Annotated in this window: 49 protein-coding genes (1 of these 49 running past the window's edge); 17 read left to right on the top strand and 32 right to left on the bottom strand. The window is 53.4% G+C overall.

Going from position 1 to position 57,671, the window contains the following annotated elements:
* Positions 1 to 175, bottom strand: the 5' end (the start) of a protein-coding gene (locus AC0VXT_RS00245) for an aspartate aminotransferase family protein (protein ID WP_412778347.1). The gene continues 983 nt to the left of window position 1, outside the view; the window shows 175 of its 1,158 coding nt (coding positions 1-175); its start codon is at positions 173 to 175; the stop codon falls past the left edge of the window.
* A gap of 511 nt (positions 176 to 686) precedes the next feature.
* Positions 687 to 1,481, bottom strand: a complete 795-nt coding sequence (locus AC0VXT_RS00240) for an ABC transporter permease (RefSeq protein WP_475547021.1) — start codon at positions 1,479 to 1,481, stop codon at positions 687 to 689.
* Positions 1,482 to 1,575: 94 nt separating this feature from the next.
* Here AC0VXT_RS00240 and AC0VXT_RS00235 point away from each other — a divergent pair, with 94 nt between their 5' ends.
* The 4 genes from AC0VXT_RS00235 to AC0VXT_RS00220 all read left to right on the top strand — a co-directional run bounded on the left by AC0VXT_RS00235 (position 1,576) and on the right by AC0VXT_RS00220 (position 4,031).
* On the top strand, positions 1,576 to 2,292 hold the full coding sequence (locus AC0VXT_RS00235) for a regulatory protein RecX (protein WP_475547020.1): 717 nt from the start codon (positions 1,576 to 1,578) through the stop codon (positions 2,290 to 2,292).
* Positions 2,293 to 2,360: 68 nt separating this feature from the next.
* Positions 2,361 to 2,696: an arsenate reductase (glutaredoxin) gene (gene arsC, locus AC0VXT_RS00230; protein WP_475547019.1), complete on the top strand. Its 336-nt coding sequence runs from the start codon at positions 2,361 to 2,363 to the stop codon at positions 2,694 to 2,696.
* A 235-nt stretch (positions 2,697 to 2,931) separates the two neighbouring features.
* Positions 2,932 to 3,309, top strand: coding sequence for a CidA/LrgA family protein (locus AC0VXT_RS00225; protein WP_101301129.1), 378 nt, complete (start codon positions 2,932 to 2,934; stop codon positions 3,307 to 3,309).
* A complete protein-coding gene (locus tag AC0VXT_RS00220) occupies positions 3,309 to 4,031 on the top strand; it encodes an LrgB family protein (RefSeq protein ID WP_475547018.1) in 723 nt (240 codons plus the stop codon). The genes AC0VXT_RS00225 and AC0VXT_RS00220 overlap by 1 nt, the downstream gene beginning before the upstream one ends.
* 8 nt (positions 4,032 to 4,039) lie before the next feature.
* On the opposite strand, the gene AC0VXT_RS00215 is transcribed toward AC0VXT_RS00220, so the two are convergent.
* Positions 4,040 to 4,528 carry a hypothetical protein gene (locus tag AC0VXT_RS00215; RefSeq protein WP_475547017.1) on the bottom strand — a complete coding sequence of 163 codons (489 nt, stop codon included), beginning with the start codon at positions 4,526 to 4,528 and terminating at the stop codon, positions 4,040 to 4,042.
* Positions 4,529 to 4,635: 107 nt separating this feature from the next.
* Here AC0VXT_RS00215 and AC0VXT_RS00210 point away from each other — a divergent pair, with 107 nt between their 5' ends.
* The gene (locus tag AC0VXT_RS00210) at positions 4,636 to 5,097 is read left to right on the top strand and encodes a MarR family winged helix-turn-helix transcriptional regulator (protein WP_475547016.1); all 462 of its coding nucleotides are present in this window, start codon (positions 4,636 to 4,638) and stop codon (positions 5,095 to 5,097) included.
* 90 nt (positions 5,098 to 5,187) lie between these two features.
* Here AC0VXT_RS00210 and AC0VXT_RS00205 read toward each other — a convergent pair whose 3' ends face one another.
* The 4 genes from AC0VXT_RS00205 to AC0VXT_RS00190 all read right to left on the bottom strand — a co-directional run bounded on the left by AC0VXT_RS00205 (position 5,188) and on the right by AC0VXT_RS00190 (position 9,360).
* Positions 5,188 to 5,757, bottom strand: a complete 570-nt coding sequence (locus AC0VXT_RS00205) for a methyl-accepting chemotaxis protein (RefSeq protein WP_475547015.1) — start codon at positions 5,755 to 5,757, stop codon at positions 5,188 to 5,190.
* The gene (locus tag AC0VXT_RS00200) at positions 5,750 to 6,892 is read right to left on the bottom strand and encodes a Cache 3/Cache 2 fusion domain-containing protein (RefSeq protein ID WP_475547014.1); all 1,143 of its coding nucleotides are present in this window, start codon (positions 6,890 to 6,892) and stop codon (positions 5,750 to 5,752) included. The genes AC0VXT_RS00205 and AC0VXT_RS00200 overlap by 8 nt, the downstream gene beginning before the upstream one ends.
* 361 nt (positions 6,893 to 7,253) lie before the next feature.
* A complete protein-coding gene (truA, locus tag AC0VXT_RS00195) occupies positions 7,254 to 8,000 on the bottom strand; it encodes a tRNA pseudouridine(38-40) synthase TruA (protein ID WP_475547013.1) in 747 nt (248 codons plus the stop codon).
* A gap of 139 nt (positions 8,001 to 8,139) precedes the next feature.
* Positions 8,140 to 9,360, bottom strand: a complete 1,221-nt coding sequence (locus AC0VXT_RS00190; protein WP_101301140.1) for an argininosuccinate synthase — start codon at positions 9,358 to 9,360, stop codon at positions 8,140 to 8,142.
* Between the two features lie 299 nt (positions 9,361 to 9,659).
* Between AC0VXT_RS00190 and AC0VXT_RS00185 the strand changes: the two genes are divergently transcribed.
* Both AC0VXT_RS00185 and AC0VXT_RS00180 read left to right on the top strand, forming a co-directional pair.
* Entirely contained in the window at positions 9,660 to 10,376 is a 717-nt protein-coding gene (locus AC0VXT_RS00185; protein ID WP_101301142.1) for a M48 family metallopeptidase, read from the top strand.
* Positions 10,377 to 10,426: 50 nt separating this feature from the next.
* Positions 10,427 to 11,059, top strand: coding sequence for a LysE family translocator (locus AC0VXT_RS00180; protein WP_475547012.1), 633 nt, complete (start codon positions 10,427 to 10,429; stop codon positions 11,057 to 11,059).
* A 69-nt stretch (positions 11,060 to 11,128) separates the two neighbouring features.
* On the opposite strand, the gene AC0VXT_RS00175 is transcribed toward AC0VXT_RS00180, so the two are convergent.
* Entirely contained in the window at positions 11,129 to 12,034 is a 906-nt protein-coding gene (locus AC0VXT_RS00175; RefSeq protein ID WP_101301146.1) for a LysR family transcriptional regulator, read from the bottom strand.
* A gap of 413 nt (positions 12,035 to 12,447) precedes the next feature.
* Between AC0VXT_RS00175 and AC0VXT_RS00170 the strand changes: the two genes are divergently transcribed.
* Genes AC0VXT_RS00170 through argE form a run of 4 tightly spaced genes read left to right on the top strand, consistent with a single transcriptional unit; the run spans position 12,448 to position 16,742 of the window.
* The gene (locus AC0VXT_RS00170) at positions 12,448 to 13,437 is read left to right on the top strand and encodes a Bug family tripartite tricarboxylate transporter substrate binding protein (RefSeq protein WP_475547011.1); all 990 of its coding nucleotides are present in this window, start codon (positions 12,448 to 12,450) and stop codon (positions 13,435 to 13,437) included.
* A 50-nt stretch (positions 13,438 to 13,487) separates the two neighbouring features.
* A complete protein-coding gene (locus AC0VXT_RS00165; protein ID WP_475547010.1) occupies positions 13,488 to 14,018 on the top strand; it encodes a tripartite tricarboxylate transporter TctB family protein in 531 nt (176 codons plus the stop codon).
* A gap of 17 nt (positions 14,019 to 14,035) precedes the next feature.
* On the top strand, positions 14,036 to 15,541 hold the full coding sequence (locus AC0VXT_RS00160; RefSeq protein WP_475547009.1) for a tripartite tricarboxylate transporter permease: 1,506 nt from the start codon (positions 14,036 to 14,038) through the stop codon (positions 15,539 to 15,541).
* Positions 15,542 to 15,563: 22 nt separating this feature from the next.
* Complete coding sequence (gene argE / locus AC0VXT_RS00155) at positions 15,564 to 16,742, top strand: acetylornithine deacetylase (RefSeq protein ID WP_475547008.1); 1,179 nt, start codon at positions 15,564 to 15,566, stop codon at positions 16,740 to 16,742.
* Between the two features lie 1,202 nt (positions 16,743 to 17,944).
* On the opposite strand, the gene AC0VXT_RS00150 is transcribed toward argE, so the two are convergent.
* Together AC0VXT_RS00150 and AC0VXT_RS00145 are read right to left on the bottom strand one after the other, a co-directional pair.
* Positions 17,945 to 19,831, bottom strand: coding sequence for a transglycosylase domain-containing protein (locus tag AC0VXT_RS00150; protein ID WP_475547007.1), 1,887 nt, complete (start codon positions 19,829 to 19,831; stop codon positions 17,945 to 17,947).
* Between the two features lie 298 nt (positions 19,832 to 20,129).
* On the bottom strand, positions 20,130 to 22,043 hold the full coding sequence (locus AC0VXT_RS00145; RefSeq protein ID WP_475547006.1) for a transglycosylase domain-containing protein: 1,914 nt from the start codon (positions 22,041 to 22,043) through the stop codon (positions 20,130 to 20,132).
* A 346-nt stretch (positions 22,044 to 22,389) separates the two neighbouring features.
* Between AC0VXT_RS00145 and AC0VXT_RS00140 the strand changes: the two genes are divergently transcribed.
* Positions 22,390 to 23,592, top strand: a complete 1,203-nt coding sequence (locus AC0VXT_RS00140) for a M24 family metallopeptidase (protein WP_475547005.1) — start codon at positions 22,390 to 22,392, stop codon at positions 23,590 to 23,592.
* Positions 23,593 to 23,734: 142 nt separating this feature from the next.
* Here AC0VXT_RS00140 and AC0VXT_RS00135 read toward each other — a convergent pair whose 3' ends face one another.
* The 5 genes from AC0VXT_RS00135 to AC0VXT_RS00115 are packed head-to-tail and all read right to left on the bottom strand — an operon-like array spanning position 23,735 to position 28,335.
* Positions 23,735 to 24,778 (bottom strand): L-idonate 5-dehydrogenase, encoded by a 1,044-nt coding sequence (locus AC0VXT_RS00135; protein ID WP_475547004.1) that lies wholly within the window; start codon positions 24,776 to 24,778, stop codon positions 23,735 to 23,737.
* A 3-nt stretch (positions 24,779 to 24,781) separates the two neighbouring features.
* A complete protein-coding gene (locus AC0VXT_RS00130) occupies positions 24,782 to 26,056 on the bottom strand; it encodes a TRAP transporter large permease (protein WP_101301164.1) in 1,275 nt (424 codons plus the stop codon).
* Complete coding sequence (locus AC0VXT_RS00125; protein WP_475547003.1) at positions 26,053 to 26,562, bottom strand: TRAP transporter small permease; 510 nt, start codon at positions 26,560 to 26,562, stop codon at positions 26,053 to 26,055. Before AC0VXT_RS00125 ends, AC0VXT_RS00130 begins: the two co-directional genes overlap by 4 nt.
* 56 nt (positions 26,563 to 26,618) lie before the next feature.
* Entirely contained in the window at positions 26,619 to 27,596 is a 978-nt protein-coding gene (locus AC0VXT_RS00120; RefSeq protein WP_475547002.1) for a TRAP transporter substrate-binding protein, read from the bottom strand.
* Between the two features lie 25 nt (positions 27,597 to 27,621).
* Positions 27,622 to 28,335, bottom strand: a complete 714-nt coding sequence (locus AC0VXT_RS00115) for a GntR family transcriptional regulator (RefSeq protein ID WP_101301168.1) — start codon at positions 28,333 to 28,335, stop codon at positions 27,622 to 27,624.
* A 126-nt stretch (positions 28,336 to 28,461) separates the two neighbouring features.
* Between AC0VXT_RS00115 and uxuA the strand changes: the two genes are divergently transcribed.
* The 3 genes from uxuA to AC0VXT_RS00100 are packed head-to-tail and all read left to right on the top strand — an operon-like array spanning position 28,462 to position 32,063.
* Positions 28,462 to 29,679, top strand: a complete 1,218-nt coding sequence (gene uxuA, locus AC0VXT_RS00110; RefSeq protein WP_475547001.1) for a mannonate dehydratase — start codon at positions 28,462 to 28,464, stop codon at positions 29,677 to 29,679.
* Positions 29,680 to 29,682: 3 nt separating this feature from the next.
* Positions 29,683 to 31,164, top strand: coding sequence for a mannitol dehydrogenase family protein (locus AC0VXT_RS00105; RefSeq protein WP_475547000.1), 1,482 nt, complete (start codon positions 29,683 to 29,685; stop codon positions 31,162 to 31,164).
* Entirely contained in the window at positions 31,161 to 32,063 is a 903-nt protein-coding gene (locus AC0VXT_RS00100; protein WP_475546999.1) for a sugar kinase, read from the top strand. Before AC0VXT_RS00105 ends, AC0VXT_RS00100 begins: the two co-directional genes overlap by 4 nt.
* A gap of 98 nt (positions 32,064 to 32,161) precedes the next feature.
* Here AC0VXT_RS00100 and AC0VXT_RS00095 read toward each other — a convergent pair whose 3' ends face one another.
* The 6 genes from AC0VXT_RS00095 to AC0VXT_RS00070 form a co-directional block, all read right to left on the bottom strand.
* The gene (locus AC0VXT_RS00095) at positions 32,162 to 32,824 is read right to left on the bottom strand and encodes an NAD(P)-dependent oxidoreductase (protein ID WP_475546998.1); all 663 of its coding nucleotides are present in this window, start codon (positions 32,822 to 32,824) and stop codon (positions 32,162 to 32,164) included.
* Positions 32,825 to 33,122: 298 nt separating this feature from the next.
* On the bottom strand, positions 33,123 to 34,028 hold the full coding sequence (locus AC0VXT_RS00090) for an SMP-30/gluconolactonase/LRE family protein (protein WP_475546997.1): 906 nt from the start codon (positions 34,026 to 34,028) through the stop codon (positions 33,123 to 33,125).
* Positions 34,025 to 35,026 carry an ABC transporter permease gene (locus tag AC0VXT_RS00085; RefSeq protein ID WP_475546996.1) on the bottom strand — a complete coding sequence of 334 codons (1,002 nt, stop codon included), beginning with the start codon at positions 35,024 to 35,026 and terminating at the stop codon, positions 34,025 to 34,027. The genes AC0VXT_RS00090 and AC0VXT_RS00085 overlap by 4 nt, the downstream gene beginning before the upstream one ends.
* Positions 35,023 to 35,949, bottom strand: coding sequence for an ABC transporter permease (locus AC0VXT_RS00080; protein WP_475546995.1), 927 nt, complete (start codon positions 35,947 to 35,949; stop codon positions 35,023 to 35,025). The genes AC0VXT_RS00085 and AC0VXT_RS00080 overlap by 4 nt, the downstream gene beginning before the upstream one ends.
* Positions 35,946 to 37,424, bottom strand: a complete 1,479-nt coding sequence (locus tag AC0VXT_RS00075; protein ID WP_475546994.1) for a sugar ABC transporter ATP-binding protein — start codon at positions 37,422 to 37,424, stop codon at positions 35,946 to 35,948. The genes AC0VXT_RS00080 and AC0VXT_RS00075 overlap by 4 nt, the downstream gene beginning before the upstream one ends.
* Positions 37,425 to 37,436: 12 nt before the next feature.
* Positions 37,437 to 38,450, bottom strand: coding sequence for a substrate-binding domain-containing protein (locus AC0VXT_RS00070; protein ID WP_475546993.1), 1,014 nt, complete (start codon positions 38,448 to 38,450; stop codon positions 37,437 to 37,439).
* 219 nt (positions 38,451 to 38,669) lie between these two features.
* Here AC0VXT_RS00070 and AC0VXT_RS00065 point away from each other — a divergent pair, with 219 nt between their 5' ends.
* Together AC0VXT_RS00065 and AC0VXT_RS00060 are read left to right on the top strand one after the other, a co-directional pair.
* Positions 38,670 to 39,875, top strand: coding sequence for a sensor histidine kinase (locus AC0VXT_RS00065; RefSeq protein WP_475546992.1), 1,206 nt, complete (start codon positions 38,670 to 38,672; stop codon positions 39,873 to 39,875).
* On the top strand, positions 39,856 to 40,575 hold the full coding sequence (locus AC0VXT_RS00060; protein WP_475546991.1) for a response regulator: 720 nt from the start codon (positions 39,856 to 39,858) through the stop codon (positions 40,573 to 40,575). Before AC0VXT_RS00065 ends, AC0VXT_RS00060 begins: the two co-directional genes overlap by 20 nt.
* 171 nt (positions 40,576 to 40,746) lie before the next feature.
* Here the strand turns inward: AC0VXT_RS00060 and AC0VXT_RS00055 are convergent, their stop codons facing one another.
* The 11 genes from AC0VXT_RS00055 to dnaA all read right to left on the bottom strand — a co-directional run bounded on the left by AC0VXT_RS00055 (position 40,747) and on the right by dnaA (position 57,671).
* Positions 40,747 to 41,418: a histidine phosphatase family protein gene (locus AC0VXT_RS00055; RefSeq protein WP_475546990.1), complete on the bottom strand. Its 672-nt coding sequence runs from the start codon at positions 41,416 to 41,418 to the stop codon at positions 40,747 to 40,749.
* A gap of 78 nt (positions 41,419 to 41,496) precedes the next feature.
* Positions 41,497 to 42,624: an ABC transporter ATP-binding protein gene (locus AC0VXT_RS00050; RefSeq protein ID WP_475546989.1), complete on the bottom strand. Its 1,128-nt coding sequence runs from the start codon at positions 42,622 to 42,624 to the stop codon at positions 41,497 to 41,499.
* Positions 42,621 to 44,351, bottom strand: coding sequence for an ABC transporter permease (locus AC0VXT_RS00045; protein ID WP_475546988.1), 1,731 nt, complete (start codon positions 44,349 to 44,351; stop codon positions 42,621 to 42,623). The genes AC0VXT_RS00050 and AC0VXT_RS00045 overlap by 4 nt, the downstream gene beginning before the upstream one ends.
* Positions 44,352 to 44,491: 140 nt before the next feature.
* Entirely contained in the window at positions 44,492 to 45,847 is a 1,356-nt protein-coding gene (locus AC0VXT_RS00040; RefSeq protein WP_475546987.1) for an extracellular solute-binding protein, read from the bottom strand.
* A 210-nt stretch (positions 45,848 to 46,057) separates the two neighbouring features.
* Positions 46,058 to 47,416: a sigma-54-dependent transcriptional regulator gene (locus AC0VXT_RS00035; RefSeq protein ID WP_475546986.1), complete on the bottom strand. Its 1,359-nt coding sequence runs from the start codon at positions 47,414 to 47,416 to the stop codon at positions 46,058 to 46,060.
* Complete coding sequence (locus tag AC0VXT_RS00030; RefSeq protein WP_475546985.1) at positions 47,413 to 49,422, bottom strand: ATP-binding protein; 2,010 nt, start codon at positions 49,420 to 49,422, stop codon at positions 47,413 to 47,415. Before AC0VXT_RS00030 ends, AC0VXT_RS00035 begins: the two co-directional genes overlap by 4 nt.
* The gene (locus AC0VXT_RS00025) at positions 49,419 to 50,756 is read right to left on the bottom strand and encodes an ABC transporter substrate-binding protein (protein WP_475546984.1); all 1,338 of its coding nucleotides are present in this window, start codon (positions 50,754 to 50,756) and stop codon (positions 49,419 to 49,421) included. The genes AC0VXT_RS00030 and AC0VXT_RS00025 overlap by 4 nt, the downstream gene beginning before the upstream one ends.
* Before the next feature lie 287 nt (positions 50,757 to 51,043).
* Complete coding sequence (gene gyrB, locus AC0VXT_RS00020; RefSeq protein WP_475546983.1) at positions 51,044 to 53,500, bottom strand: DNA topoisomerase (ATP-hydrolyzing) subunit B; 2,457 nt, start codon at positions 53,498 to 53,500, stop codon at positions 51,044 to 51,046.
* A gap of 20 nt (positions 53,501 to 53,520) precedes the next feature.
* Complete coding sequence (gene recF, locus AC0VXT_RS00015; protein WP_102784623.1) at positions 53,521 to 54,681, bottom strand: DNA replication/repair protein RecF; 1,161 nt, start codon at positions 54,679 to 54,681, stop codon at positions 53,521 to 53,523.
* A 63-nt stretch (positions 54,682 to 54,744) separates the two neighbouring features.
* Positions 54,745 to 55,863 (bottom strand): DNA polymerase III subunit beta, encoded by a 1,119-nt coding sequence (gene dnaN, locus AC0VXT_RS00010; protein WP_101301184.1) that lies wholly within the window; start codon positions 55,861 to 55,863, stop codon positions 54,745 to 54,747.
* Positions 55,864 to 56,186: 323 nt separating this feature from the next.
* On the bottom strand, positions 56,187 to 57,671 hold the full coding sequence (gene dnaA / locus AC0VXT_RS00005; RefSeq protein ID WP_475546982.1) for a chromosomal replication initiator protein DnaA: 1,485 nt from the start codon (positions 57,669 to 57,671) through the stop codon (positions 56,187 to 56,189).

Below are 57,671 nucleotides of genomic sequence, written 5' to 3'. Positions count from 1 at the left end.
GCCAAAGTTTGCCAACCTGTTCGGTCAGTTCCTTAACAAGATGCGGGTGCGAATGGCCAAGGGTATTGACCGCAATACCCGACCCGAAATCGAGGAATCGTCGGCCGTCCTGCGCAAAGAGATAAGGTCCAACACCTTTCTCAAAGGCCAGATCGGCCCGCGCGTAGGTCGGCATGACGGGAGTAATCACTTTTTCATTCCTCGAATTAGGGTAGAAATTACATTCCTGACCAAGACCATATTGCATTAATTCTGATCCACTTTGCCGGAGACATCCTTCTGTCCGGCAAGGAAAAGTCCGCAGAGCGTAGCGGCGCTACGGCCAAGGACTTTGACGCTGCGGGGCGGAAGGATATCCCGGCCCGAAGGGTTTGCTTTTGACGGCCTTTTGCGGCGTTACATCGCTTGACCGATGCGCCGCATCGCTCTTGCGCGCTGTGCCTTGCCAAAGGGCACGTCAAAAGCAAACAAAGTGCAGCAGAATTAATGCAATATGGTCTGTGGTCAGCTCCGGCAGAATACCGCGAAGCCGGGGAGTATCAAGAGATTCCTGATGTCTGTCAACGCCGCAAAACCCCGTAGACCGCACAGCACAAACTGGCCGCCACAATGAAAAAGGGCAGCATCCACGATGTGATGCTGCCCGATTGATTGGTTTTTACGCCAGACCGCGCTGTTTGGCGTGGTTACGCCTTAAGCTTATACCCGCTTTTGATCATGCGATAGCACAGCAACCACAGCAACGCGTTGACCGCTGCCAAAACAAACACGCCGGTCATGATGGTGCCGTCCGAAATGCCGGTAAAGCCATAGCGGAACCCGTCAATCATGTAAAAGAACGGGTTGAAATGCACCAGAATCTGACCCGCTTCGGGCAGGCTGTCCGCACTGTAAAAGGTGCCTGACAGGAACGACAGCGGAGTGACGACAAAGTTGGTGACCACGGCGATATGGTCGAACTTCTCAGCCCAGACGCCGCCCGCAATCCCAAGAAGGGCCAGCATCAAGGACGCAGAAATCCCGAAATACAGGATCGCCCAGATGTTGTGGATACGGATATCGACAAAGAACGCCATGACAATGGCGGTAACAGCACCCACCATTACACCACGGGTCACCGCACCAAAGGCAAACCCGGCAACCATTTCACCGGCTGACAATGGTGGCATCAAAACATCGACAATATTGCCCTGAACTTTCGCAATCGTCAGCGAACTTGATGAATTGGCAAAGGCGTTTTGGGCCATGGTCATCATGACAAGACCAGGGGCGAGGAAGGTGGCGAAGGCAATGCCATTTACTGTCTCAACCGCCCGGCCAAGCGCCAGCAGGAACACAGCAAGAAACAGAAGACTGGTCACAACCGGCGCGCCAATGGTTTGCAGATGCACATTGAGGAAGCGTCGAACTTCCTTGGCATACAGCGTCCAAAGACCAAGCCAATTGACCGCGCCCATCTGACGTGGGGCTAGTTCACTCATAGAATTTCCTTCGGAAAAATGCAGACAATTGCCGGTAAAATAGGGAGAGTAGGGTACTTGTTGCAAGGGTGCGTATTCATTCATGATGGCGAACATGACACAAAAACAGCGCCAAGGCCCGGAAACCCTGGAGTCTGATGGCGAAAACAAGCCGGTCGGAAATGCCCGTTTTTCGACTTCAAACCGGAAAGACACCCAAAACGCCAAGGACAAGCCGCGCGAAGCCAACCGCCCGCGCCGTGTCACGCGTGACTATCTGATGAATTATGCGACCTGGTATCTTGAACGGTTTGCCGCCTCACGTGCCCGGCTTGAAAAACTGATGCGTGGTAAAATACGTCTGTCGGCGGCGGAATATGGCACCGATCCCGAAGAAGCCGAAAACTGGATGAAGTCGGTTCTAAGCACGTGCGAAAAAGCCGGTTTTATCAATGATGATGCCTATGCCAAGGGACGGGCAAGATCGCTTTTTCGCAAGGGCAAAGCCATGCGGGTTATTGCCGCTGACTTGTCATCACGCGGGATCGCATCCGATCAGATTGATACCGCACTCAAGGACCTTAAGGCCGAGGCCGAACAAGCCGCCTATGACGAGGTCCGCGGCACCGATCCCAACATTGCCGCCGCCGCTGCCTATGCCCGTCGTCGGCGTCTTGGCCCATGGCGACGCCCTGATATCCGCGATGAAAAACGTGAAAAGGATATGGCTGCCCTCGCCCGTCAAGGGTTTGGCTATGACACCGCCACCCGCATCATCAACAGCGACCTTGATGAACTGAATGATCTGTTGTCGATGATTGACGGCATTTGATCGCCGGATCAAAGGCGGTTATCACTAATCCATCCTTTTGCATCCCTGTTGATACGGAGACCCCAGACATGATGGTCCGCATCTATCACAATCCGCGCTGTTCCAAATCGCGTCAGACAGTGGCCCTGATCGAAGAAAAAGGCATCACACCCGATGTCATTCTTTATCTCGATACACCGCCGTCCCCGCAAGAAATGTCGGAACTGATTGAGATGCTCGGCATGCAGCCCGAAGACATCCTGCGCAAAAAAGAAGCCCGCGAAGAAGGCATTGCCGATCTGCGTGGCGATGATCTGATCGAAGCCCTATGCGCCCATCCGCGCGCCCTCGAACGCCCGATTGTGGTCAATGGCCACAAGGCCGTTCTGGGACGTCCGCCTGAAAACGTGCTCGATATTCTGTAATCGGCGACAGGCTGCATAGGGTGATTCCGGCCACCGAACGATGGGTTCGCCCCTGCGCGGAAACGTCGGTGGCATAAAACCGTCCATCTTTTTCGGGAAACACCCGTAACATCAAACGCCTGTGCCCATTCGGCACGGGCGTTTTTCGTTATTAGTAAAAGTCTAATACCCCGAATGCCATTATGTCATAGGCTCAGAAACGCATGAACGAACTGCACCTATCGGGAGGCCATTGATGATTGCCGCATTCGCCCTGATCCTTGTTTGCCAATTGTTTGGCGAAGTCATATCGGAACTGTTTGACCTGCCGGTACCCGGACCTGTGATCGGTCTGGTTTTATTGTTCTTTGGCTTGCTGATCAGTCGCAAACCGCCAAAGGTCCTGACCGATGCGGCAGATAACCTTCTGATCCATTTCTCATTGCTGTTTGTCCCCGCCGGTGTCGGCGTTGTCACCCAGATTGATCGCCTTAAGGGCGATTGGCTACCGATTGCGGCGGCTTTGATTGTCTCGACCTTGCTCGCCATCGTGCTGACCGCGATGCTGATGTCAAAGCTTCTGCCCAAACAAACCGATGTATCCACCCCCGATAGCGCAAAGGATGCATCGTAATGGAAACCGATATCACACAGCTTTGGGTTTATCTGTTGACCAAGCCGCTGACGGGACTTACCATCACGCTTGTCGCCTATTCCATCGGGTTCTGGCTGTATCAGAAAAGCAACCGCAACCCGATGTGCAATCCGGTCGTGATCGCCATTGCCCTGATCGCGTTTCTTCTCAAGATCACAGACACGCCCTATGCCACCTATTTCGAAGGCGCACAGTTTGTGCACTTCCTGCTTGGCCCGGCCACCGTTGCCTTGGCCGTGCCGCTGTTTCGTCAGACCGAAACGCTTAAACGCGCCATGCCGGTGATTGTCTTTGGCGTTTTATTCGGATCGTTGGTTGCCAGTGCCAGCACGGTTCTTCTGGCGTGGGCTTTGGGCGCAAGCCCGGAAACACTGGCGTCACTGGCCCCAAAATCGGTGACCACCCCGGTTGCCATGGGCATTGCCGAAAACATTGGTGGCGTTCCCGCCCTGACGGCGGTCTGCGTCATTGCCACGGGTATTGTCGGGGCAACCCTTGGACCGATGGTGATGAATATGGCGCGATTGAAAGACTGGCGGGCACGGGGCTTTGCCATGGGCGTCGCATCGCACGGGATTGGGACCGCACGCGCCTTTCAGGTCAATGAAACGGCGGGGGCTTTTTCCGGATTGGCGATGGGGTTAAACACCATGGCAACCGCCATCACCATTCCGTTTTTGTGGCACTGGATATTCGGGTAAGACAAATATCATCGGGCCAGAGGAGCACGGTACCGGGTATCACGCCCGGCAAGGCGACGCATGCGCAGCCCATCACAAATGTTTAACCCGATCAGAACAAGATTGACCCCACCGGCAATCAATTCAACCGCCTGAAGCGGGACAAACAGGCCGTCCAGGTCACCGCGATTGGCAAGGATCGCCAAAGATACGGCACTTGGGACAAGGATGAGCAGGCCATTGGCCGCAATGAATTTCATCCTGCGCAGTTTGAGTGCCAAAACACCGGAAATATGCCCGCGCGCCAAACGAAAACCTGACGCACCGGTCGCAGCCAGTGTGGGAACAAGCAGCAGTACCCCCCACGCAACTGCCGTTTTAACAGCAACGATTTGAACATGTGATCCACCAAGTTCGACAAGCACTGTTGCCAGCCAGAACGTAGCAATCAAAAGGAACGCCGCCCCACCGGCAATACGGTGAAGGGTGCGCAATAGAGTGTTTGTTGATATGGACATCGTCATCTCTTTTTGAACAAGGATTGCGATGTGGCGCCACACGTATTTAAATAGCATGCTATATATTACATAGCAAGCTATGTATCCAAATGCACACAGGAGCCTCCATGCCGCTGAAACGAACCCAGTCTGCGGGGTATATGACCAATTGGGCTGCACGCCTGTTTGCGCGTGCCATTGACCAGAAACTCAAACCCATGGGCATGAGCAGTGGATACCTGCCGGTTTTCTTTGCGCTGGCGAATGGCACGGCACGCACGCAAAAGCAGTTGGCCCTTGGTGCTGGCATTGAACAGCCTACCATGGCCGCGACGCTCAATCGCATGGAACGCGATGGATGGATCGAGCGGGAAAAAGACGGCGAAGATCGCCGCATTACCCACATCCGGTTGAGTGCTGCGGCCCGTGACAAGGCACAAGACATTCAGGCCATCGTCAATCAGGTCAACGAAACTGCCCTGTCAGGCTTAAACAGTCTGGAACAACGCGTTTTGCTGGATGCGCTGGGCAAGGTCACCATGGCCCTGACCCGCACAGAAGAAAACCAGAAACACCCTGCACCGAAATAACATGCCGACTTACCCATCAGTGTGGCGGGATGCCCCGTTGCGATGCGGGCGGTAGCATCGGGTGAGCCGAAGCTCACCCGAACGTTTTAATTAACCTGCACGCAACTGCGACAGAAACTCTGAAACAGTATCCTGCAGGGTATCGATCTGCTTGGCCAGGTCACCAACAGTCGCATCGAGTTCGCCCGCCGCAGCGCCGCTGCTGCTGGCGGCTTTATGGATTTCGTCGATGTTGGCAACCACTTCGTTCGATCCTGAAGAGGCGCTTGTTGCACTGTTGGCGATTTCGTTGACGGCCGAGTTTTGCTCGGACACGGCTGACGCAATGCCGTTGGCAATTTCGCTGATCGACGAGATTGTCTGGGTTACCTTCTCGATGGCTTCCACCGTGACCTTGGTTTCATCCTGAATAGCACCGATCTGCTGGGCGATTTCGTCGGTGGCCTTCGCCGTCTGGTTGGCAAGGTTTTTGACCTCTTGGGCCACCACGGCGAAACCTTTGCCCGCTTCGCCTGCGCGCGCGGCTTCAATCGTCGCATTCAGGGCCAAAAGGTTGGTCTGCGATGCGATATCGTTAATCAGGCTGACAACCTGACCAATGCGTTCGGCCGCCTCGGCAAGTCCACCAACCATTTCATTGGCCCGCGATGCCTCACCCACCGCAGCCTCGGCGATAGAAGTCGAACTCGTGGACCTGACCGCCAATCTGGCTGATTGATGCCGACAGTTCTTCGGTTGCCGAGGCAACCGTTTGAACGTTTCGGGCCGAATCATTGGCTGCTTCTGAAACCTTCTGGCTTTGATTAACCGAATGATTTGCAGAATCACGCATCGAGTTGGTTGATTTCAACATACCACCGGTCGCCGCACGAACAGATGTGACGATCTGACCAATAGACTGCTCCAGTTCAACCGCCAATTTATTGCGCTGATCAATCGCTGCCTGTTTGGACCGTTTTTCTGCAACAACACGGGCTTCTTCGGCTTCGTCGATTTTGGCCGCCGTTTCGCGCCAGCGCACCAACCCGTTGGCAATCAATCCAATCTCGTCCTTGCGCTCGGTAAAGGATACCTCTTCGCTGAAATCGCGCTCAACGAAACGCGAAATCGTCTGACTAAGCACCCGGAGCGGGCCAAGCTGCCAACGCAGCAACAAAATCAGAAGGAAGGCCGAGACAACGGCAATGATCACACCAACAATGGCGATACGCGCTTCGATCTCACCAGCAACAGCAGCGACTTCTGCCTTTTTAATACCAACATACAAAATGCCCAAAACATCGCCAGCCGGCGTCATGATCGGACTGTATTGCGTAACATATTCCGTACCAAGAATAAGCGCTTCACCGCGGAACGTGTTGCCCGACATGATCGGCGCATAAGCCGCACTGCCTTTGCCAAGCATTGTCCCGACCGCACGTGTACCATTGGGCTTGATGATGTTGGTTGAAACACGGATAAAATCTTCTTCCGCCGGGACATAGGCAAACACGGTTGCCGTTTGACCGGTGGCCGTGCCAATACGGTCAATCAGGGCGTGGGAAGATAAATCAGGGATTTCCGGCATCACCAGTTTGGATGTTTCGCCATCCTTGGTGATCACCATGTTAAAGTCGGGGTTGGCATCCTGTAGCAACAATGCTGCAACACGAAGATTGAGTTTCTGAGACGCAAGACTATCGCTGGCAACTTGTTGATCAACACGCTGCATGATCAACGCACCAAGCAATATAACACCCCCGATAAGGATGGCGACAGCAGCCAAGGCAACTTTTAAAATCAGACTCTTAGACATGATCACTCTCTGATTCACTAGAGCTACCGAGAAAAAGATCAGGCAGCCGTGTGGATTAAGGTACATTTCCTATGGGTCTTGGTGCCCGAATTAGATCCTTTATAATGTATATAATACTACAAGCACTCCATTCGTATAGTATTTTGTGACCTGTCATTGAACTAGGTCTTTGGTTTCGAAACCATTAAGCTCAAATTTCCATGATCCCTTGTAAGCAACAACAAGCCTGCCCACAGCCCGACGAAAAAAGGGCAAAGCAAAACTCACGCCGTCCATCAGGACACATTGTTTATTGATTCAATGATTGGATTTCTTGTTGTAGGACGGTCAAAATCGGGGGACCGAACCTAAGGTCAGGACCCTAATAATCTACCTTGACGAAATACAGTCCGTCCGCTGGTGCTGTCGGACCGCCCGCCGCACGGTTACAGGCCTCAAGTGCTTTTTTCACCCTAATTGGCTTCCAGCCTCCTTTACCAACCAGAACCAGTGTCCCCACCATGTTGCGCACCTGATGATGCAGGAACGACCGGCTTTCGGTGTGGATGCGGATTTCAAGTGGATCTTCGATGCTGCGCGTGACTTCAAGTTTTTCCAGCGTCTTGATCGGGCTGTTGGCCTGACATTCACTGGCGCGGAAACTGGTGAAATCAAACGTGCCAATCAAATGCTGGGCGGCTTCGTTCATCGCATCGATATCAAGCGGTTTGTAAACCCCCCAGGCAAGCCCGGCTTCAAAGGTCAGCGGGGCCCGACGATTGATGATGCGATACATGTAGTAGCGTTTTTTTGATGAAAACCGCGCGTGGAAATCCTCGGTGACTTCATCGCACAGCTTTACCGCGACCGGGGCCGGTTTAAGGTAATGGTTGATCGCATTCATCACCGCTTCGGCCGGGTAATATTTCGGCAAATCGAAATGCACCACCTGGCCGAGCGCATGCACCCCGGCGTCCGTCCGGCCCGATACATACACACGCACGAATTCACCGACGAAATCCTCGATCGCGGTTTCAAACACCTTTTGAACCGAAATCACTTCGTCCTGATACTGCCACCCGTGATAGGGGCGGCCATCATATTCGACGGTGCATTTATAGCGTTGCATGGGCTCTCAAAATTTGTTGGCGCGGGCCATCGGGCTTAGCCCGGCCCAATTTGTCACGCCCCGTTATATCCGGGCTGATAAAAGAAAACGAGGGGCTTTGACACCCCTCGTTCCAATCCTCACACAATTAAATGCGTGATTATTTCAGATCGTCATTACCGTAGCCAAGGCGCAGACGCAGCGCATTGAGCTTAATGAAGCCTTCTGCATCGTGCTGGTCATAAACGGTGTCGGCTTCGAACGTGACGTGTTCTTCGGAATAGATCGAGTTCGGCGATTTGCGCCCGGTAACCGTGACATTGCCTTTGTAAAGATCAAGGCGGACCGTGCCGTTGACTGAACGCTGGGTGTCATCGATCAGGCGCTGCAGGGCCTGACGTTCTGGCGACCACCAGTAGCCGTTATAGATCATTTCGGCGTACCGCGGCATCAGCTCGTCTTTAAGGTGACCCGCATTGCGGTCCAGCGTGATGCTTTCCATCGCACGGTGCGCGGTGAGCATGATCGTGCCGCCCGGGGTTTCGTACACGCCGCGCGACTTCATGCCGACATAGCGGTTTTCAACCAGATCAAGACGACCAATACCGTTTTTGCCCGCAACATCGTTAAGGGCGGTCAGCAAGGTGGCCGGGCTCATGCGTTCGCCGTTGATTGCAACCGGATCACCTTTTTCGAATTCAATTTCGATGGTGGTGATCGCATCGGGTGCGTTCTGCGGCGAAACCGTGCGCATGAACATATTTTCGTTCGGCTTCGTCCACGGATCTTCAAGCGCCTTGCCTTCATAGGAAATGTGTAGAAGGTTGGCATCCGTCGAATAGGGCGGCTCATCGCCACCGGCCTTGTCGGCCGAAATCGGAATCTGATGCTTCTGGGCGAAGTCCAGCAGTGCTGTACGGGAATTCAATTCCCACTCACGCCACGGTGCAATCACCTTAACGTCAGGCTTAAGGCCATAATAGCCAAGCTCGAAACGAACCTGATCGTTGCCTTTGCCGGTCGCGCCGTGTGAGACGGCATCGGCCCCAACTTCCTTGGCGATTTCGATTTGGCGTTTGGCAATCAAGGGCCGCGCAATCGACGTACCCAGCAGGTAAACACCTTCATACAGGGCATTGGCGCGGAACATCGGGAAGACGTAATCGCGGACGAACTCTTCGCGCAGATCTTCGATGAAGATTTGCTTCACGCCGAACATCTCTGCCTTTTTACGGGCGGGCTCAAGCTCTTCGCCCTGGCCGAGATCGGCGGTGAAGGTCACGACTTCGCAGTTATACTGTTCACGAAGCCACTTCAGGATGATGGAGGTATCAAGCCCGCCTGAATAGGCAAGCACCACCTTTTTGACCTGATCGCTCATTGCAGTGACGCCTTTCTTTTTCAATACACTTCAGGGAATGGCACACGCGTGCCCGGTTCCCTGTCATAGTTCCCTGCCATAGACGCAATCTGTTGATTGCATCGGGCCCCGAAAAGCCTGTAAGGCGCTCCGACGGCTCTTTATGCAAAATCTGCCCCATCTTGCACAAAGAGCCCTAGACCTTGAGCGCGGAGTATAGGAAAACACTAGTGAGGGGCAAGACCCAAGATTGGGCTTGGTGCCAAAAAGGCGCAAAAACCCGTAAAATATTGCCTCGCTTTTGGAAAAAACCGCTCCGAATGCTCAAAAACACCGAAGAAACCGAAATAGACCTGCCCAAAATTGGCCCGCTGCCGGTCCGTTTACGGCCCAGCGCGCGCGCGTCGCGACTCAAACTGCGGATTGATCCGGCGTTTGACGGGGTCGAAATCGTCGTACCCACCGGAATTTCACGAAAAGTCGCCCTTTCGATGCTCGATCAGCACAGCGATTGGGTAGCCGCCCACATTCAACGCTTGCCCGACCGCGTACAGTTCGTGCCCGGCGCGTGGATTCCGTTTCTGGGCGAAGACCACGCCATCCGCGCCGTCCCCGACGCAAAACGCGGGGTCTGGGCCGAGGCCGGGGTGATCTGGGTATCGGGATTGCCCGAACATACCAACCGACGGGTGACCGATTTCCTGAAAAAACAGGCCAAACTTGAAATCGCCCCGCGCGCCCAAGAATATGCCGACCAAATCGGCAAGAAAATCAATCGGATATCGCTGAAAGACACCCGCACCCGTTGGGGCAGTTGCTCCTCAAACGGTAATTTGGCGTTTAGCTGGCGACTCGTTCTGGCCCCCGAAGATGTGCTTGATTACGTCGTCGCCCACGAGGTCGCCCATCTTCAGGAACTGAACCACAGTGCGCGGTTCTGGGCCGTGGTGGATGATCTGTATGGCCCGTCCAAGAAACAGCAACACTGGCTTAAACGAAACGGCTCTGCCCTGCATCGATATGGTGCGGGAAGCTGACTGAGTAAGTTGACCAACTCAATCCATACTGTCCTTACAGGATGCGTCCCATGCTGATCCCGATTGAAACACTGGCCATCTTCATCCCCACCGCCCTGGCCCTTAATATGACGCCGGGCAATGACATGCTGTTTTGTCTGGGACAGGGGATTAAATCCGGCCCGGTTGCTGGCAATGCCGCAAGTCTTGGGATTGCCACGGGTGCGATGATCCACACACTTTTGGCCGGATTGGGACTGGCGGCACTGGTTGCGGCCCATCCGGTGGCGCTTGAAGTTTTGCGCTGGCTTGGCATTGCATATCTGGTGTGGCTGGCGATCAATGCCTTCCGATCCAGTGATCAAAATCTGGCACCAGCCAGAACCACACAATCATCCGCCTTTCGCGCATGGCGGGACGGGATTGTGGTTAATCTGCTCAACCCGAAAATCATCGTATTTGTGCTGGCCTTCATCCCGCAATTTGTCGATGCGTCGCGGGGGTCGGTGTTGGTGCAGTTTTTGATTTTCGGCCTGATCCTCAATATCGGCGGGACGATGATCAATTGTCTGGTGGGCGGATTTGCCGGGAAACTTGGTGTGATATTATCGCGATCAAAACGGGTGGCGCGTGGCTTTCAGATTTTTACCGGATGCGTGTTTCTCGGTCTTGCGGCCAAGCTGGCGTTTGATCGGCGCGGGTGAATAATCATCCGCATTATTCATTTTAGATGAATAATAGCCTTCAGCCCAAATCGGACTGTAAACCATTCTTTACACCACACATCCGCTTTCACGCAGATGGGGTAATTCTGCGCGCAAGAATCCAAGGAAGCTTTTTTCCACAGCACTCAGTTCACGTGATGCGGTGAACAATGCCACGTCCCAGTCAATGACCGGCGTTAAGGTGCGCGCAACCACCTTGGTTTCATCGACCAGCAAGGCGGCAAACGGATCAATCACCGCAATCCCGACATTGCGTTCGACAAGGCGCGAAATGGTGCGAATGGTCCGGGCCTCGACCGCGATTTTGCGCGGCCATCCGGCGATCTGGAAAATATAGTCGATTTTGGTGCGGAGCGGCGATCCGATCGACAGTTCGACAAAGCGTTCACCGCGCAGAAGATCAATATCAATCGTTTCAAACCCGGCCAGCCGATGCCCCACCGGCATCAAACAGACCGCACGTGACTGTGCCAGCGGGGTGACCACCATATTGGGGTCCTGCAGATCAAGGGTAATGCCGATCCCCAGATCACATTGCCGGGTTGTGACCATTTCAAGCATGCCTTCAAGCCCCGTATCGGTGATGCTGATCGAGACATTGGGGTGGGCCAGTTTGAATTTTGCCACCACATCGAGAAGATAGGTATCAACATAAATCGGCTGTGCGGCGATCCGGATGGAGCCCAGCTGATCATTGGCAATCGCACGGGCCTGCGTTTCAATTTCATGAAGTGAGTTCAGCGACCGCAAGACAGTGACGTGAAACTGATGGGCCTCATTGGTCGGCACCAGTTGATTGCGTTTGCGGTTAAACAAGGAAAATCCGACAGACTTTTCAAAGCTGTTGAGCAAACGGCTGACCATTGGCTGGCTGATGTTCATTGCCTGTGCCGCCTTGGTGACCGACCCATGGGTCATAAAGGCATTGAAGCTTTCCAACTCGCGCAGGTTCATCTGGCGCACTCCGACGTTTCAGTATGTAGATTAGTTATACTGGAATTAATTTTTTGCGCCAACAGTTATGGATTGTCTATGGATGGTGCATACAAAAAGAAAAGATCCAGGCTCAGGACCTATTAATTTGATTGGAATGGCAGACGTTATATTTGTGAAATCCAAGGAAAAGCCCGCCGGGCGGACTGGTATCCCGGCCAAGGGGTTTGACGCAGGAGGTTGCAAATATAACGTCTGTCCTTTGGATTGTCCGGATTTGCACGGGCTACTTTGTCGCAAAACCTTGAAAGATGCATATCTTCCTGCGGTTTCGCTCCGCGTATCCGCACAAATCCGGACAACCATTCGAACCAAACTAATAGGTCCTGAGCCTCTCCGGCAATACTGCCACCACCACCCAGGGAGACATGAAAATGTTTCAAAAGCTCAAAAAAGCAGCCGGCGTAGCAGCCGCCATCCTTGCGACAACCACCATGATTTCGACCGCCCAGGCAGATGCCTATCCTGAAAAAGCCATCACCCTTGTTGTGCCTTATGGTGCCGGTGGTGCGTCAGATCTGGCAGGTCGTGCACTTGCCGAGACCGCACGTCATTACATCGATGATCAGCCGATTGTGGTTGTCAACAAGACCGGCAATGGCGGCATGAACGGTGCGCGTTTCGTGACCGAACAGAAACCCGATGGTTACACCCTTTTGCTGTCACGCGTTGGCATGGCGCTGTATCCGGCAGTCTACGAAGACAGCCCGGTCGCATGGGACGATTACACCTTCCTGGGTATTCTCGAATCGACCCCGATGATCCTGGCCGTGAATGCCAATTCCGACGTCCAGACCGTTGATGATCTGATTGCCAAGATCAAAGACAGCGACGGCGCAACCACCTATGCCGCATCCGGCCCCACCGCGATTGATGGCTTCTCGGTTCAGGCACTTCTGTCTGATCTTGATCTTGACCCGCTGACCGCATCCACCCTCGTGCCATACAAAGGCGGCTCTGCTTTGGCCGCAGCCCTTCTTGGCGGTCACGTTGATTTCCTCGCAATTGCTGCTGGTTCTTTGATGCCCCACATCGAAGCCGGTAAAATGCGTCCGCTGATGGTGTATTCGCCAAAACGTATGGCAGCCCTGCCGGACGTCCCGACAGCCAAAGAACTCGGCTATGCGCAAGCTGGTCAGGTTGGCGGCTGGAGCGGTCTGTATGCGCCTAAAGGTCTTCCGGAAGATGTTGTGGCAAAATGGACCGAAGTCCTTGGCAATGTTGCAACCGACGAACAGTGGCTCGACCTTGCCGCGAAACGTGGCTCGACCTCGGTCATCGGTGATGACGATCCGTCGGCTTACGTCAAAAGCCAGTTCGAACTTTATAACGGCATGGCCAAAAAGTTCGGCTACATCCAGTAAGACGTTTTTTAACGTCCTGTAATTTTCGACTTTAAATGCGAGACGGAACCATGAACCAAAATCGCGATTTCTATGCTGGACTGGTCGCGACGGTATTCTTTGCCATCGTCCTGTTCGTTCTGATCCCGATCTATGTGAAGGTTCCGTCTTTCATTCCCGGCTTTGCCCCGCCGCCTGATATGTGGCCGCGCGTTGTTGCCGTGATTGGCCTTGTCATGGGTATTCTGGCCCTTGTTCTGGCCTTTCCCAAATCGCGCAAAACCAGCGGCGAGAAGGTCACAAGCCTTGGTTTCTATGTGAACCGAAACAAGGTTTTCATAACCCGTTTTGCCTTGTTGCTGGTTCTGTTTGCCGCCTTTGTTTATGGCCAGCCGGTGATCGGTTTTGTGCCGGCAACCGTTCTTTTGCTGGGCATTCTGTTCCTGATGACAGGTAATTTCGGCAACAAGTTCTGGATGATTGGTCTGACGATCATTTTCCCGGTTTTGCTGTATCTGCTTTTTACCGAAGTCACCCATACGCCCTTCCCCGAAGGCATGCTGTTTTCCAACAGTCTTTCTGACCTCGTAACCCTGATCTGATCGAAAGCCCCATCGTTATGTGGAATGAATTGCTTTTCGCCTTCCAGTCTGTGGCAACGTTACCGAACTTCTTGGCGATGTTTGCCGGGATTTGGGGGGGCGTGATTATCGGCGCCATCCCGGGCATGACCGGGACGATGGCTGTGACCCTGGCACTGCCGTTTACGTTTTATCTGCCGCCCGTCACCAGTCTTTTGCTTTTGGTGGCGCTCTATAAAGGGTCAACCTATGGCGGGTCGATTTCCGCCATCCTGATCAAGACGCCCGGCACCGCATCCGCCGCCTGCACCGTTCTGGACGGTTATCCGCTCGCCCGTGCGGGCAAAGGTGGCAAGGCGCTGAACATGGCGCTGATTTCAAGCTGTATCGGCGACTTTATTTCGAACATTTCGCTGTTCTTCCTTGCCATGCCTTTGGCGATGTTTGCGCTGCGCGTTGGGCCGCCGGAATTCTTTATGCTGATGGCGTTTTCACTGACCATTGTGGCGAGTATTTCCGGCCGTTCGCTGGTTTTGGGCATCATTGCCGCCTGTCTTGGTCTGTTGCTGGCAACGGTTGGCGAAGATATTTATGGATCTTACCGGTTTGCACTTTCAGAAGACATGAAATCAGGCCTTGGCATGGTGCCGGTTCTGATTGGCCTGTTTGCCCTGCCTGAACTGATCAAAATGATCGTGTTCCGCCCGGAAGACAACAGTCAGGCGATGAAGCTTGGCGATAATCGCCTGACCCTTTCGGAATTCCGTGGATCGATCAAATCGATTTGCCGGGGGTCGGTCATCGGCGTGATCCTTGGCGCCATTCCGGGCATCGGCCCGTCAACGGCGGCCTTTTTCTCCTATAGTGAGGCGCGCCGGACATCGAAAAACGGTGACAAGTTTGGCGAAGGCGAACTGGAAGGCATCGCCGCATCAGAATCAGCCAATAACGGTGCCTGTGGTGCGACCATGATCCCGCTTTTGGCCCTTGGTGTGCCGGGCGATGTGATCACCGGTGTGATGCTGGGTGCGTTCATGATCCACGGCCTGACCCCGGGGCCGCTTTTGTTCCAGAACAACCTTGGCGAGGTTTATTCGCTGTTTATCGGCATGCTGTTTAGTTCGCTGTTCCTGTTTATCGCAGGCAAGCTGACGGCAGGTGCCTTTACCAAAATTTCGCGCATTCCCCAGACCTTGCTGCTGCCGTGCATCCTGATCCTGTGCGTCTATGGCATCTATTCCATCGGGGCCAGTCCGTTTGACGTCACGGTTCTGCTGGTGATGGGCGTTGTCGGCTTTGCCATGATGTTGCTGAACATTCCGGCCGCCCCGTTCCTGATCGCCTTTATCCTTGGCCCGATGTTTGAAGACAACATGCGCCGGTCGCTTGCGATTTCGCGCGGTGATCTTGGTGTCTTCTTCCAGTCATGGATTTCATGGGGCTTCTTCATCCTGACCATTCTGTTTGTCACTTTGACCATTCGTCGTGAATGGAAGAAATGGCGGGAAAAACGCAGCCTTGCGGCTTCGTCGTCGTCATCCTGACCCGAGAAACGAGAAACATAAAATGAGCAAACCCAACATGTCCCGCCTCCATCATGCCATTGATCTGCTTGGCAAGCTGGTGGCGTTTGACACCACCAGCAAAAACTCGAATCTCGGTCTGATCCATTTTGTTCGCGACTATCTCGCACAGTATGGCATCGAAAGTACCCTGTTTCATGACGAAACCGGTGAAAAGGCCAACCTGCTTGCCACCATCGGGCCGAAAGGCGTTCCGGGCATTGCCCTTTCGGGGCATACCGATGTGGTGCCCGCGTTGGAAAACAGCTGGATCAGCCCGGCGTTTGAACTGACCGAGCGTGACGGCAAACTGTTTGGTCGCGGATCGGCCGACATGAAGGGTTTTTCAGCCTGTGCGCTGGCGATGATCCCCGAACTGGTCAAACGCGATCTTGCGATCCCGATCCATCTTTGCCTGTCTTATGACGAGGAAGTCGGCTGCATCGGGGTTGGATCCATGGTCGATCATTTGGCCGCCATGGACACCCCGCCGCGTATTGCCGTGATTGGTGAGCCGACCGACATGAAGGTCATTAATGGCCAAAAGGGCAAATATTCCATGCGCGTGACCGTTACCGGCACCGCCGGGCACAGCTCGTTTGCACCCAACCATGTCAATGCCATCGAATATGCCAGCCGCGCGATCAGTATGATCGCTGATAAGGCCCGTGATTTCGAAGAAAACGGGCCGTTTGACGATGATTTCACCGTCCCGCACAGCACCATGCTGACCACGACAATTGGCGGCGGCACGGCCACCAATGTGACGCCCGATCATTGCGAATTCACCTTTGAAATCCGCCACCTGCCCGAACATGACGCCGAAGCGGTGATTGCCGACATCCAGCAAGCCATCATGGAAACGCTGGACGTCGAAATGAAGGCCAAGGAACCGGAAACCGGATTTGCATGGGAAAAGATCTTTTCCTATCCGGGGATGGGTGATTGCACCGATGCACCGGGCTTTGAGCTGGTCAGCAACATCATCCCCGATATTTCGGGCAAGGTGTCTTATGGCTCCGAAGGCGGTGTGTTTGAAAAGCAGGGCAACATCCCATCCATCATTTGCGGTCCGGGCAGCATCAAACAGGCCCACAAGCCCAATGAATTTATCGAGATTGCGCAGATCGAGGAATGTCTGGACTTCCTTGAGGCGCTCACAGATCAGGCCGTCGCGGCCTGATACCCTCGCCATGGGACAGGGTCATATCCCTGTCCCAATCGGGTGCGTTGCATCAGGGGTGATCCACCCTCTTCCCTGAGTAAATGCGCGCCCCGACAGGTGAGAACTCCCTGGCTGCATCGCCCCCCAAGTTGGTGCAGCCAAAGCAAACCAAACTTGAGGCCGGTTCGTGAAAACGATGCCGGTCTTTTTTTTGTTTTTCGCGGGAAGAGGGAGAAATAAATCCGCCCCCCTTTTCTCAATAATATTGAAATATTGATACTACGCGTAACTATCGCAAAATCACCCTGGTCTTGTTGAAATATAGAAACCACCACCGAAGTAATTGTTAGCAATTGCAATGGCTAAAAGAATTATCACTCCCAAAGCAATCTTGAATATAAGCTTTAAAGTTTTCTTCTTATCGTCATTCAGTTGCATAAATAACTACCTTTCCCTCAAGCTCTCATCCCGGTACCGCAACATCGGCCCTAGAACATATTCAAGCAAACGACGCTCACCGGTACAGACAAGAAAAAAGGGAACAGCCCCCTTTTACAATTTTCTTTTGCCGCATATGCAACTTAAACCACATCGCCATTTCTCCTTAATCAAGTTGAAATTTTAGACGATTAAAGATCAGTCGAAAAATTACTGAAGATAAAATTTGAACAAAAATTGCTAACAGCAAGAATTTAAAAGTATACCAAGAAATCACAAACCCAAAAGCTGCAAACACCAGAACCACAAGAACCACGTCTATTGCAGAAATACTCACTAAACTTTCTGTAAACACCTTAAATAAAATCAAGTAATATAACGAAGATACTACAAAAAAAACCATTCCGAAAAATACACCAGCCCAAAAACTCCCAACTCCAATGTAAAAGTAGAAGAAAATCAATAAACTCAATGGGACTGACTTTATAATATGGAAAAAATAAGTTCTCATATTTCCCTCAAACTCTCATCCCGATACCGCAACATCAGGAAAAGGGGACAGTCAGCTTTTCCGGATTTTCTTTTAGCGGAAAGAGGAAAAAATAAATCTGCCTCCCCTTTTTGGTCCAGTCCGAATCTATACCCCGTTGAAATCGAGATAGATTCCCGCCTTCGCGGCAATGACGGGCGGGTTAGATACGGGGCCGCTCACAGACAGCCCCAAGAAGGCCACCTGTGAGTTCGATATCGGCAATAAAGGTGCGCAAAACCTTTGCACCCAATTATTGCTTTTCATTGCCCGAGCTGTAGCCAGCGGTGAAATCGCGCCAGCTGTCATCCTCGCCCATTTTTTTCGACCGGGCCAAGGCAGCCTTGCCAAGGGAGCGGACCGGCAGGTTTTGATGGGCATGCAGCATGAAGTCGTGCCACAGCTTGGCGGGGAGATCACCGCCGGTGACTTCGTCCATCGGACTGCCATCATCATTGCCCATCCAGACACCGGCCACCAATTCCGCAGTATATCCAATGAACCACGCGTCACGATAATCCGATGTCGTGCCGGTTTTTCCGGCAGCGGGCCGGTCAATAATCGCGTTGCGGCCCGTGCCCTTGGCAATGACAGAGGCCAGCATATTGTTCATTTCACCGGCATGCAGCGGGTTCATCAGGCGCGACGGGAAATCATCGGTGCGTTGATATAAGACCTCGCCGCTGCGTCCGGTGATTTTGCTGACGGCGTGCGGGAACACCGAAAAACCGCCATTGGCGACGATGGCATAGGCGCCGGTAAGTTCCAGCATCGAAACTTCGCTGGTGCCAAGGGCAAGGCTCGGTTCTCTGTTCAGGGTCGAGGACACGCCCATATCACGTGCCTTCTGGATGACCTTGTCCAAACCGACTTCCATGGCAAGCTGTACGGCAATCGAGTTGTTTGAGGTCGCAAGCGCATCACGAATGGACATGGTGCCGTGGTGTTTGCGATCAAAGTTCCGCGGTTCCCAGCCATTGATCGAAATTTCGATATCGCGCATCCAGTCGTTCGAGCCCAAACCGTTGTCCAACCCGGCCAGATAGGTAAACAGTTTGAACACCGATCCGGGTTGACGGCGGGCCTGTGTGACACGGTTATACTGACTTTCGAAATAGTCCCGTCCGCCGACCATGGCGCGCACGGCACCGTCGGGTGTCATTGCCAGAAGAGCGGCCTGACCGACGCGTTTTTGCACCGCACCGGGGCTTGTAAGCGCACGTTCAAGGTTGAATTCGGCAACTTCCTGAAGACGGGAATCAAGCGTGGTGTGGACCTGAAGGTCCTGATCGACATAGCCGACATAATCGCGCACACGATCAAGAACCCAGTCGGAGAAATAGCGCACACCCGGTCCTGTATTTGCCTTACGCGCGGTGCGCACACGGGTTTGTTTGGCCCGGTCTGCGCGCGCCTTGTTCAGCGCCCCGGTCGACACCAAGGCATCAAGAACAAGATTGGCGCGCTCCGCCGCCTGAACCGGATCAACCATCGGATTATAGCGACTTGGTGCCTTCGGCAATCCTGCCAGAACAGCCGCTTCATAGAGGTTCAAACGCCGTGGATCGGTGCCAAAGTAGTGGCGCGCGGCCGCATCAATCCCGTACAGGCCTGATCCGAAATAGATCCGGTTAAGATACAGCGACAGGATTTGCTGTTTGTCGAATTTGAATTCAAGCCAGATCGCCAGAAGGACTTCTTCGATCTTGCGGCCAAAACTGCGTTCGGGGGACAGAAACAGGTTTTTGGCGAGCTGCTGGGTAATTGTGCTGCCGCCCTCCGTAATGCGTCCGGCCGTCAAATTAGCCCAGGTTGCGCGCAAGATGCCAAGAACATCGATGCCAAAATGATCATAAAACCGGCGGTCTTCGATGGAAACGAACGCCTGACCGACATAATCGGGCAGATCACGTACTTCGACCGGATTGCCATAGCGGTTGCCATAGGTGGCAAGTGTTGCGCCATCAATACTGATGATCCGGATCGATGGTTTGCGTTCACTGGCGACATCAAAACTGACTTTGTCGGGCAGCCCGTATCCGTAATAGGCCACGACACCACCGCCAAGCACCATGACCCAGATGCTGCCAAGGACGATGAAACGTGCAATGGCCTCTGGCCCGGGGATCAAATCGCCCATGCGCGAAAATAAGCTACCTTTGCGCTTTCCAGCGCTGCTGACACGTTTTTTCGTTTTGGATCCTTTGGCGGCCGCACCCTTGCGTACGCTTTGCCGTCTTTTAAATTCTCTTTGGGCCACAAATGCACCTTTTGGTCAGATACGGGCGCACGGCAACTCGATCCGTCTCGTGGACATCATCGGGACATATGTCCCAACGGCCAGACAGACGAAGTCGCCGCGTTAACCGGCGTTTTTTATATTGTTATGCCCCAACCGAGGAGGGAGTCCCCCGTCTCCCCGCTTTGCGACGGTTTTATCAATTATTGCCGTTCAGGTCGCGCTTCCACAGATCGTTCACCCCGTCATTTTCCCGACGTCTCTGTGATGATGCACGGATCATTGAACGGATGGCCAGTCCATCATGCGCATCAAGCATAAATAACCGCCACAAAGACGCAAGCTCTACATCCCCGCGCACGGCCATTCTACTGTTATCATCATTGCCAGCCCAGACCACCGTGGTCAGATCAGATGTAAACCCGACATACCACGCATCCGACCCTCCACCGGCGACCGTGCCATACCCGGCAAAGGGCCGATCCAGCCTTACTTGCGGATCGGTCACACTGGCGTAAAGCACATATGACCCCTGAATGGCCTCGTCGGTTAGTCTTTTTTCCTGAACCAGATCTTCGCGCTGATACAACGCGGTTTCGTCAGTCCCGCTATACGACACGCGGTTGATCACCGTCATTTGTGCCGGTTTGCCGGAATTTTGCGGCAATGTGTGAATGGCGGCAATTTCGCCCATCGTTACCGGATCAAGACCGACCACGGTTCGAATATCTGTTGAAAGCGGACTTTTGACACCAATCGCATGGATGTAATCGCGCACATCAAGCAAGCCGTAGTGATCGGCAAGGGTTGTTGGCACGGTATTGACATCCCGGACGAAGGCTTCGCGCAGTGAAATCTGCCCCATATATTCGTGATCAGGATTGATCGGCCGCCACCCGGCAACCGCCATGCGATTGTCCCGGACCCATTGGGCCGGATCGCTGTTTTGGTTTAGCGCATAATAATAGGTAGCGATTTTAATCATCCGGCCGGGCAAATGCCGAACATCGGTTGCCCGGTTGCGCTGAAACGGGCTGTAATTGGCCCCACCGATGATCGCGCGAATACGCCCATCCGGGCTGATGGAGATAAGGGCGGTTTGATTGGCCCCCTTGGGCTTGATGCGAATCTCGGAAACCTCGCGCACGACATCCTGGGCGAGCTTTTGCACCTTGAGATCAATGCTGGTGACAACATCGATATCGCGGCTGCTGTATCCGACAATATCGGCGACTTCTTCGAGAACCATGTCGACCAGATAGCCCGAGACAACATGTTCTTCGTATTGAACATCCAGCTTTGGCTCAAGCAATGTCAGGGCAGAAACCCGGTCCTTTTCGATGAATTTATACTGACCCAGTTTTGCCAGAATATCGTTGGCTTCTGCGGCGGTTTCACTGGAATGCAAAAGCGGATCAAACTTGACAGGATCGCTCATGGCAGCCGCCAGAACGGCGGCCTGATGCAGGGTTATGCGCTCCGCCGGGCCGCCGTACCAAAGGCGTGATGCCGCGGTAATGCCAAAAATGCCCCGCCCGATATAGCTGCGTTCAAGGTAGCTGCGCAGGATGGTCTTTTTGCTGAATTTCATTTCCAGCCAAAGTGCGACGAGGAATTCCTGAAAATGGCGTCCCGCATTGTTGGCTTTGGTCTTAAAGAAGGTTCGCGCAACCTTCATCGTGATGGTCGACCCCGATCCGGGATCACCGCTAAAGATCCGGGCGAAATCACGGCCGGAAACGCCCATATGATTAAAGAAGTTCGGATCGGTTGCCGCGACAAAGACGTTTTGCACCCGTTCGGGGATGGTTGTCAGCGAGACATCCTGACTGTAGCGCCCCTCGACGGTTTCCAGCAACGCCCCGTCATAGCCCAGAATACGGACTTGCGGGCTGCGGATCATGTTGCGGCTGAGATCGAGGTTGGACTGAATGGAATACATAATGCCAAACAGCGATCCCACGACCAGCGTCAGGCAAAACCCGATTGTGATCATCCGCCGACGCCGCATGCGCCGCCGTATAATCCGCATTTCGCGTTCGGCTATTTTCTGCATTGCGGAATTGGCTGCTGATTGCCCACCGCCTGTATGGTCTTCGTCTTCCTCGGCCACGCCAAAATTCCGTAAATTGCCCGTATTTTATATTGTTCCCCAACAGTAAAGCGACAAGCTGTTAAGAAAATACTTTAACCATGACAATTAACCATACAAACGTATGGATTCCTGCCACCCGCCCCCCGAAGGACTGCTGTTCCGTTGTGATCTTGCGGATTTCTCTTGCCAGATTGGCGCACAATCCCCGATAAGATCAGCAGGGCAGGCGATGGCGTCGCCAGCGTAAAATGCGCGCCCGACATCACCCATACACATCCTGAACGCCGGGATCTTGCTTTGTCGTTGTCAAGACAGGGGGAGGTCTCATCCCCTTTGAGGCAGCGCCGATAAGGAGATTTTGCGAATGGATCGTCCAGAATTTTACCGTTTCCATCAAGGTGACCGCATTCTGCCGTTTGAGGCGTCAGAATATGAGGCACGTCTTGCCAAATTGCGCACCATCATGGCCGCGTGCGGTGTTGACGCGTGCGTTTTCACCTCGATGCATAACATCGCCTATTATTCCGGCTTTTTGTATTGCGCGTTTGGGCGATCTTATGCGCTGGTCGTCACACCAACCGACACTGTCACGATCAGTGCGGGCATTGATGCGGCCCAACCGTGGCGCCGGTGCCATGGCGACAATATTACCTATACCGACTGGCAGCGACATAACTACTGGCGCGCGGTTCGATCTGTTACCGGGGTTGGCAAGGTTGTCGGCTATGAGGGCGATCATCTTAGCCTTGTGCAAAAGGCGTTGCTTGATGAGTTCCTTAACCCCGCCAGCAGCCGGGACATCACCGCCGACACCATGCGTCAGCGCATGCATAAATCACCCGCCGAAATTGCCCTGATCCGAAGCGGGGCACAGGTGGCCGATGTGGGGGGCTATGCCATTCGCGATGCGATTAAGGAAGGTGCGCGCGAGATTGATGTGGCCATGGCCGGGCGCGATGCGATGGAACGTGAAATTGCCAAACGGTTCCCCGATGCGGAATATCGCGATACGTGGGTGTGGTTCCAGTCGGGCATCAATACCGATGGTGCGCACAATCCGGTCACGGCGCGCAAACTCCAGCGTGGCGATATCCTGTCGCTGAATACCTTTCCGATGATTTCAGGCTATTACACCGCCCTTGAGCGGACCCTGTTCGTCGGTGAGGTCGATGATGCCAGCCTGAAAATCTGGCAGGCCAATGTCGGGGCGCATGAATATGGCATGAGCCTGCTTAAACCCGGTGCGTCCTGTGCGGCGGTGACGGAAAAGATCAACGCCTTTTTCGCGGAACGTGACCTTTTGCAATACCGCACCTTTGGCTATGGCCACAGCTTTGGCGTGCTATCGCATTATTATGGCCGCGAAGCCGGGCTTGAGCTGCGCGAGGATATCGACACGGTGCTCGAACCGGGCATGGTGATCAGCATGGAACCGATGCTGACCATTGCCCACGGGCAACCGGGTGCCGGTGGATATCGCGAGCATGACATTCTCGTCATCACCGAGGATGGAAACGACAATATCACCGGCTACCCCTATGGCCCGGATTTCAACGTGGTCGGGTAAGCCCGATCAACGTTGATCACGCATAAAAAACGGGCCCGCACATGCAGGCCCGTTTTGATTTTATGCGGTTCATTTTCAACGCAACGCCTGAAAATTCAGGCCCCACGCGGGCAGAGATATTGTTGCCGACAACACCGCCGCATCAGCTGGAAAATGCCAATTGAACCTTTACCGATTTGCTGCGATCCCGCGCAACTTCAAAGGCCTCTTTGGCGGTTTCAAGCGGGAAGGTCTGGGTGATGATCGGTGCGACATCGATTTCACCACGATCAATCATGCCAACGGCCTCGGCGAATTCGGTGCTGAAACGGAAGGTCCCGGTAATCGTGATTTCCTTGGCAACCAGGGGATTGAACGGTACGGGCATTTCACCGGCAACACCGACCTGGACAAGAATACCCTGCGGGCGCAGGGTGCTGATGGCTGTGCGCAATGCTGCAGGCGCGGCAGAACATTCCAGACACACGTCAAACTGCCCTTTTTCGGCTTCGTAAGGTGTGAGCTCGTCAGCGGCCTTGGCAATATTGATTGTCCGGGTTGCCCCCATTTTCCGCGCCACACCCAAGGCAAAGTCCTGCAAGTCGGTCACGACAATTTCAGTTGCCCCGGCAAGCTTAGCCGCCGCCGCACAAAGACTGCCAATCGGTCCAGCCCCGGTAATCAGGACCTTTTTACCTGAAAGATCACCCGCCCGGGCGACGGCATGCAGACAGACCGCAAGGGGTTCCGCACAGGCAGCCCGGCCGATATCGGTTTGATCGGAAATGGCAAAACATTGGCCTTGGCCCACATTGACCAGATCGCGAAACGCCCCCTGAATATGGGGCATGGGCATGGCGGACCCGAAGAACTTCATGTTCAGGCAATGCTGTTGCAAGTTCTGCTGGCAATAACGGCATGTGCCGCACGGGTGACTTGGATTGATGGCAACCTTTTGCCCAACAGACAGTCCGCTGACATCCGGACCAAGTGCAACAATTGTTCCGGCAGCTTCATGGCCAAGAATGATCGGTTCGCGCACCCGGATCTGGCCGATCCCGCCTTCGAAGTAGTAATGCATGTCCGAACCGCACACGCCACCGGCCCCCACACGGACAAGCACTTCATCCTTGATCGGATCAAGGGTGGCTTCGGTATCGATACGAAGATCATCTTGGCCATACAAACGGCAAACACGTGTTTGCATTGGTTACTCCATCAGGGACGGCAGCCATGTTGACAGCGCCGGAATATAGGAAACAAGAAACAGGATCGTGATATTGGTCAACAGGAACGGTGCAAGTGCCCGGATCACGGTGGTGACCGGCGCCTTGGCGATGTTCGCGCAGATGAACATGCAAATGCCCACCGGCGGCGTTGTCAGACCAATCATCAGGTTCAGAACAGCAAACACCGCGAAGTGGATCGGATCGACACCAACATTGGTCGCAAGGGTCAGAAGCGGCACGAATAGGATGATCAAGGCGGCAATCGTTTCCATGAACATGCCAACAATCAGCAAAACCAGATTGATCAGCAGGATCACGGCATATTTGTTATCGGTCACAGACAAGACCGCATCTGAAATCATCTGCGGAATGCGTTCAGATACCAATATCCAGCCAAAGACATTTGCCAGCCCGACAAGTGCGAGAATAGCCGCCGCGGTCACCGCACTGTCGATGACAATTTTCGGTACTTTCCGCAAAGGCAGTTCGCGATAGACAAAACAGCCAACGATCAAGGCATAGAGGCTGGCAATCACAGCCGTTTCGGTTGGGGTGACAATACCGCTCAGCAATCCGCCAATGATCAGGCCCGTCATCGCAAGCGCCCAGAAGGCACCGGTAAAGGAACGGGCAAGTTCGCCAAAGCCCTGCCAGGGTTGGTGGGGGAAATTGCGTCTTACGGCAATGATGTAGCAGGTCACCATCATTGCAAGCCCCATCAGAATACCTGGAATGGCACCGGCGATAAACATCTTGCCAACAGAAATGCCCGATAGCGCGCCAACAATGATCATCGGCATGCTGGGCGGTATGATCGGCCCGACTGTTGACGAGGCGGCAGTCACCGCAGCCGAAAACGCCGGGGTATATCCGGCACGGATCATGCCCGGGATCATCATGCCGCCAATCGATGCCGCGTCCGCAACCGCCGTTCCGGAAATGCCGCCAAACAGCATAGACCCGGTCACGTTGGTCAAGCCAAGGCCACCCCGCATCCAACCGACCATGGCATTGGCGAAACGCACAATGCGCGGTGTAATCCCCCCGCCATTCATCAGATTTCCAGCAAGGATAAAGCCCGGAATACACAGCAGGACAAACACGTCCATGCCCGCAAAGAGCTTTTGCGGGATGACGACAAGCGGGATGCCTTCAAGCAGCAGATAGCACAGCGAGGACAGACCCAGTGTCACGGCAACGGGAAGGCCAATGACAAGGCCGAGGGCAAAAACGCCAAATAGAATTGCAAGGCTCATGGGAAGTCCTTTGTCGTATCTTCGGCTTTTCCATCGGAAACGCCGGCGATGATCCGGATCATGCGCAGAACCGCGAAAAGTCCGAGAACGGCAAGTAAAATGAAAACAACGGCGTGAATGAAATCCATCCGAACCCCAAGTGCCGGCGACGTTTGGAGGACACCAATGGAAACGAACATCCATGCCGGAAACAGCAAGACCAGACAGAACCCGGCGGTGAGTGCTGCGGAAACAAACATCAGCCAACGCTGGATCGGCAACGGCAGCAAATCGCAAACGATGTTGACATTGACCAGATCACCATTACGAAACGACAGCCCAACCCCGAAGGCGGCGAGAAACAGTAGCGCATAACGGGTGAGTTCTTCTGTCCAGACCGGAGAGCTGGGCAAAAAGGTCCGCGAAAATACCTGTGTCAGAACAGTAAAGATCAGAAGACCGAAAGCGGCCCCTGTTCCAACCCGGCAAAGTGCAATGATGAACGCGTATAATCTGGCTGAAAGCACGTTACTTCCCCGTCGGAAAAGGTTCGGCCGCAATCACGCGGCCGAACCGGCAATACTCAGTTTGCGAAAAGATCTTCGACAATCGGACGGATTTCGTCGGAGACATTTGCCAAAACAGCGTCTTTGGCCTTCGAAGCGAATGCTTCTTTGTCGATTTCGACAAAGGTCATGCCCTTGGACTGCAGTTCCTCAGTCAGACGCTCCTCGTCGGCAGCAAACAGATCACGCTCGTAGGCTTGTGCGCGTTTCGCGGCTTCCATGACAGCGTCCTTGTCAGCATCCGACAATTTAGCCCAGGTGATTTCCGAGATGGTCAGGTAAATCCATGAACGGACATGCTCGGTCTTGTTCACGAATTTCTGGACTTCATCGAAGCTTGCCGATTCAATCAGCGCCAATGGGTTTTCCTGTGCGTCGATGGTGCCTGCCTGCAAGGAGGTAAAGACTTCGGAGAACGCCATAGGTGTAGGCTGTGCCCCCAGCGACTTCCAAACATCAACGAACAGCGGAACGTTTGGAACGCGCATTTTCAGGCCATCCAAATCATCGGGAGACTTGATCGCGCGGTTGGATGTCAGGTTACGAGGACCACGGGCAAAATAGGCGATTGGACGGATGCGGGCCTTTTCGATGATCTGCTGTTCAATTTGATCGCCGATTTCACCGCTGGCAACAGCATCCATGTCTTCAAGCGTTTTATAGGCGTAAGGCACGGCAAGAAGTGCTGCCTTTGGCGCCCAGTTCTGAAGGCTTTCACCGGTAATTGTCATATCGACAGCACCAAGCTGCATGCCGTTGATCAGGTCAATTTCCTTGCCAAGCGTTTCGTTCGGGAAGACCTGAACTTCAATACGGCCATCGGTGAGGGCTGAAAGCTCCTCGCCAAATTTTACGGCGGCCTTGTGCCAGGCGTTCTGTTCGTTGGCCAAGTGACCAAGCTTAAGCGACATCTCTGCTGCGATTGCAGAGTTGCTCATAAGGATGGCGGCGGCGCCGGCGAGTATCAGTTTTTTGGTTGTTTGTATTGTAAGCATCTGTTCCTCCCTGTTTGGTGATGCCTTAGGGTGACGACGCAATCGTGTCGGCGTCGTCGAAGAGCTCCGTTCTGGAGCGCGCAATATCAGGCAGCGTATGCAAGATTTCACGAAGGTGTTCACGCATGGCTGCACTGGCTTGTTCGGGATCACGCGATGTGATGGCCGAAACAATTTGGACGTGCTGATCAATGATTTCTTCCATCGGAAACTGGAAGTAGCTCAGGTAACGCACGCGGTCGAGTTGGGCACGGACATCCTCAACAACCTTCCAGGCGTAGGTTTTTCCCGCTGCTTCTGCGAGGCTGCGATGGAAGTCGTGATCAAGTTTCAAGAAAGCACGCGCATCGCCTTTCATCGCTTTGCGCTGATCGCGGATCAGATTTTCAAGATGCCCCAAAAATACGTCGTTCGGCTCTTGGGCGACGAAGCGCGCGATATCTGCTTCGACCGCCTCACGGACAAAGCGGGCGTCAAGAACAGCTGCGACAGAGATTTTTCTGACATACGTGCCGCGCTGCGGGCGAACCTCTAAAAGACCTTCGTCAGAAAGTTTGATGAACGCTTCGCGGATGGGCTGGCGGCTAACATTATAATGTTTTGCAAGTTCGGCTTCGGACAGGCGCACACCGGGCAATAAATCCGCACAAACAATCCGTTCACGGATAATGCGGTGGATCTGCGGCCCAACGGCCTGATCGTTCGTTACTTCCCAGTCGTTTTCTTTGGGGTCGCCCATCAAACTCTCCTTGCCTTTCTGATTCATGATGCATACTACCATACTAGTCAACAAAATTATGTCGTGATATCATCCAAGCAGTTATAGTCGCGATTGCAGACACCACGCCAACACAGAGAGAAGCATATGAAACAAACCTGGAGATGGTTCGGCCCGCACGATTTGGTCAGCATTGACGATATTTGTCAGGCGGGGGCGCACGGCGTGGTATCCGCCCTTCATCACATCCCCAGTGACGCGGTCTGGACTCCGGACGAAATTGCCAAGCGTCATTCAGAAATTGCGACCATGAAAGACGGTTCCGCATCCGGCCTAACCTGGGATGTTGTTGAAAGTCTTCCGGTTTCAGAATCGATCAAACGTCAGGTCGGCCCATGGCAAGACCATATTGAGGCCTATAAGCAAAGTCTGCGTAATCTGGCAGATTCCGGGATCAGTATTGTTTGTTATAACTTTATGCCCATCCTTGACTGGACACGTACCCATTTGAACTGGCGCCTGTCAAACGGGGCGACCTGCATGCGATTCGATCTGGTTGATTTTGTCGCGTTTGACCTATGCATTCTTGGCCGTGCGGGTGCGGAAAATGACTATCCTGCCGAAATCATTGCCGAGGCAAAAACCCGGTTTAACGCAATGCCCGAAGACCGGCGTTCTGAACTGGAACGCACAGTTGCGTTTGGTCTGCCGGGGTCCGTGGAAAACCTGACGCTTGATGATCTGCGTGCGTTGCTTGAAACCTATGCCGATATCGATGCCGATTCGCTTCGTGCCAATCTGGTCGCATTTCTTGAAGAAGTCGTTCCTGTTGCACGTGAGGTCGGCATTCGCATGTGCTGCCATCCTGATGACCCGCCCTTTGGGCTCTTGGGGCTGCCGCGGATCATGTCGACCGAGGCCGATTATGCCTTTGTCATGCAGGCCGTGGATATTCCCGAAAATGGCATCACGCTTTGTTCGGGATCACTTGGTGTGCATCCAGGCAATGATTTGCCCGGCATGATGAAACGCTGGGGGTCGCGCGTCCATTTCATTCATTTGCGGAACACCAAACGCGAAGGCCAGAATCTGCCGTGCAGCTTCCATGAAGCCGAACATCTGGATGGCGATACCGACATGGTTTCGCTGATTGAGCAGATCCTGCGCGAGGAAGCGTTGCGCAAATCCGCCGGACGATCAGACTGGAACATTCCCATACGCCCAGATCATGGTCAGGACATCCTTGATGATCTGAATCGCAAGGGGCAACCGGGCTATCCGGCGATTGGACGCCTTAAGGGACTGGCCGAACTGCGCGGTGTCATGACAGCCTTGTCGGCACGGTTTGATCGGCTTGGGGGTTAAAAAATGAACACCTCTGACCCTTCTGATGTGACTTTACACCCCAATCCAGCCGATGCCGCCGATGCCGCCGATGCCACCAAGGCCGGTATCGTGCATATCGGTATTGGCGCATTTCATCGCGCCCATCAGGCGATTTACACCGATGCGGCCATGGCCGCCAAAGGGGGCAACTGGGGCATTATCGGTGTCAGTTTGCGCAGTACGGATATTGTTGATGTCCTGAATGCGCAGAACGGCACCTTTACACTGATCGAACGCCACCCGGATGGCCCAAAAGCACGTAGAATTACCAGCATATCGCATGCAATTGCCGCCGCACGGGATATCGCACCGGTTTTAGATGCGCTTGCCGACCCGGCAATTCGGATCGTGACCATCACGGTAACCGAAAAGGCTTATGGCATTGATCGTGAATCGGGGACGATTCAGACCGAACATCCTGCGGTGAAACATGATCTTGCCAACCCTGAAACGCCTTGCGGACTTCTTGGTTTGCTTGTTGCCGGACTAAAGCGTCGCAAGGACGCCGGTGTGCGGGCCTATACAGTTGTGTCGTGCGATAACCTTCCATCGAACGGTCGTTTGCTGCGTGCGGGTGTGATTGATTTTGCCAAGCATCTTGATCCGGGTCTGGCGATCTGGATTACGGACAATGTTTCTTTCCCCGAGACCATGGTCAACCGGATCACCCCGGCGGCAACAGCGGCGACCCGTGCGGATGCCAAACATTTGACAGGCCTTGATGATCCTGCGGCAATTGAAACCGAGCCGTTCTCTCAATGGGTGATTGAAGATGCCTTTTCCGATGGCAGACCGGCATGGGAAGAAGGCGGTGCGATCCTTGTTGCCGATGTTGAGCCCTATGAACGCATGAAGCTTCGCATGCTTAATGGCAGTCATTCGCTCATCGCCTATATGGGGCAACTGGGCGGATACCGATATGTGCGCGATGCGATGGCAAGCGATGCCTTTTCGCGTCTTGTGATGCTGCATATGGAAAATGCGGCGGCGACGATGCCACCCTTGGCCGGGATTGATTTTTCCGATTACGGTTCTGATCTGGTGGCACGGTTCGCCAATCGGGAAATTGCCCATGAAACCAACCAGATCGCGATGGACGGCACAGAAAAACTTCCCCAGCGGATTTTTGCCCCCGCCTGTGATCTGGCACCGGGAAGCAACCGGTTGGGCACATTCGCGCTTTGTTTTGCCGCGTGGTTGGCCGTCATGCGCCACCGGATTAACACGGCCAAAACCAACGAGGTTGCCCAACAGCTCAATGATCCGCGCGCCGATGAAATTATCAGTGCTTTGGGCGATCATCAGGACCCGGCAGTCATTTATGAAAAACTGGCGCATTTGCCGGGATGGATGCCCCAACAGTTGCAAGACGATGCGGTATGGCGAAGTGCTGTGACCACGCGATTGTCCCTATTGATGTCAGAGGGTGCGGATGCGGCAATCAAGCATGAGCTTGCCATATGACACTGAATCGATTTGTCGCCGTTGGCGAATGCATGATTGAGATGTCGGGCGGCATCGATGGTCATTGGAAAATGGGCATCGCGGGCGATACACTTAATACAGCCTGGCATTTCCGTAACGCGACGAATGATCGCGACTGGCAGGTCCGTTATGCCACCGCCCTTGGCGTGGATCGATATTCAGACCAGATTTCAAAGTTCATTTCCGATGCGCGGATTGATGTTAGTGCCATCCAGCGCCTGTCGGGGGAACGTCCGGGCTTGTATCTGATTGATCAGGAAAACGGTGACCGGGTTTTTACCTATTGGCGTGAGAATTCTGCAGCGCGAAAGATGGTTGACGATATCTCGATGCTCACGGCAGCATTTCACAATGCTGATGTCATCTATTTGTCGGGCATTACGCTTGCAATTCTATCCGAGGACCGGCGCACGGCATTGATTGATGTCCTCCGACAACAGCCGACACAAACCCAGATTGCATTTGATCCCAATATCCGACTGGCACTCTGGGAAGATCAGCAAGCATGTAAAAAGGCCCTGTCTGAAGTTGCGGCGATCACCGACGTGATCCTTCCCAGCTTCGATGACGAGGCGACATTGTTTGAGGATCGTACCCCGGAAGAAACAGTCATGCGCTACCGTGATCTTGGCGTCGCCGAGGTCGTGGTCAAGAATGGTAAGGAGCCGTGCACCTTTCTAAAGGATGGCCACGTGGCAAGTCTTGAAACCCCGTCGGTTTCAAACGTGGTTGATGCCACCGGGGCGGGTGATTCGTTCAATGCAGCATTTTTAGCCGCACGGTCTGGTGGCAACGAGACGGTAGATGCCATCCGACATGGGCAAGCCTTGTCCGGAAGGGTAATTCAGACACATGGCGCATTGCTGACAAGAAAGTGAATTGAGCCTTGAAGCCACTCACAAAGTGGTGGTCTTTGCTTCACGCGCTTGATCGGATCAATGCCGTTTGCGTGCTGTGCCGCGCCAGCCCGAAGGTGTCAAAGAACCTGTTGCCCGATATGGCTTGATGAAATGACTTCTCGCAGTTTTTCCGGCGCAATGCCGACCTTGGCACCAAGGGAGGTCGCTTCGGAAAAGAGGTCGGCATAGGACAGGTTGATGAAATTCGTCAAAAGTTTCATCTTGTGACCTTCGCCAGTCTCGCCGATGCGTGTGATGGTTTCTGCCCAGCATGAGATGACAGGCCGGATATGTGGCAGAACATCCCTGTCACAGCCAAGCATCGTGCTCAATTGACCGGCCTCGGCCTTAGCGGGTGTGCCCGCCATCGGGGCATCGACAAAATGGCCGCCCTTTGCACGCAACTCGGCGGCGAGCCGTTTGGTCATATCAGGATCGGAGGTCGAGGTATCGACAACGATCAGGCCCGGTTTCGCACCCGCCAGAATACCGTATTGTGACCGCATGATCACTTCAATCTGGGGCGCGTTTGAAAGGCAGATATGGATGATGTCACACACTTCGGCCAACTGTTTCGGGTTGATCGCCTCTTTCGCGCCCATCGACACAAGGTCTTCGATGGGGGTGCGGTTCGAACGCCCGCGCACCCACAATTCATAGCCGCCCTCGAGGATGTTTTTGGCCATGCCATGCCCCATAAGACCAAGGCCGATAAAGCCGATAACCGGTTTATTACGCATTTGATCTCTCCTTTGTCTCTTATGGAACTTTGCACGACGCCTGCCCATGATCCCGCCCGGATCGTATCAGGATGCCCGTTCACGAATGGCAGTTCCGCTTTCCACTGACTTTCACGCCAATCCCTGTTAACCATTTGAAATAAATGATAAATATGGGTGCATTTACATCTGGAGAAAGCGAAGAGTGCCCGAGGGAGGTCAGGCACTCTTCTTTAAGATGTTCGTATTTCATTCCTGCGCGACGTCAACCCGGTTCGGGAATTTGGATCGCCGGTTTTTTGCGCAAGAAACAAACATCTCATGGGATCGCGGCCGCACTGTTGACGTGAATGGCATAAACACTTGTTGTTGCGGTAATCAGCAACTCGTTGCCACGTGGGCCACCAAAACTGAGGTTTGATACGGTTTCCGGGACCAGAATTTTACCAAGCAGTTCACCGCCCGCATCAAAGCAGTGCACGCCATCTGCTGCGGAGGACCAAACATTTCCATGACAATCAACGCGAAACCCGTCCGGTATACCGTTATCAATCGTTGTAAAAACACGACCATTTTCAAGCATGTTGTTGGCATCGACATCGTAAACACGGATGACCGACGGCACGCTGTCATCGTGACTTGATCCTGATTCAGCAACGTAAAGCAGCTTCTCATCTTGTGAAAACGCCAGGCCGTTTGGCTGGGTAAACTCCGTTGTGGCCTGCCATAGTTCGCCCGTTTCAGGGTCAAGACGGAAAACGTTGCGATGGCTTTGTTCGGGCGTGGATTTATGGCCCTCGTAATCAGAGAGAATGCCGTATGTCGGATCGGTAAACCAAATCGACCCGTCAGATTTGACCACCACGTCATTTGGTGCGTTGAGCGGCTTACCGTCAAACTGATCTGCCAGCGTGGTGATTTTACCATTATGTTCGGTCCGGGTGACGGATCGCGTCCCATGCTGGCAGGTGATCAGACGCCCTTGCCGATCCTGGGTATTGCCGTTGGCAAAGTTTGAATTGTCGCGGAAAACATTGACGCTACCGTCACACATCCAGCGATAAATTTTCTGATTGGGAATGTCGGAAAACAACAGGCACTGATGTGCTGCAAACCACACAGGTCCTTCGGTCCAGAGGTGCCCGGTCGAAATCCGGCGCAACGCGACATTTGCCAGAATAAGATCACAAAAGCGCCGATCGATAATTTCATATGGCCCATTCATACCCGACGCCCCCGCTTACTGGCCAGTACGACCACAGACACAATAATCAACCCGGTCAGCATCAAGCGAACCCCGGCACCAAGCCCATAGGAATTGAGCATCGATACAATCAAAAACATGAACAGTGCTGCTGCCCAGATGCCCGGAACATTTGAATTTCCCCCGGCAATCGATGACCCGCCAATGACAACCACGGCAATCGACATCAGCATATATTCCGTTCCCATGTTCAGGTTCGCCCCGCCAGAGAAACTGGCCAGCATGAACCCGGCCACACCCGCCAGAACGGCACAGCTCACATAGACCCCGAAACGCACGGCATTAACTGGCACACCGCCAAGGCGCGCTGCACGTTTGTTTTGCCCGGTTGCCAATATCCACCGCCCTGCAATCGCCTTTTCCAGAACGCACCAGGCCAGAACAGACACCAGCAACGCAACCCATGCAGCATTGGGAATACCAAACGTCCCGCCGGTTGAAAAATCGGCAAGAACTTCTGGCGGTTTGATCCGCAAACCGCGGTTTGACCAGATCGCCAGCGACTGAAACAGGAAGGACGACGACAATGTTGCAATGATCGGCGGAATACGCAGCAACATGATCAGGGAAAAGTTAAACAGCCCGCATCCCAGACCGACCCCGATTGCAATCGCAAGACCCGGAACAACCAGCGCCCCATCTGTTGCCATGAATTTCAACGATAAGGTCGCAGCAAGGGTCATGCTTGCCGGGATCGAAAGATCCACATTGCCCGGCCCAAGTGTCACAACAAACATTTGCCCGACGCCAACAATGACGGCAAAGGAAGCAAAGGTGAATGCGGCATAAAGCAAGGCCCCCGCCCCGCCGCTGCTTGAAACAACCATCAGCGTTGCAATATAGGTCGCCCCTGCCGCGATATAGGCCCAGATCCAGGCCTTTCGCGACACCATACCCAGCAGGTAACGCGCACCGCGCTTTTCATGCTGTGTCTCGCCGGTTTTGTTCAACATGCTCATATCAGTGCCTCCCGTCGGGTAAAGACAAGACGCACAGCCAAAACGATGATCAGGATTGCCCCCTGCGCACCGATTTGCCAATCCGGCGAAAGATGCAGGAATGACAGGAAACTGGCCGCCAGTGTAAGGGTAAGGGCACCGATAACCGCCCCAACAGGCGATACCCGCCCGCCGGTGAACTCACCACCGCCCAAAATCACACCGGCAATCGATAGCAGCGTGTAACGCAATGCAATATTGGCGTCCGCTGATGTCGCAAGGCCGACAAGCGCCATGCCCGACAACACACAGAAAAGTGCCGCCACGCCGTAAGCAAATGCCTTAAGCCCCATAACCGACCAGCCGGACCGTTCAATCGCCTGTTCATTTCCGCCAACACCGCGCAATAACACACCCAGTGCTGAACGTTTGACGAAGTAATGCATGATCGCCGCAATCACGATCGGCGCAATGATTGCCACAGGCAGAAATGGCGTCTTTGCCGTCATGAGTGCGCGCAACCAATCTGGTGCCGATCCCCCCGGGGACGGCAGAACAAGGACGGCCATGCCCGACCAGAAAAACGACATGCCCAATGTCACAACGATTGCGGGCAAGCCGCGCGCATAGATAATGGCGCCCATCGCAGCATAGACAAGGACCGCACCAAACAGGATCGCGTAGCCGACCACGGGGTCGGTTTGAACGAAGGTCGCTGTGATACAGGCACAGAAACTGACAAACGTGCCGATGGACAAATCAATGTCATTGACCATCAGGATCATCATTTGAGCAATCGTTGCCAAAACAACCGGAACCGCGAGATTAAACAGAAGATTAAGCCCGAAATAGCTCATGGCGCGTGGCTGCATATAGAAAACGGCTGCCAACAGAATTGCCAGCGACAAGACCGGTAATAGGATGCGCAAATGATCGCGGCTCATTGACCGGCCTCCTGCATTTCAAACGATGCGCGCAGCATGTTTTCTTCTGTGATTTGATCGCCTTGCAGTTCGGCAGCAATTTCGCTGTCACGAAAGACAAAAACGCGATCACATTCGAGAATTTCGTCGGTCTCGGTCGAGTACCACAGGAATGTCCGTCCTTTTTCAGCTTCGGCACGAATCATGCGGTAAACTTCCTTCTTGGTACCAACATCAACACCCCGCATTGGGTCATCCATGACGACAATCGGGGCCGACGAAGCCAACGCCCTGGAAAACAGTACTTTTTGCTGATTACCGCCAGACAGGGACAAAATCGGGTTTTCAAGATCATCTGTTTTTATGCCGATCTTACGGTGCCATTCGTCGGCAACTTTCTGTTCCGCTTTGCGGTCGACAAGGAACGTTCGACTGAACTCGACCAACGTTTGCAAACTCAGGTTTCGCATGATCGACCACAGGGGCATGACACCATCGCGGCTTCTGTCGCCGGCAACAAAGACGACAGCGGGATCACGTGACGCAGACCAGTCCGATGTGCGGGCCAAGAAACACTGCGCCAAAGCTTCTGCCTGTCCATGACCGGCCAGTCCGGCCAGTCCAACAACTTCGCCCTGACGTGCATTCAGACCGTTTTCCATGCGCAGAACTTCCGGTCCGAATTCCTGTCGTCTTTTGGCTCCGGTAACTTCTGCTGTGTCTGGCACGACATGGCCCATCGCATCGACAAGGCCATCGCGGGTAAAATGCCGCGCTTCGTTGTCTTGGGTGATTAAACCGTCTTTCATCACAACAATGCGGCTGGCCACATCAAAGATTTCACCCATCATGTGGGAGATAAAAATGATGGCTCCGCCGTCGGCACAAAACTTCTTGATATAGGCAAGCAACTGATCGGCAATCGCGCCATCAAGGGACGATGTCGGCTCATCAAGGATCACCAGTCGCGCGTCGATATCGCGCCTCGAAAATGCAATGGCAATTTCCACCATCTGGCGGTCGGCAATCGGCAAGTCGTCAACCACACTATACGGATCAATCGCGTTTCCCGGAAAAACCGCATCCAGTGATGCCCGTACGGCAGACGCAGCATTTCGCCGCCATGCCCGCCTCGGCATGTTGCGGTAGGGAATGCGATAGTTCTCCAGAACGGTGAGGTTTGGACAGAGCGAGAGTTCCTGAAACACACTGCGTATTCCGGCATTTCTGGCCAGCAAGGCATTGCGAAAATCTGTCGCACTTTGATCGCCGTCATAACTGACGTCGCCGCGCGTTGAAGATAAACGGCCATTAATGACGTTTACCAGTGTCGATTTACCCGCACCGTTATGGCCAACCACCCCAACGCATTCGCCCGGTAGGATGGTCAATTCAACATCGTTGAGGGCCTTGACCGCGCCAAAGGATACCCCGACATCGGCAAGAGTAATGATCGGCACCTTTTGGGTGCCGATCATTTTCTGGTTTTCCACCATGATCCTATCGCCTTACTTCGCCGATTCAATCAGGCTTTTCGCGTCATCGAGCGAGTATTCCACATTGGCAACCGAGCCAACCGGCGTTTCCGCAAGAATCTCTTCGAGCGTGTCCTGATCGACGCGCAGGAATGGCACGGTCAGGTCTTTGGGGACTTCGTTGCCATCAAGAACCTGCTGAGCAACCCAGAACGCCAGCGTGCTGACACCCGGCGCAATGGAAAGAGATGTGGTTTCATACCCATTTTCATCTTTCTGTTCTTTCCACCAGTCCAGTTCATCGCGACGGTTGCCCATAACGATGGTCGGCGTCGGACGGTCTGCTGCGGCAAACGCCTGAGCCGCACCGTATCCGTCGCCGCCCTGCGTTACGACAGCCTTGATTTCCGGAAGGCTGGGAAGAATACCGGCAACGGCCTTCTGCGCGACATCCTGAGCCCAGTCACCATGCACGGACCCAACAATCTTGAAGTCGGTGTTGGCAACTTCTTCGTGAATACCCGCACTGATTTCATCATCAACAAACACCCCGGCAAGCCCACGGATTTCAAGAAGATTGCCGCCTTCCGGGTAACGTTCTGCGAGATACTTGACCTGATCACGACCCATTTGTTTGAAGTCGACCGCAATACGCCATGCACATGGTTCAGTCACGATGCCGTCAAAGGACACAACCGTAATACCAGCATCACAGGCCTCTTTGACCGCACCATTGATCGCGGTTGGCGATGCAGCGTTTACAACAATTGCGTCATACCCCTGCAAAATCATGTTCTGAATCTGGGCGGCCTGTTCAGTCGCCTGATTTTCCGATGTGGTGAAGGCATCAGCCGCGGCAACGTGGCCCTCTTCGATTGCCATGTAGGCAACCTTTCCCCAGCTTTCCAGCATGGCTTGACGCCAAGAGTTACCGGCGTAGTTGTTTGAAAGAGCTATCTTTTTTTCAGAAGTGTCGGCCATTGCTTGACCAGACACCAACACAAAGGTCCCGGTAACTGCGCCGAGAAGCATTGACTTGAATTTCATTTTTCCTCCCTGACGTGACTGCGCCACGTCGTGACTTGAACGAGCCGTTTTGAACGACATTTGATTTGTTTTATTATTAGAAAGGCGATTTTCGGTTATTGCATTTAAACCGTAAAGAGCACTCACCGCATCAATCCTGCGGGATCACCCACTCATGTTGCGGGTTCCCGCAAGACAGTCCAGTCTCGTCGCAATATGATGATCGATGGAGGAAGCATCATGTCGGACCTTGCCCACTACCTACGCATTTCCAATCTTCTTGCAGGCAACCTGAACATCCACTCTGCGCTCAGTTCGGTGAAGGCAGAAATCGACAAGATTATTGAATTTGATCATCTTGATATTTGCCTGACCGATACAGACCGAACATGGATCACTTCCTATGAGGTTGGCCTCAAAACGACGTGGAGCATGTCGCGAACACTGGTTCGACTGGCTCCTGTGCGCGATATTCTTTTGGGACGCACCGACCATCTTCTGACTGGCAATGCATTGGAAGACGACCGTTATGTTTTCCCCGGGGCCGAAAGTGCTCCGATCCTGCATCATGAATTTCGCAGTCGGGTCAATGTCGCCATGAAGGTTCTGGGCGAGGTTGTTGGGTCGCTCAACTGCTCTTCGAAAAAAGAGAATTTCTATACCGAGCGCCATGTCGAACAGGTCCGCATTCTTGCTGATATGCTGGCCCCCTACTTCTATGCTTTGCGGGCCAATGAAAAAGCCAACGCCGAAGCCGTGGTTCGGGCACGCATTCTGGCACGAGAAGAAGGATTGCGGCTTGGTGCCCTCAGCCTGACCGATGCATTGGAGGCGGAACGTCAACGGATCGGCATGGACCTGCATGACCAAACGCTTGCCGACCTAACACGTATCGCACGTGACATTCGCCCCGGCATCACCAAGACACAGCATCACCGCCTACAACAGCAAATCCAGAATATGATACAGGACCTACGCGATATCATCGACACATCCATCCCGACAATCCTTGAACTTTTCGGCTTTCAACATGCGGTCCTGACCCATATGGAACGGGCTGTCAGCCGTGATCACAACCCCCAATTCAAGGTCGAAGATCAAACAGGCGGATACGTTGATGCATTACCCGAAACAACCCGGATTGCCATTTTCCGTATATGCCAAGAAGCGATCAACAATGCCGTTCTTCATTCTGGTGCAAACTATATCTCCGCACTGGCGTTTCACGATAACAGTGACGATCTGACTATCCAGGTTTGCGACAATGGCCAGTTCAAATTTGACAAGAAAAAAACCGGAAGCGGTCTCGCCCATATGAAAACCCGCGCGCAACTTATCGGAGCCAAGTTTGAGCACAATACTAAGGAAGGCACCTGCATCATTGTCAGACTCCCCAAAACAACAGAAGACACAAAAAGGGCCGAGCATGAAAATCTTGCTGGTTGAAGACGATAGAATGCACGCCGACTTTCTCAAGGAAATTGTCGAAAATGCACTGCCGGAACTCAAGGAAATCCTGATTGCGCGGGATGGTAAAGAAGCAGAAGTCCTTGCACAGCAGTCCGGAACGACCGCCATCGTGATGGATCTGCGCATGAAGGAACATAACGGGATTGATGCCGCCAGAACGATCTGGGCCCGGCGCCCGGACACCCGTATTCTTTTTTGGTCGAACTACTCGGACGAGGCCTATTTACGCGGCATTGCCCAGATTGTTCCCAATCAAGCCGCTTATGGGTATGTGCTGAAAACGGCGTCACAGGAAAAAATGCATCTGGCCTTACGCTCCGTCCTGATTGAGGGACAAATCGTTGTTGACCGCGAAGTGCACCAGATGCAGAACCAGCAGATGCGGTCTCGCAATACCCTGACCGAGTTTGAATATATCATCCTGCTTGATATCGCACTCGGCCTTCCCGACAAGGCCATTGCGACACGGCGAAAATTGTCGCTGCGCACCGTTCAGAACCGGCTGCTGTCGCTGTACAGCAAACTTGATGTCGAGGCCCTTGATCAAAACCATCAGGACATTGTGCTTAACAAACGCGCGCGTGCAGTCTCAAGCGCCATTGCCAGAAAAATCATCAACCGCGAAGGCCTGGCTGCGGCGGAAAAAGAACTACGCACATGGCTGACCCAAAGATGACAGACCAATAAATCACGACCGTAAAATCGCCCCCACCAGACAGTCCCGATGTGCACGAGATTGTTGAGCCCGAAATCTTCGTCACACATACCAAAAAACGGGCCAGCTTTTGCCGACCCGTTTCCAGTTTTATGCGTCAATTCACAAGATGAGGTGATCCAAATGCTTAGCTTAAATCTGTACGGTTAAAGCTTTAGGGTTCATTTTAAACTTCGTCATCAAGCTCCCGGGCATAGCCCGTTCATAGCTTGTTCCGTCCGCAAGCAAGTAGGAGGTTGTTTGCGGTTCGCGATAACCGTCCATATCAGAACGTGTCGCACCGACATAAAGGCCACGGATCAGGCGAAAACAACCGCTGTGTGTAACAACAACATGCGCTTGGTCGGTTGGAAGTTCATGAAGCCATGCATCAATACGTGCGAGCAGTTCAAGTTTGGTTTCTCCACCCGACACCAAATAGCCCCAAGGATCATTCTGATGCGCTTCAAATTCCATGGATCGGTTCCGCGAGACTTCTGACAAAGTCATGCCTTCCCATTGGCCGTAGTTACGTTCTTTTATGGCATCGTCGGTTGCGAAAGCTGCATATGGAATTCCCCAACAATCGGAAAGAATCGAAGCCGTCTGCAGGGCCCGACCGAGACTACTGGTGTGGTACTTAACACTGCCATTTTTTTGCAGACCAACCCACATTTCATGGATGTTCTCAGCAACCGCGCAAACCTGACGGAAGCCATTCAGCGTTAATGGCGCATCCTGCCACCCTTGCAAGCGCCCTTCGGTGTTCCATTGGGTTTCTCCATGCCGGACGAGCAAAATGGTCGGGAGTTTGGTTTCTGACATTTTCGAACCTTCGCAATACAGATCATACAAAGAGGGCACCGAACGATATGACTCGTTCGGTGCCCCGGTCTATTCAGATCAATCGCGGATCAGAACTGCCTGCACAGGATCAAGTTTCAGGACAACCTGCTCGCCGCTTTCCATCCGCTTTTTCCCACGCGTATGACGTTCATCGACCAACAATTCCTGACCGTTGATATCGATGACATAACGCACCATCCCGCCAAGGAACTCAGCCGATACGACAGAACCAGAAAGGGTGTCTTCTGTGCCTTCGCTGCTGAACTCGATGCTTTCCGGGCGCACCACCAATCTTGCCTTACCCGGAACTTCATCGGCCCCAACTGGTATGCGAAGGTTCGCCCCACAGTCGAAACACCTGCCGTCTGCGGAATAGACGACCTCTCCGTCAAGAATGTTTGCAGTGCCAAGGAATTTCGCGACAAAACTGTTGGCCGGGTTGTCATAAACCTCGTCCGGGCGGCCGATCTGCTGAACGATCCCGTCTGACATTACGGCAATCCGATCACAGATCGTGTTGGCTTCTTCCTGATCATGGGTCACAAAGATCGTGGTGATACCCAGACGCCGCTGCAATTTCAAAAGGTCCTGACGCATTTGAACACGCAGGTTTGCATCAAGGTTTGAGAGCGGTTCATCCAAAAGCAAAACGCGTGGTTCGACAACAATCGTGCGGGCCAGTGCCACGCGTTGTTGCTGCCCCCCCGATAGCTGGGACGGGAAGCGTTCAGCATAGTCGCCCATACCAACAAGTTCCAATGCAGCACGGACCCTTGGCCCAATTTCAGATGACGGAACTTTGCGTTCTTCAAGACCAAAGGCGACATTTTTGGCCACAGTCATATGCGGCCAAAGGGCATAGCTTTGAAACACCATACCGACATTACGCTGCCAAGGCACGGAACCAACAATGTCTTGGCCATCAAGTTTAATCTGGCCCTTAGGAGTTGGACCAAAGCCGGCAATCGCACGCAACAGGGTCGACTTGCCCGAGCCCGATGGTCCGAGAAAAGCAAAGAACTCCCCCGGACGAATAGCCAAATTCACACCTTTGAGAACTTCGGTTTCACCAAACGACAAAGAAAGGTTTTCAATGTCAATCTGGACCGGTTCAGTTTGCATCGTGGTCATGGTGTCGGCCTCCTGTGCGCGACGATTATTGGAGGGATTGGTAGTTATAGTCATGCTACATCTCCTGCAGCCTGTTCCATGCTGCTGCGTTGCCGGCGTGCACGGTCAACCATGCGATGTGAAAGGTAGGTCGCCAAACCGACGATAATGACGGCTATCACACCAAGCGCAGCCCCCGGACCACGACCTGCAGCCGACTGCATGAACAGATAAAGTCCATAGGCAAGCGGTGCGTCATTTTCGGTTGAAACAAGCATGATGGTTGCAGAAAGTTCCACCGCAGCCGTCGAGAAGCTGGTCACGAAACCGGCGACAAGACCACTGGCCATCAATGGAATGACAATGCGACGTACTGTCCGGAACTTTGATGCCCCAAGGTTTTCGGATGCTTCTTCAAGCGATGGAGAAACCTGTTGCAAGGCAGCCGTGCAAGACCGCAAGGCATATGGCAAACGACGCACGGCAAGAGCGATTACGATAATCCCCCACCAAGTTGCCATCGGCTGCCCGGTGATTGGCATTTCCACACCGTAAAAGACACGCAGATATCCGATACCGAGAACAACACCGGGCACCGCAAGAGCGGAAATTGCCATATAATCAAGCCATTTACGCCCGATTACATTGGTCCGCATTACGACATAGGCAATTGCCGTACCCAGAACGATGTCAATCACACCGGCAAGACCGGCATAGATCAGGGTGTTCTTGATGAAAGTCCAGGCTGAGGTAAAGGCCGTACCATAATGAGCCGTCGTGAAGCTGTCAGGCAGCACGCTAAAAGACCAGACAGAACCGAATGACAGCAGCGCCAAACCAAGATGCGGCGCAAGAACAATGCCCAAGATCGAAAAGATCACGACATAGCAAAGGATGGCTTCATGCGATCGCAGATCACGTTTGGATAGACCACCGCCCCCTTTTTGCGTCGTCGAATAGTCTTTCCCACGCATGCCAAGGAAAGCAACCCACATGGCAAAGACAGAGAAAACAATCAGAATGCAGGAAATCACATATCCCATTGGATCGGAGATCCCGATGGATGAAATCCGCAAATAGGCCTGCGGAGCAAGCATCGTATTAACGTTCAGCAAAAGCGGCGTGCCAAGATCATCGAACACTTTGACGAAAACGAGTGACGCACCGGCAATATAACCCGGCATTGCCAACGGGAAGACAATGCGACGGAACAGGCGAAAACCACTTGAGCCCAGCATTTGGCCGGCCTCTTCCATCGAACGATCAATGTTTTGCAGACTTGCGCTCAGATTGATCAGGATGAATGGGAAATAGTGGATTGACTGAACAAAGATCACCCCGTTGAGACCGTCCATGAACGGAATATTGATCCCAAACCAGTCACGTAAAAGAAGGTTTACACTACCGTTTGTCCCAAACAGCAATTGCATTGCAACAGCGCCAATAAAGGGCGGCATGATCAGCGGAACAAAGGCCAGTGTTTGAATAATTACCGAACCGGAAAAGTTGAACCGGGTCGTAAAATAGGCAAGGGGCAGCGCAAATGCCGACGCAAAGACGACAGACATGCCCGATACATAAACCGAGTTAAAGAAGGATTGGCGGAAAAGTGCGCTGTTGAAGAAGTCCTGGAAGTTTACCAGCGTAAACGATCCACTGGCGGAATCCTGAAAGGCGACCTGAATGACCTTCAGAACCGGTACCAACAGGAAAGCCCCTAAAAACAGGACCACAATCCCAGCAACCATGTATGGACCAAGCGAAGAGAAACGCACCGGTCGCGCAAAAGCGGCGGATGACATAAGTATTCTCCAGTGTCGGGAAATCTGGTCCCTGCCAGAGTTCACTCTCTCTGGCAGGGAGGGTAAGCATCATGCAAGCTCTTGGCATACCCCCAACGGCTACCAAGTCACATTGCATGACACCAGGGAGGTCAATTGCCTCAGAACATGAAGCGGGCAGTATTGGCGAGTTCTGCCGCTTTTTGATAATTCTGAACGACCTGGTTGTCCCATTCCTGTTCGATTTCTGCCTGACGGCCTTCAATCTTGTCGGTTTTCTTTTTACGTTTGCTTTTGAAGACTGCGGCAAATTCCGGATCGTTTGCCTTGGCTTCGTCAACCGGCAGGGTGTGGAGCAACGCCTTTGCTTCTTCGATCAGTTTGGTTGCTTCAGGCTTGGCTGCACCGCTTTCGGCCAGTGCAGCTTCGGCTTCCTGAATGGCTACGGTCGCAGCACGAAGATCATCAAGACGATAGGTCACCATCACATCAAACAACGAGTTCACGACGTTATAGCGCCCCTGCGAGACAGCGGTATCAAATGCGACTTCGGATTTGATCGAACCGTCAAACGGGTTCGGCAATCCTTCCGGAGCATTTACATAAGCAGCTTCGTTAACCGGCAAACGCATAATTTTCGGATCAAACAGCAATCCCTGTCCGGTTTCTGACATCAGGAAATCGATAAATTTCTGTGCCGGTTCAGAATTTGGTGCATCAGCGATAACACCAATATTCGCCGGGACAAGGGCGGTGACACTCGGATAACGGAAATCAACCGGGAAGCCCGATGCCATCGACGAAAAGCCGAAGAAATCGATTACGATCCCGATACCAAACGAACCACTGTTCACACCGTCAGGCACACCAAAGCTACGTTCGGTGACAGTTTTGGCGTTACCGGAAATATCACGAATGGTTTGCCAACCTTTTTCCCAACCTTCACCCTGAAGGATGGTTTCAATGGTCAAATGGGTAGTACCCGACCGCGACGGCGCAGACAGACCGACATGACCGTGATAGATCGGCTTAGTCAGATCTTCCCATTCTGCGGGTTCGGGAAGGTCATACGCGTCCATGTAGCGTTCGTTCCACATGAAGCCATAACCCGAAAGCGCAAACCCGGAATAATATCCGTCTGGATCATTAATCGGATAGCCGTTCAGTTCCTTGGCAACACCGCCAACGTCTGACTCATACTTGGAAAGAAGATTATTTTCTTTTAGCACTTCGAAGGCATCCGGTGCGGAAGCCCAGAAGATGTCAGATTGGTTATTTCCCGACGTTTCAATCAGGTACTTAACCCCCGAAGAGGTGCTTTTGTTAACAACCTCGACCGATACGGACGGGTTTTCCTTCATGAAGGCGTTTTTGAAAACGTCCGTTAAATCAGACGGAAAGGACGTTACGATGACAAGTTTATCATCCGCGGCATGCGCGGTTGCAGTTGCAAGCATTGCTGCCATCGCGACACCTGTTCCCAGGTGACGCAGAGTCTTGTGAACCATCTTGGACATTGGTTCCTCCCTATTTGGTTTGTTCATTGACCGACACGGGTCGGCGTCAAAACAATTGCAACGCTTATGCCAAGGAGGAAAACATCTTATATTTTAAACTAACTCTTTGATATAAAATAATAATTTAAGATTTTACATCCCCTCTCATATCGTCAAAACAGGTCAATATTAACTCAAAAAATCAAGGGAACGTGTTGATTTTGACACATTTTATGGTGTATCCACAAAATCCCGTTTGTCGATATTATGATACTGCATTCGCAAATAAAGTTTCTTACGGGGGATTGCAAGATGGTCGGCCGTTTCCTGAATTCGGCCGGAACATCGTCGCAATACAGATGAAATTACCTTTTTCTCAAAGGCGTCAATCTGGTCAGGTAAAGAGGTCGTCGTGGCATTCATCGTCGCCGATCCCATACCGGCATTTTCAAGCCGCAACGCATAGCGCTCCGCGGCATTAACCAATTCCCGAACATTCCCCGGCCAAGATTTTCCACTCAGATCATCAAGACTGATTTCCGAAATATCGGGAACAGGCAGTCCGTGCTTGCGACATGCTTTGGTAACATAATGGACAAACAACAAAGCGATATCATCGCCCCGTTCACGCAATGGCGGAATGGTTAGAGTTGTCACAGCAAGCCGGTAATAGAGGTCCGCACGAAATGTATTGTCCTTGGCAGCAAGTTCGAGATCTTCCTTAGCTGCAGCAATCACACGCACATCAATCCGGATCTGTGATTTACCCCCGAGCCGCTCGATGACTTGCCCCTGCAACGCGCGCAAAAGCTGCGTCTGCTGTCCCAATGGCATGCTTTCGATTTCATCAAGAAACAGCGTGCCACCGCTCGCCTGTTCAAGCTTACCAATACGGCGACGATCCGCCCCGGTAAACGCACCGCTTTCGTGGCCAAACAGCTCACTTGCGATCAAACTTTCGTGCAAGGCACCGCAATTGATTGCAACAAAGGGCCCGCCCTTGCGCGGACCAAGTTCATGCAACGCCCGGGCGACCAGTTCTTTACCGGTGCCGGTTTCGCCATAGATGATCGTGTTCACGTCCGAACTTGCAACCACGGCGGTTTGCTGTCGCAAGCGGTCGATTTTTGGATGATTGCCGATAATGTGGTTTTCAATGTGATAACCATCATCGCTGCGACGGGTCAGACAGCGGTTTTCAAGAACAAGACGCCGCAATTCTGCAGCACGCCTGACCACTGCAAGCAGCATTTCGGGATCGGCTGGCTTTTCGATGAAGTCATATGCTCCAGACTTGACCGCTTTGGTCGCCATGGGAATATCACCATGTCCGGTTACAATAATAACCGGGATTTTCGGGTCGATACATTTAACTGCATCAAGAACACCAAAACCATCCATGCCCGGCATGCGCAGATCTGTCAGTACCACCCCCGGCCAATCTGCCTGCAGGGATGTAACCGCCTGCTGCGCATCTTCGAAGGGATAGGGCGTGAATCCATTCAGATGGAGGGTTTCTTCCCACGCCCGTCTAATTTCTGCCTCGTCATCAATCAACAAGACCGGTGATTTTACACTGCCATTCTTCACGTTTTAAACAGCTCCACGGTTGCAGTCGTTCCACCTTGGGCATCGTTGCCCGGTAAAACCTTAAGGCGTCCACCGAGATCACGAATAACGTTGAACGAAATTGACAGGCCCAGCCCCAGTCCTTTGTCGGGTGGCTTGGTGGTAAAGAAAGGTTCGAACAGCTTGTCACTGACGTCTGGGGTAAACCCGATGCCATTATCCTCAATCGAAATCACCGCCTGACGATCCGTTTCGGCAATCTTCAGTCGAAGGGTCGGGCTGCTTTGACTTTCAACGGCATCAAAGGCATTGCTAAGCAGATTGACCAGAACCTGTTCAAGTTTTGCCGGATCGGTCAGAACATAGACTGATCCATCGGGGTAATCTCGATCCAGGTTGACGCCATTTTGCGTAATCCGCCCCTCAAAAAGGGATAGCGCATTTTCCAGAACCTCTATCGCATCATGTTTTGCTACAGCTTCCTGCGGACGCCGGGCAAAACTTTTAAGATGATTAGATGTTTTCGACAGCCGTTTAACCAGCCTGTCGATGTCTTCAAGTTTTTCACGGCATTTTTCATGCTCGCCGCGTTCCAGATAAAGGGATGCATTGTGATTATAGGAACTTAGCGCTGCCAAAGGCTGGTTGAATTCATGGGCAATACTGGCAGATAACTGCCCCAAAGCCGCCAGTTTAGCAGCCTGCAACAGCTCTGCCTGAGTTTCGCGCAAATCCTGTTCGGCTTGCTGACGCAGGGTGACCTCGTTGCGCAGCTCGTTGTTGGAAGCCTCCAATGCTTCGGCGTGGGTCTCAAGCGCCTGTGACTTGTGACGAAACAATCGGACAGTATCGGCAAGTTGCCCAATCTCATCCTTGCCTTCCACCAGAACCCGATGCGCAAAATTACCATCTGCAATGATTTGCATTGAGGACAAAACCCTCATCAAACGTTGTAGCAACTGCCCGCGGATAAAGAATACGGAAAACAGGACCAACAGGCCGACCGTAGCAATGCCCGCAAGAAGCCCAAAAAGCTGTCCACTTCTCACTTCACGTTTAATCTGCAACGATACGTTTTCAGTACGTTGACCGCTTTCGCGGACAGTATCCGCAACCAGCCCCCCCAAAATTTCAAGCAACACTGCATTCTCATTCTGCAGCTGAGCATTTTGACGCAAAAGCGCTGTTTCACGCAGCTTGAGTTCAAGCAGGTCACGGGGACTTTCACCATAAGATGCAATTTCATACCAAATCTGAAGCAAGGTGATCGAACTGCTATTTTGCTGCAAGTATGGAAGGTTTTCATTAGCTTCGGAGATGCTTTCAAGCAAACGCAGCCGAAGTTGCTCGATCGCACCGAAGTCGTCTTCACCGACTGCGCGCAACATCAAACCGACAATTAGATTGCAGGCTGCATGTAACCGCCCCAGCGCCTCGGTGAAACGCACTTCGTTGACGACAGCATCGGTTTGCAATTGTTGATCATGAGATGAAAAACTACGATCAATCGCTGAAGTTACATTGAAATTCGCATCAATGAGCAGCGGGTCAACTTCGAGCAGGAAATCACTATGCAGACGATTGATCCGCGCGACTTGACGTCCCAAATCATCACGCATTTCAAACTTGCTCGCGACATTGGCATCAAGTTTCTCCACATTCATCATCAGGGCGTCAAGAAACTGTGCAAGTTTTTCGGTAAGATCCGGCGCGTAGGTGGCAAGCTCTTGGCTAAGACGATTCAAATCCTGAAAGTGGGCCTGAAGACTATCTAGGGCTTCCTGACGGGCATATTGAGTAGATGCACTCCCCAATCGCGGCATGTTGACCCTGATGACTTGTCCAATTTCGGCAAAACGCGCACTTGTTGCTGTGACGGACAGATTATCAGATGCAAGATCGGCAACAGTTTGACTGACACCACCAAGGGTAAGGTTTGAAATCGCAGTTGCAATCACTGAAACGCTGGCGATCACCACGACCGACAGAGTAAGCTTGGCGCGCAGACTGTTTAAGCGCCACTTCATTCCAACGTCTCTGGATCAAGATGGTTTTGAAACGCGTCCATCCGGGCAATCAATTCGCGCGCCGTTTTGAAACGTTGACTGAAATCGTTCGACCAACTGTCTTGTATCCGCAAGCGCCCCGCAAGCGCATTCTCCGATGGCCCGGCAGCCAAGAAAGCTTGTTCGAAATTGCGTTCATTGGCCATAAAAGCCGCAACGGGCACAATTTCAAGTGAATCGCGTACGGCGCCAAGTAGCGAACGCATCGAATCTGATTGTGTGATAACCGGTGCGTTTTCGAGCCTGCGTAACGCCACCCAGAGCTTTTTAAGCTCAAGAAGGCGATGAGTGATCATGTCATCATAAAGTGCGTTGACCACCACCATACGCTGTGCTGCCAATTCCAAATCAAGACGATGGTGCGGTTCTTGTGCCGTTGGTGAAAACCCCGCCCTGCTCCAAAGCGCAGGATTGATAGGAATCCGCCCAATTTCAGGGGCCAGGAGCAACTCTTGCGCAGTCGAGCTCCTAAGGAAATCAACGAACCGAAGCGATAGCGCGTTATGCGCACCAACGCCGGTTACGGCCACGCTGGCAGGAAAATACCAACCAGGGGCAAAAGACCGGAAGGCGAGACCTTCGCCAGACGGGAGCTCTGCCCGGGCGAGAAAATCAATTCCGATCCCATATCGGAAGCGGCTGCGTGCCACACCATCGCGCACTCCGAAACTGCGCGCCGTGACGGTTGCTAGATTGCCCCCAATCTGAGAGAGCAACGCCCATCCTTCCTGCCAGCCATATTGCTGAAGAAGACTTTCAACAAACAGATGAGTTGTCCCGCTGCGCGAAGGAGAACTCATCCCCAGAAGCCCCGAATAATCAGGTGATGCCAGATCGGCGATCTCGACCGTCTCTAGTGCTGCTTGATCGCCACGCGACATCAGCCCGATGGTGGACAGTGCAAACCCAAAGCGCGAGCCATTCGGTGAATTTGGCTTGATGCCAGCCATATCAGAAAAGGCACGTAGCTTGTCGGGGAAATGCGCAAGCGCACCATGCTGATCGAGTAGTTCAAAAGCAACCGGGGAACTTGCCCAGACAATATCAGGCACGGGTTGACGACTTTCGCGGACATGCGAAATCAGTCCGATGGTATTTTTGTTCTGAACACAAACATCCGATATTCCCGTTTGCTCAACAAACAGGTTGATAAAGGGTTTGTAAAATGACGACGGATATGACGTCAGAATGGTTAGTTCACACGCTGCAGCCGTGCCGGATACGGAAATCAACGCCACCATACCGACAAGAAACCGAACCACAACGCGAGACGAAATCGCAGGTCTCGAACGCATTGCGTTTATTTTCACGAACTGAGTGATAGCCCCCCTGTTCGCGCCTCCCAATTTGGCATTTGTTTTTATGTTTTTCAGACAGAGGCAACCCTGCCTAGTTGCCAGATACTATTAAGGAAGCCGCTTCATGGCGACCTTTTTCGAACAATTTTGCTTTAAGGCTGACCTTATCAACAAAGAACCAAGGGTGCGAATCTCTTGCACCCTTGGTTCTAATTTTACGCGTCACAGATTCTAAATTTATGTGTCGAGTTTCTAATTTTATGCGTCAATTCACAGGCCTGACGTTAAACGTCGAGGTTGGCAACCTTAAGTGCATTCGACTGAATGAAGTCGCGGCGCGGTTCAACCACGTCACCCATCAGGGTTGAGAAGACTTCTTCGGCTTCATCGGCGTGATTGACTTTAACCTGTAAAAGCGAACGCACATTCGGGTCCAGCGTGGTTTCCCAAAGCTGATCGGGGTTCATTTCGCCCAGACCTTTATAGCGCTGTACAGAAATGCCACGACGGCCAAATTCCATCACCGCGTTGACCAGATCGACCGGACCGTTGATTTTCCAGCTTTTGTCCTTGGCAACGAATTCGGCACCCTTTTCAAACAGTTCACGCAATTCGCCCAGAATACCGGCAAGGGCGCGGGCTTCGACGGACCGTAGAATATTGCCATCAATCACGTGGCGTTGTTCGACACCGCGCAGCATGCGCCACAGAACGATTTCGTCCTGCGGGGCTTCGCCGTGCCAGCCGCGATCATAATCTTCTTCGAGGCTATCAAGATGCTTGGCCAGCGTTTCTGCGGCTTCGAGGCGCTTGGCATCATCATCAAGCAAGGCCGGGTTGAGTGCGCCTGCAAGTGTTGCCTGCTCCAGAACCGAAATCGGCAGTTTGAGCGACAGCGGTTCAAGCAGCGACTTGGCTTTGCGCGCCAGTTCGACCACCCGCACCAGATCAGGACCGGCAACCTGCACACCACCAGTCAGGGTCAGAACTGCTTCTTCAGTACCCTGTGCGGTCAGGTACTGTTCCATTTCCCGGTCGCCCTTAAGGTACTGGACCGAGTTACCGCGCTTGGCACGATAGAGCGGTGGCTGTGCGATATAGAGATAGCCACGTTCGATCAGTTCAGGCATTTGACGATAGAAGAAGGTCAACAGCAGGGTTCGGATATGCGCGCCATCGACGTCAGCATCGGTCATGATGATGATTTTGTGGTAGCGGGCTTTTTCAATGTTGAAATCGTCGCGCCCGATCCCGGTCCCCATCGCGGTAATCAGGGTGCCGATTTCCTGACTTGAAAGCATTTTGTCGAAACGTGCACGTTCAACGTTGAGGATTTTACCACGCAGCGGCAAAATCGCCTGGAAACCACGTTCACGGCCCTGTTTGGCCGATCCACCTGCGGAATCACCCTCCACGATGAACAGTTCGGCTTTGGACGCATCGCGTTCCTGACAATCGGCAAGTTTGCCCGGCAGTGACGAAATATCAAGCGCACCCTTACGTCGCGTCAGCTCACGTGCCTTACGGGCGGCTTCACGGGCGGATGCGGCCTCGACCACCTTGCCGACAATCTTGCGCGCATCTTGCGGATGTTCTTCAAGCCACTGTGCCAGCTTGTCATTGACGATGTTTTCAACAACCGGGCGGACTTCGGATGACACCAGTTTGTCTTTGGTCTGGGAAGAGAATTTTGGATCAGGAACCTTGACCGAAATCACGCAAGACAGGCCTTCGCGCGCATCATCGCCCGACAGATTGACCTTTTCCTTTTTCGCAATACCACTTTCCTGCGCATAGGAATTGATCTGACGGGTCAGAGCGGCACGAAAACCGGCCATATGCGCCCCACCGTCACGCTGCGGGATGTTGTTGGTAAAGCACAGCGTGGTTTCGTGATAGCTGTCGTTCCACTGCAACGCCACTTCGACGGTGATGCCGTCTTTTTCGCCGACAATGACGATGGCTTCTTCGATCTGACGGGTTTTATTGCGATCAAGATATTCGACAAACGCCCGAATACCGCCTTCGTAATGCAGCTTTTGTTCGACCGGCTCGCCGCTTCGTTCATCACGAAGCGTCAGGATCACGCCAGAGTTCAGGAACGCCAATTCGCGCAAACGGTGCTCAAGGGTCGGCAGATCAAAATCCGTCATGGTGAAAATTTCACCATCTGGATAGAAAGTTACCTCGGTCCCGGAAAGCGGTTTGCCGTCTTCGGTCAGCGGCGCATCGCCGACAACTTCCAAAGGCTTGATCGCATCGCCACCAGAAAATTCCATGTAGTGTTCTTTGCCATTGCGCCAGACGCGCAATTTCAAAAGGGTCGAGAGCGCGTTGACAACCGAAACGCCCACCCCGTGCAAACCACCGGAAACCTTATAGGAGTTCTGGTCAAACTTACCGCCGGCGTGAAGCTGGGTCATGATGACCTCGGCCGCGGACACGCCTTCTTCTTTGTGCATGTCGGTCGGGATACCACGACCGTTATCGCGGATGGTCGCCGAGCCGTCACCATTGAGCTGTACCCAGACGGTGTCACAATACCCGCCCAAGGCTTCGTCAATCGCGTTATCGACGACTTCATAGATCATGTGATGCAAACCGGTTCCGTCATCGGTGTCACCGATATACATGCCCGGGCGTTTACGCACCGCTTCAAGGCCTTTGAGAACCTTGATCGATTCTGCACCGTACTCCTGCACGACTTCGGCAGTATTCGGGGCTTCTGTTTCGTTGGTCATAGCGTCAACAACCTCGGCATTCACGGAGTGGTTTCTAGGGTCAGTGTGGCATCTTCCACGCGGAAAAATTGCGCACGACCGTCCAAACCTTCAAACAGCGCCCGGTCCGTACCTGTCATCCAGGCTTGGACGCCAAGCGCCACGATTTCATCAAACAGGTGTTTGCGGCGTTCTGCATCCAGATGCGCAACCACCTCGTCAAGTAACAGCAGCGGGCCAGCCCCGCGTGCTTTTGTCTGCAGGCGGGTATTGGCCATGATGATCGCCAACAACAACGCTTTTTGTTCCCCGGTGGAACATTGATCGGCTGACTGGCCCTTTGCATCGTGCCAGACCAAAAGATCACTGCGTTGCGGGCCAACAATCGCCCCGCCATAGGCTCCATCACGTGACCGTCCGTCGCGCAATGCCGCCCGCATTTTGTCTTCGACCTCAACCGCCGGAAGATTTTCCAGCCAGTTTTCAAGATCCCCCGCCAGCGCCATGCGCGCCGCAGGAAACGGCCCGACCGCCATGGTTCCTGCCCGGCTTAGGCGCGCCAGAAGGTCGGCTCTGGCGACGGCGACGGCAATCCCGTGGCGCACCATCGAGTCTTCGATCGAGGCCAGCCATTTATCATCGCCCTTGCCTTCCTTAAGCAGCTTTGCACGACTGCGCAGGCTATGCTCATAGGCGGCAACCCGGCTGCTGTGTTCCGGATCAAGGCCATAGACCAGTCGATCCAGAAACCGCCGCCGTGCCGATGGTCCGTCCAGAAACAAACGATCCATTTGCGGTGTTAACCACACAGCGGCACAGACCCGACCCAAGGATGCCTGACCACGCTTTGTTTCGCCGTCAATGCGAACCGCCCGGCGTTCGCGTCCCTGTGCAAGGGCTGCCGGATCAAGACCACTTCCGACCTGAAAGGCGCCATCTGGCGTTTCCAGATCGGCCGAGACGGCCCAAGCGCGGGTTTCACCATCCGGGTTTGCGGGAAAGTTCCGCGCAATTTCACCCAGTTTGGCACGGCGCAAACCGCCGCCTGGCGACAACAGCGACACCGCCTCAAGCAAGTTGGTCTTGCCCGCCCCATTTGGTCCCGTCAACACAACCGGCGTGCTGTTTAACGATAGCCGCAAGCTTTCGTAACAGCGAAATTCGCTCAGCTGGATGCGGGAAACTGCGAGACGGTTTGTCATCGACGCACCGTCTCTTGGCATGAGGTTATTGGCAAGAACAGCCACTGTGTTGTGCGCTTACCGTCAAACACGCATCGGCATAAGAACATACAATGCCGAAAGGTCATCGGTATCGCGAAGGATGGTCGGCGACGATCCGTCCGACATCAAAAGGTTGAGCGTATCGCCCTTGACCTGTTTTGCGATGTCGAGCAAATAGCGCGAGTTAAAGCCGATTTCGATATCCTCGGCGTCATAATTGATTTCAAGTTCCTCGGACGCAGTCCCATGTTCCGGGCTTGATGCCGACAGCGTCAGAGTCGTGCCCGACAGGACAACTTTGACCGCGCGCGATTTTTCAATCGAAATCGCCGAAACACGGTCAACCGCATCGGCAAAGCCCTTGCATTCGATATCAAGCGTCTTGTCATTGCCCGACGGAATGACACGCTCGTAATCGGGGAAGGTCCCATCGATCAGCTTGGAGGTCAAAATCGCCTTACCAAAACCAAAACGGATTTTGGTATCGGACATGGCGATATCAACCGCCTCGCCAGTTTCATCAATCAGTTTACGCAATTCCCCAATGGTTTTGCGTGGAACGATGACACCGGGCATGTTTTCCGCCCCATCAGGAAGCGGTGCCTCGACACGCGCCAGACGGTGGCCATCGGTCGCAACCGCGCGCAGGATTTTGGTGCCTTCGGCGTCGGTGGCGTGGAAATAAATCCCGTTGAGGTAATAGCGGGTTTCTTCGGTGGAGATCGCAAATTCCGCACGATCAATCAGGCCGCGCAGTTCCGCAGCAGCCAGACCAAAGCTGACCGGCAAATCGCCACCCGACATGACCGGGAAGTCATCAACCGGCAGCACGGCGAGATTAAACTTCGACCGACCGGCCGACAGGGTCAAACGACCTGCACCCGGCTCAAGCGAGATTTGCACTTGCGAGCCTTCCGGCAGCTTGCGGACAATTTCATACAGGGTATGTGCGGGCGTGGTCGTCGCGCCAGCTTCGGCAACTTCCGCGGTCGTTGTTTCAACGACCTCAAGGTCCATATCCGTGGCGGTCAGGGAAAGCTGGTCGTTCTCTGCCCGCAGCAAAATATTGGACAGAATCGGAATGGTGTTGCGGCGTTCGACCACACTTTGAACATGGGTCAGCGATTTCAACAGAGCCGCGCGTTCGATGGTCAGCTTCATGCCCGTCCTATCCGTCTGTCAGTATTGGTTTAACAACTTGATTTTTAATAGGTTTTCTCACCTGACCCCCACCCTTACGGGTGAGGAAGAGGCATTATAACATGCATGTCGGGAAATCGAAGGATTTTTACGGCCTAAACCCAAGCAAATAAAAGGAGTTGACACCCCAAAAAACACCCAAAACGCGCAAACCAGCGCATACCGCGCGACTCCCGGTTTTTCGCATATATTTCAGGCCGGAAAACCCATTGGATTCATTGCATAAAACCCAACAAAAAGGCCGCCTGTTTTTGGCGGCCTTGATGAAAAATATCAAACAGCGATCACCCTTCGAGCATCCGCCGCAAAAGATCGATGTCTTCTGACAATGACGGATCAGTGGTGTGCAGTTCTTCGATCTTGCGCACCGCATGCATGACGGTCGTATGATCGCGCCCACCAAACTTGCGTCCGATTTCGGGCAATGAATGGGTTGTCAGCTGCTTGGACAGATACATTGCCACCTGACGTGGACGTGCAACCGCACGGGCACGGCGGGCCGAATGCATGTCCGATACCTTGATGTTGAACTGTTCGGCGACGCGCTTCTGGATTTCCTCAATGGAAACCCGGCGCTCGGACGCGCGCAGGACGTCATGGAGGATATCCTGAACCATCTCAAGGCTGATTTCGCGACCGACCAACTGGGAATGGGCAATCACGCGGTTAAGGGCGCCTTCAAGCTCACGGACGTTGGCCGTAATTTTGTGGGCAAGGAATTCCATGACGCGCTGGGGCAGCTCAACCGCCTGACGTTCTGCCTTGGATTCGAGAATACCCAAACGCAGCTCATAGGTGGTCGCATGGATGTCGGCCACAAGGCCCGATCCAAGACGCGAGCGCAGACGCTCTTCGATATCTTCAAGATCAGATGGTGACTTGTCGGCAGACACAATGATCTGACGCCCCTGATCAACCAGTGCATTGAAGGTGTGGAAGAATTCTTCCTGGGTCGAGTCCTTGCCCGAGATGAACTGAACATCATCGACCATCAGAACATCAACCGAGCGGAACTGGTCTTTGAAATCGACGGTGTTTTTGTCACGCAACGCGCGGATAAAGCGATACATGAACTTCTCAGCCGACAGGTAGATCACCGTGCGGTGCGGCTGTGTCCGGCGAATATGCCAGGCAATCGCATGCATCAGGTGGGTTTTACCAAGACCAACCCCACCATACAAAAACAGCGGGTTGAACGGCACCGATTCGGCCTCGGCCAAGCGGCGTGCTGCGGCGTAGGCAAACTCATTTGGCTTACCGATGACGAAATTATCAAAGGTGTAGCGCGGATCAAGGGCTGCTGAAATGCCGTCATCTGACATGCTGGCAATTGCCGTGCGGCCATTTGACTTTTGCGGATGGGCGGGCTGCTGCGCGGTATTGGCCGCACTGCTGGTCCGGGCCTTTTGCGAGTCGCGATAAGACGTATTTTGTGCGGGACGGGGTTCGGTCGCATCAGATGTGCGACGCGCGCCCGCAGCCCCGGCATTGGCCACAGAAACAATGTTGATTTCGATGAAATGAACATTGGGGTCTTCGGCGTGCCAGAAGGCCTGAATACGGTCCAGATAATGCTGCGTCACCCAGTCACGCATGGCACGGGTCGGCGCGCCCAACCGGGCCACACCGGCTTCAACACCGACCAGGGCAACAGGCTCAAGCCAATAGCGATACGCCGTTGCGCCAAATTCGGCGCGCAGCTTTTCACGAATGACTTGCCATGTTGCTACCGCATGATCGTCAGGTGCTGCCTGCTGCTCGTCCGACAT

The organism is Thalassospira sp. Z349TD_5, from assembly GCF_056173045.1.
This window is presented reverse-complemented; position numbering and strand designations above follow the sequence as displayed.

Excerpts from the sequence above, each read along its gene's own strand:
- AC0VXT_RS00025 (WP_475546984.1), bottom strand. The coding sequence starts at position 50,756 with ATGCGTTCGAGACCTGCGATTTCGTCTCGCGTTGTGGTTCGGTTTCTT.
- arsC (WP_475547019.1), top strand. The coding sequence starts at position 2,361 with ATGATGGTCCGCATCTATCACAATCCGCGCTGTTCCAAATCGCGTCAG.
- AC0VXT_RS00180 (WP_475547012.1), top strand. The coding sequence starts at position 10,427 with ATGCTGATCCCGATTGAAACACTGGCCATCTTCATCCCCACCGCCCTG.
- AC0VXT_RS00040 (WP_475546987.1), bottom strand. The coding sequence starts at position 45,847 with ATGTCCAAGATGGTTCACAAGACTCTGCGTCACCTGGGAACAGGTGTC.
- AC0VXT_RS00175 (WP_101301146.1), bottom strand. The coding sequence starts at position 12,034 with ATGAACCTGCGCGAGTTGGAAAGCTTCAATGCCTTTATGACCCATGGG.
- AC0VXT_RS00235 (WP_475547020.1), top strand. The coding sequence starts at position 1,576 with ATGACACAAAAACAGCGCCAAGGCCCGGAAACCCTGGAGTCTGATGGC.
- AC0VXT_RS00165 (WP_475547010.1), top strand. The coding sequence starts at position 13,488 with ATGAACCAAAATCGCGATTTCTATGCTGGACTGGTCGCGACGGTATTC.
- AC0VXT_RS00075 (WP_475546994.1), bottom strand. The coding sequence starts at position 37,424 with ATGGTGGAAAACCAGAAAATGATCGGCACCCAAAAGGTGCCGATCATT.
- AC0VXT_RS00200 (WP_475547014.1), bottom strand. The coding sequence starts at position 6,892 with ATGTCTAAGAGTCTGATTTTAAAAGTTGCCTTGGCTGCTGTCGCCATC.
- AC0VXT_RS00220 (WP_475547018.1), top strand. The coding sequence starts at position 3,309 with ATGGAAACCGATATCACACAGCTTTGGGTTTATCTGTTGACCAAGCCG.
- AC0VXT_RS00210 (WP_475547016.1), top strand. The coding sequence starts at position 4,636 with ATGCCGCTGAAACGAACCCAGTCTGCGGGGTATATGACCAATTGGGCT.
- AC0VXT_RS00135 (WP_475547004.1), bottom strand. The coding sequence starts at position 24,778 with ATGCAAACACGTGTTTGCCGTTTGTATGGCCAAGATGATCTTCGTATC.
- AC0VXT_RS00070 (WP_475546993.1), bottom strand. The coding sequence starts at position 38,450 with ATGAAATTCAAGTCAATGCTTCTCGGCGCAGTTACCGGGACCTTTGTG.
- AC0VXT_RS00130 (WP_101301164.1), bottom strand. The coding sequence starts at position 26,056 with ATGAGCCTTGCAATTCTATTTGGCGTTTTTGCCCTCGGCCTTGTCATT.
- AC0VXT_RS00090 (WP_475546997.1), bottom strand. The coding sequence starts at position 34,028 with ATGAATGGGCCATATGAAATTATCGATCGGCGCTTTTGTGATCTTATT.
- dnaA (WP_475546982.1), bottom strand. The coding sequence starts at position 57,671 with ATGTCGGACGAGCAGCAGGCAGCACCTGACGATCATGCGGTAGCAACA.
- argE (WP_475547008.1), top strand. The coding sequence starts at position 15,564 with ATGAGCAAACCCAACATGTCCCGCCTCCATCATGCCATTGATCTGCTT.
- AC0VXT_RS00160 (WP_475547009.1), top strand. The coding sequence starts at position 14,036 with ATGTGGAATGAATTGCTTTTCGCCTTCCAGTCTGTGGCAACGTTACCG.
- AC0VXT_RS00185 (WP_101301142.1), top strand. The coding sequence starts at position 9,660 with ATGCTCAAAAACACCGAAGAAACCGAAATAGACCTGCCCAAAATTGGC.
- AC0VXT_RS00045 (WP_475546988.1), bottom strand. The coding sequence starts at position 44,351 with ATGTCATCCGCCGCTTTTGCGCGACCGGTGCGTTTCTCTTCGCTTGGT.
- AC0VXT_RS00085 (WP_475546996.1), bottom strand. The coding sequence starts at position 35,026 with ATGAGCATGTTGAACAAAACCGGCGAGACACAGCATGAAAAGCGCGGT.
- gyrB (WP_475546983.1), bottom strand. The coding sequence starts at position 53,500 with ATGACCAACGAAACAGAAGCCCCGAATACTGCCGAAGTCGTGCAGGAG.
- AC0VXT_RS00095 (WP_475546998.1), bottom strand. The coding sequence starts at position 32,824 with ATGCGTAATAAACCGGTTATCGGCTTTATCGGCCTTGGTCTTATGGGG.
- AC0VXT_RS00065 (WP_475546992.1), top strand. The coding sequence starts at position 38,670 with ATGTCGGACCTTGCCCACTACCTACGCATTTCCAATCTTCTTGCAGGC.
- AC0VXT_RS00055 (WP_475546990.1), bottom strand. The coding sequence starts at position 41,418 with ATGTCAGAAACCAAACTCCCGACCATTTTGCTCGTCCGGCATGGAGAA.
- AC0VXT_RS00060 (WP_475546991.1), top strand. The coding sequence starts at position 39,856 with ATGAAAATCTTGCTGGTTGAAGACGATAGAATGCACGCCGACTTTCTC.
- recF (WP_102784623.1), bottom strand. The coding sequence starts at position 54,681 with ATGACAAACCGTCTCGCAGTTTCCCGCATCCAGCTGAGCGAATTTCGC.
- AC0VXT_RS00215 (WP_475547017.1), bottom strand. The coding sequence starts at position 4,528 with ATGTCCATATCAACAAACACTCTATTGCGCACCCTTCACCGTATTGCC.
- AC0VXT_RS00100 (WP_475546999.1), top strand. The coding sequence starts at position 31,161 with ATGACACTGAATCGATTTGTCGCCGTTGGCGAATGCATGATTGAGATG.
- AC0VXT_RS00190 (WP_101301140.1), bottom strand. The coding sequence starts at position 9,360 with ATGAGCGATCAGGTCAAAAAGGTGGTGCTTGCCTATTCAGGCGGGCTT.
- AC0VXT_RS00080 (WP_475546995.1), bottom strand. The coding sequence starts at position 35,949 with ATGAGCCGCGATCATTTGCGCATCCTATTACCGGTCTTGTCGCTGGCA.
- AC0VXT_RS00115 (WP_101301168.1), bottom strand. The coding sequence starts at position 28,335 with ATGGGCGACCCCAAAGAAAACGACTGGGAAGTAACGAACGATCAGGCC.
- AC0VXT_RS00050 (WP_475546989.1), bottom strand. The coding sequence starts at position 42,624 with ATGACTATAACTACCAATCCCTCCAATAATCGTCGCGCACAGGAGGCC.
- AC0VXT_RS00170 (WP_475547011.1), top strand. The coding sequence starts at position 12,448 with ATGTTTCAAAAGCTCAAAAAAGCAGCCGGCGTAGCAGCCGCCATCCTT.
- AC0VXT_RS00030 (WP_475546985.1), bottom strand. The coding sequence starts at position 49,422 with ATGAAGTGGCGCTTAAACAGTCTGCGCGCCAAGCTTACTCTGTCGGTC.
- truA (WP_475547013.1), bottom strand. The coding sequence starts at position 8,000 with ATGCAACGCTATAAATGCACCGTCGAATATGATGGCCGCCCCTATCAC.
- AC0VXT_RS00105 (WP_475547000.1), top strand. The coding sequence starts at position 29,683 with ATGAACACCTCTGACCCTTCTGATGTGACTTTACACCCCAATCCAGCC.
- AC0VXT_RS00240 (WP_475547021.1), bottom strand. The coding sequence starts at position 1,481 with ATGAGTGAACTAGCCCCACGTCAGATGGGCGCGGTCAATTGGCTTGGT.
- AC0VXT_RS00120 (WP_475547002.1), bottom strand. The coding sequence starts at position 27,596 with ATGCTTACAATACAAACAACCAAAAAACTGATACTCGCCGGCGCCGCC.
- AC0VXT_RS00140 (WP_475547005.1), top strand. The coding sequence starts at position 22,390 with ATGGATCGTCCAGAATTTTACCGTTTCCATCAAGGTGACCGCATTCTG.
- dnaN (WP_101301184.1), bottom strand. The coding sequence starts at position 55,863 with ATGAAGCTGACCATCGAACGCGCGGCTCTGTTGAAATCGCTGACCCAT.
- AC0VXT_RS00225 (WP_101301129.1), top strand. The coding sequence starts at position 2,932 with ATGATTGCCGCATTCGCCCTGATCCTTGTTTGCCAATTGTTTGGCGAA.
- AC0VXT_RS00150 (WP_475547007.1), bottom strand. The coding sequence starts at position 19,831 with ATGGGCGATTTGATCCCCGGGCCAGAGGCCATTGCACGTTTCATCGTC.
- uxuA (WP_475547001.1), top strand. The coding sequence starts at position 28,462 with ATGAAACAAACCTGGAGATGGTTCGGCCCGCACGATTTGGTCAGCATT.